This is a genomic window from Vibrio rotiferianus CAIM 577 = LMG 21460, from assembly GCF_002741985.1.
GTDB lineage: Bacteria > Pseudomonadota > Gammaproteobacteria > Enterobacterales > Vibrionaceae > Vibrio > Vibrio rotiferianus.
This window is the reverse complement of record NZ_APHW01000106.1, coordinates 1-49928: the sequence shown is the minus strand read 5'-3', so window position 1 is coordinate 49928 and position 49928 is coordinate 1. Positions and strand designations below refer to the sequence as shown.

The 49928-nt window shown below is 43.8% G+C and carries 30 protein-coding genes and 2 pseudogenes; 18 read left to right on the top strand and 14 right to left on the bottom strand.

Features of this window, described 5'->3' with window-relative positions; genetic code table 11:
* Positions 1-617, top strand: a pseudogene (locus B853_RS22115) (aromatic amino acid transport family protein); the annotation flags it as partial.
* A 368-nt stretch (positions 618-985) separates the two neighbouring features.
* On the opposite strand, the gene B853_RS22105 reads toward B853_RS22115, so the two are convergent.
* Positions 986-1354, bottom strand: a complete 369-nt coding sequence (locus B853_RS22105) for a PilZ domain-containing protein (protein WP_050568998.1) — start codon at positions 1352-1354, stop codon at positions 986-988.
* Positions 1355-1959: 605 nt separating this feature from the next.
* Here B853_RS22105 and B853_RS22100 point away from each other — a divergent pair.
* The 4 genes from B853_RS22100 to B853_RS22085 all read left to right on the top strand — a co-directional run bounded on the left by B853_RS22100 (position 1960) and on the right by B853_RS22085 (position 6291).
* On the top strand, positions 1960-3459 hold the full coding sequence (locus B853_RS22100) for a tetratricopeptide repeat-containing diguanylate cyclase (protein ID WP_227741931.1): 1500 nt from the start codon (positions 1960-1962) through the stop codon (positions 3457-3459).
* A gap of 3 nt (positions 3460-3462) precedes the next feature.
* Entirely contained in the window at positions 3463-3798 is a 336-nt protein-coding gene (locus B853_RS22095; protein WP_038886775.1) for a hypothetical protein, read from the top strand.
* 255 nt (positions 3799-4053) lie between these two features.
* Positions 4054-5832: a S8 family peptidase gene (locus B853_RS22090; RefSeq protein ID WP_038886771.1), complete on the top strand. Its 1779-nt coding sequence runs from the start codon at positions 4054-4056 to the stop codon at positions 5830-5832.
* 12 nt (positions 5833-5844) lie between these two features.
* Positions 5845-6291: a hypothetical protein gene (locus B853_RS22085; protein WP_038886769.1), complete on the top strand. Its 447-nt coding sequence runs from the start codon at positions 5845-5847 to the stop codon at positions 6289-6291.
* A 106-nt stretch (positions 6292-6397) separates the two neighbouring features.
* Here the strand turns inward: B853_RS22085 and B853_RS22080 are convergent, their stop codons facing one another.
* The 4 genes from B853_RS22080 to B853_RS22065 all read right to left on the bottom strand — a co-directional run bounded on the left by B853_RS22080 (position 6398) and on the right by B853_RS22065 (position 12397).
* Positions 6398-7687 carry an alkaline phosphatase gene (locus B853_RS22080; RefSeq protein ID WP_038886767.1) on the bottom strand — a complete coding sequence of 430 codons (1290 nt, stop codon included), beginning with the start codon at positions 7685-7687 and terminating at the stop codon, positions 6398-6400.
* A 132-nt stretch (positions 7688-7819) separates the two neighbouring features.
* On the bottom strand, positions 7820-8749 hold the full coding sequence (locus B853_RS22075) for an SRPBCC family protein (RefSeq protein ID WP_038886766.1): 930 nt from the start codon (positions 8747-8749) through the stop codon (positions 7820-7822).
* 624 nt (positions 8750-9373) lie between these two features.
* On the bottom strand, positions 9374-11194 hold the full coding sequence (locus tag B853_RS22070; protein ID WP_038886764.1) for an SUMF1/EgtB/PvdO family nonheme iron enzyme: 1821 nt from the start codon (positions 11192-11194) through the stop codon (positions 9374-9376).
* 90 nt (positions 11195-11284) lie between these two features.
* The gene (locus tag B853_RS22065; RefSeq protein WP_010452337.1) at positions 11285-12397 is read right to left on the bottom strand and encodes a PEGA domain-containing protein; all 1113 of its coding nucleotides are present in this window, start codon (positions 12395-12397) and stop codon (positions 11285-11287) included.
* A 370-nt stretch (positions 12398-12767) separates the two neighbouring features.
* On the opposite strand from B853_RS22065, the gene B853_RS22060 reads away from it, so the two are divergent.
* Both B853_RS22060 and B853_RS22055 read left to right on the top strand, forming a co-directional pair.
* Positions 12768-15125, top strand: coding sequence for a fatty acid cis/trans isomerase (locus B853_RS22060; RefSeq protein WP_038886762.1), 2358 nt, complete (start codon positions 12768-12770; stop codon positions 15123-15125).
* Between the two features lie 18 nt (positions 15126-15143).
* Entirely contained in the window at positions 15144-15335 is a 192-nt protein-coding gene (locus tag B853_RS22055; protein ID WP_038886761.1) for a hypothetical protein, read from the top strand.
* A gap of 119 nt (positions 15336-15454) precedes the next feature.
* Here B853_RS22055 and torS read toward each other — a convergent pair.
* Positions 15455-18411, bottom strand: a pseudogene (gene torS / locus B853_RS22050) (TMAO reductase system sensor histidine kinase/response regulator TorS).
* Positions 18412-18499: 88 nt separating this feature from the next.
* On the opposite strand from torS, the gene torT reads away from it, so the two are divergent.
* Together torT and B853_RS22040 are read left to right on the top strand one after the other, a co-directional pair.
* A complete protein-coding gene (gene torT / locus B853_RS22045) occupies positions 18500-19504 on the top strand; it encodes a TMAO reductase system periplasmic protein TorT (protein ID WP_038886757.1) in 1005 nt (334 codons plus the stop codon).
* Positions 19505-19573: 69 nt separating this feature from the next.
* Entirely contained in the window at positions 19574-20029 is a 456-nt protein-coding gene (locus B853_RS22040) for a methylglyoxal synthase (protein WP_038886754.1), read from the top strand.
* Positions 20030-20080: 51 nt separating this feature from the next.
* Here the strand turns inward: B853_RS22040 and helD are convergent, their stop codons facing one another.
* Positions 20081-22150, bottom strand: coding sequence for a DNA helicase IV (gene helD / locus B853_RS22035; protein WP_038886749.1), 2070 nt, complete (start codon positions 22148-22150; stop codon positions 20081-20083).
* Between the two features lie 292 nt (positions 22151-22442).
* Between helD and yccS the strand changes: the two genes are divergently transcribed.
* The 5 genes from yccS (at position 22443) to B853_RS22005 (ending at position 38950) form a co-directional block, all read left to right on the top strand.
* Positions 22443-24596, top strand: a complete 2154-nt coding sequence (gene yccS, locus B853_RS22030) for a YccS family putative transporter (protein WP_010452351.1) — start codon at positions 22443-22445, stop codon at positions 24594-24596.
* Positions 24597-24787: 191 nt separating this feature from the next.
* Positions 24788-24982: a hypothetical protein gene (locus B853_RS22025; protein ID WP_010452353.1), complete on the top strand. Its 195-nt coding sequence runs from the start codon at positions 24788-24790 to the stop codon at positions 24980-24982.
* 78 nt (positions 24983-25060) lie between these two features.
* The gene (locus tag B853_RS22020) at positions 25061-25354 is read left to right on the top strand and encodes a hypothetical protein (protein WP_010452355.1); all 294 of its coding nucleotides are present in this window, start codon (positions 25061-25063) and stop codon (positions 25352-25354) included.
* 204 nt (positions 25355-25558) lie between these two features.
* A complete protein-coding gene (locus B853_RS22015; protein ID WP_038886746.1) occupies positions 25559-37957 on the top strand; it encodes a VCBS domain-containing protein in 12399 nt (4132 codons plus the stop codon).
* A gap of 744 nt (positions 37958-38701) precedes the next feature.
* Positions 38702-38950, top strand: coding sequence for a YgjV family protein (locus B853_RS22005; protein ID WP_010452360.1), 249 nt, complete (start codon positions 38702-38704; stop codon positions 38948-38950).
* A 316-nt stretch (positions 38951-39266) separates the two neighbouring features.
* Here B853_RS22005 and B853_RS22000 read toward each other — a convergent pair whose 3' ends face one another.
* On the bottom strand, positions 39267-41273 hold the full coding sequence (locus B853_RS22000; RefSeq protein ID WP_038886745.1) for a TonB-dependent siderophore receptor: 2007 nt from the start codon (positions 41271-41273) through the stop codon (positions 39267-39269).
* A 116-nt stretch (positions 41274-41389) separates the two neighbouring features.
* Here B853_RS22000 and B853_RS21995 point away from each other — a divergent pair, with 116 nt between their 5' ends.
* Both B853_RS21995 and cueR read left to right on the top strand, forming a co-directional pair.
* The gene (locus tag B853_RS21995) at positions 41390-42361 is read left to right on the top strand and encodes an AraC family transcriptional regulator (RefSeq protein ID WP_038886743.1); all 972 of its coding nucleotides are present in this window, start codon (positions 41390-41392) and stop codon (positions 42359-42361) included.
* A gap of 89 nt (positions 42362-42450) precedes the next feature.
* The gene (gene cueR, locus B853_RS21990; protein WP_010452367.1) at positions 42451-42837 is read left to right on the top strand and encodes a Cu(I)-responsive transcriptional regulator; all 387 of its coding nucleotides are present in this window, start codon (positions 42451-42453) and stop codon (positions 42835-42837) included.
* 24 nt (positions 42838-42861) lie between these two features.
* Here cueR and vctC read toward each other — a convergent pair whose 3' ends face one another.
* Genes vctC through B853_RS21970 form a run of 4 tightly spaced genes read right to left on the bottom strand, consistent with a single transcriptional unit; the run spans position 42862 to position 46429 of the window.
* Positions 42862-43617, bottom strand: coding sequence for an iron chelate ABC transporter ATP-binding protein VctC (gene vctC, locus B853_RS21985; protein ID WP_038886739.1), 756 nt, complete (start codon positions 43615-43617; stop codon positions 42862-42864).
* Between the two features lie 2 nt (positions 43618-43619).
* Positions 43620-44570, bottom strand: a complete 951-nt coding sequence (gene vctG, locus B853_RS21980) for an iron chelate uptake ABC transporter permease subunit VctG (protein ID WP_038886737.1) — start codon at positions 44568-44570, stop codon at positions 43620-43622.
* Positions 44563-45498 (bottom strand): iron chelate uptake ABC transporter permease subunit VctD, encoded by a 936-nt coding sequence (vctD, locus tag B853_RS21975; RefSeq protein WP_038886736.1) that lies wholly within the window; start codon positions 45496-45498, stop codon positions 44563-44565. Before vctD ends, vctG begins: the two co-directional genes overlap by 8 nt.
* A gap of 22 nt (positions 45499-45520) precedes the next feature.
* The gene (locus tag B853_RS21970) at positions 45521-46429 is read right to left on the bottom strand and encodes a siderophore ABC transporter substrate-binding protein (protein ID WP_038886734.1); all 909 of its coding nucleotides are present in this window, start codon (positions 46427-46429) and stop codon (positions 45521-45523) included.
* A 246-nt stretch (positions 46430-46675) separates the two neighbouring features.
* On the opposite strand from B853_RS21970, the gene B853_RS21965 reads away from it, so the two are divergent.
* On the top strand, positions 46676-46831 hold the full coding sequence (locus B853_RS21965; RefSeq protein ID WP_005431817.1) for a DUF3012 domain-containing protein: 156 nt from the start codon (positions 46676-46678) through the stop codon (positions 46829-46831).
* A 117-nt stretch (positions 46832-46948) separates the two neighbouring features.
* Here the strand turns inward: B853_RS21965 and B853_RS21960 are convergent, their stop codons facing one another.
* Both B853_RS21960 and B853_RS21955 read right to left on the bottom strand, forming a co-directional pair.
* Positions 46949-47629: a Crp/Fnr family transcriptional regulator gene (locus B853_RS21960; protein WP_038886733.1), complete on the bottom strand. Its 681-nt coding sequence runs from the start codon at positions 47627-47629 to the stop codon at positions 46949-46951.
* Positions 47630-47775: 146 nt separating this feature from the next.
* A complete protein-coding gene (locus B853_RS21955) occupies positions 47776-48507 on the bottom strand; it encodes a nucleoside phosphorylase (RefSeq protein ID WP_010452380.1) in 732 nt (243 codons plus the stop codon).
* Positions 48508-48737: 230 nt separating this feature from the next.
* Between B853_RS21955 and B853_RS21950 the strand changes: the two genes are divergently transcribed.
* The coding region (locus tag B853_RS21950; RefSeq protein WP_128827014.1) for an ISL3 family transposase at positions 48738-49928 on the top strand (1191 nt) is incomplete at its 3' end.

The following is a 49928-nucleotide window of genomic DNA, read 5'->3' as shown; positions in this document are numbered from 1 at the left end:
TTCTCATTTAGCCACGCAGCGGCGATCTCAAGTTTTGCAAACGTACACGCCGACATTACGGTGAAGGCGCCGATGTAAAATCAGAACTGATCTTACGCCGTACAAGTGTCATGCTGATCGCATTCGTGTTGCTGTTTGTCTTCTCATGCGTACTTGCTCTTTCCCCGGAGCAACTGGCAGAAGCAAAAGCACAAAACGTATCGGTATTGTCTTACTTAGCTAACGCGACGGAAAACCCATTCATTGCAACCTTAGGTCCGCTTGTTGCCTTCGTGGCAATTACTTCTTCATTCCTTGGGCACTTCCTTGGCGCACGCGAAAGCCTTAATGGTTTGATCTCTAAACATTCTGATATGCCAAAACGACGTGTTGATCACATTAGTGTTGTCGTACTGTTTGTATCGATTTGGATCGCAGCAATCATGAACCCTAGCATACTAGGCATGATGGAAGCTCTATCAGGTCCAGTCATTGCCATGATCTTATTTATTATGCCGATGTTAGCGGTATACAAAGTGAAAGGACTGCAGAAGTATCGTGGAAAAGCATCTACATACTTTGTACTAATGACAGGTATTGTTGCAGTAAGTGCGTTGGTTTTTAGCTTGTTGAGTTAAGAAAAGAGACTTAGGCGAGATTTTCAGGGGAATACCTTATTTTTTATTAAGGTAATTCCCTGAATTTTGCTATGGTTTTCTTGTCAGTGATGATTCGTTACTGTCTCATTGAATGAGAGTGAAAACACCTGCGATCATCAGAACTGAAGCAATACAAGTACGACCGATAATACCGAAGCGAGAAGGTTGAATCATTTCGTTGTGCATAGGCAATCTCCTTTTTGATGGGAACAGCCAGTTTTTCATGGCTTAATAACACTATGTACAAAAGCGACTTTCCACACAATACATACCTGTATTAAATATTTATGACAGTCAGATGAAATTTTAGATGTCGAATGACCTACTCGTTTAATCAGTTGAGTCTATCAAGTAATTTCTGGATAATTTGATCGCATAAAGCGTTGCTCATCGAGCATATTTTTGAAGCTCGGCCCCGCATCAAGTTTTACAATGACTTCCTTCTCTTCCATTCTTATTACGTGTCCGGCTAGTGATAATTCTGTATTGTCATGCAGAGAAAGTTCGCCTCTAACCTTGACTCCAACTGCGCCTAAAGAGTGGTGGGCTTTCAATAATCTTAAACCTCGCTCCGATAATTCACTCACTAAGTATCTAGTACCTGATATCAGTAGACTTGGTCTAGCGCAACTAGGGTACTGTAATCGGTAGTAAGCTCGTTGTTGTGTGGCTTTCCCTGCTATTGCCCCAGATAAAGACGTTGTGGATTTGAGCATAACCACCTCCTTATGTTGATGACTGCATCCATTCTAGAAGCGTTTTATATTTCCTCAGATTAACTACGCTCAAACTTGGTTGTTCTAACTACTGCAACTTACATACCACAAGTTAATTTTCAAGTAATGCAATCTTATAAATGCTATATTACCAATGTCTTTGCACCACTCTCGGTATTAGTCTCTTATAAATGCGTGTACTTTCTTTCTCAAAGCCCTGTTTAGCCATTCTAACTGCTTTTCTAGTGTCATTATCGCTTCCTTCTGCAGCAAAGGAAGGTAAAAAACACTCGTGTTACTTAATGCAGAATACGGCAGCTGAAGACCTGCCTACACTGCAGTTTTACTTTGAGTCGATCGGTAAACCAAGAGCAATCAAAAACACTGCTTTAGAGCAGCCTAAACGTACTTCCCCTCAGGCTCAAGCACTGTATTATTTCGCTCGTATCTACCTAGAACGATACGAAGGTGTTCCAATATCTGATCTGCCTGATATGGTGGCCTTTGGAAACAAGCACCAACTCCAATGGGTAGTCGCCGAAGCTAAACTGAACAAAGCGATAGAATACATAGAAGCGAATGATGTCTGGCAAGGGGAGTTGTTGTTGCACGATGTTATCAATATTAGCCGTGAAATTGGTTACAAGGCTCTCCAAGGCCGTGCCTACCGTTGGCTTGGCAACGCTGAAATTCATCGAGCACAGGTAAAAACTGGCATGAGGTATTATCGAACTGCCTTTGATTTACTTGACGATTCGCATTTTGAAATTCAAGTTGCAATGACCCTAAATAATATTGCTTCTGTATATATGGATACATCCGATTGGGTCCGAGCTGAAAACTACATCAATCAAGCAATCAGCACTTATCTTGATAAAGCCAACGACTTTGATAATAGCTTATTCCTTGGCATTCTTTACGCCAACAAAAGCGTCGTTGGCTTTGCCAAAAAAAAGTACTCCGAATCAGAATACTACTTTGAGCAAGCAGTAAAATTAAGTATGGAGACAGGGTCTGACAGCTTGAAGCATACATCTTTGGCGAACCTATCTCAGCTATTGAATGCGATGGGTAAACACGATGAGTCTTTAGAGCTCGCTCAGCAATGCTTAGATCTACCTACTAGCAGCCCTAAAAGTGGTGCAAAAGCTTCTTGTTATGAAGCTTTTTCTGAAACTTATATGGGCAAAAAACAGTTCGAGCTAGCAATTGTACATGCGAATAAAGCTCTCGAACAAATGTCTTTAACCTTAACTCCAGAGTCGCAAGAAAGAATTGGGATGCTTTTGGTACTCGTCAAAGCAAATCAAGCGCTAGGGCGGTATGAGAAAGCCTTCTATCAACTTTCTAAGCTCCGAAGCCTAGAAAAAGAGTATGCCAGCCATGTCAATGGCGAAGAGATGCTAGACATTAAATTTGAGTTAGAAGCTAAACTCGCCCAAAAAGAATTGAAGCTATTGGAAGCTCAAAATGATCTACAAGCATCTAAGTTACAAGCCCAGCGATACAGAGAAATTTTCTATTTCTTATCACTCATTGGTATCGCATCTTTAGGGATAAGGTATGTATCTCGAATCAAAAGAGTCAACCGAGAACTCGCTGAGCAAAACGTTATTGATCCTTTAACCCAAGTTCATAATCGTCGCTACTTACCCCATTGGTTGCGTAACATGGCCAACACCGCACCTGAGAGTATGTTTTCTTTAGCAGTCATTGATATCGACTATTTCAAACAGTTCAATGACACGTACGGTCATGATAAGGGAGATCAAATGCTGAAACATGTATCTTCTGTGATTAAGCGTTCGGTCCGATCTAAAGATTTACTTGCCCGCTGGGGAGGCGAGGAGTTTGTTTTAGTTTTTGAAGCCAAAAACATCGACGAATGTTCAAAAACTTTAGAAAGACTAAGGAAAGCAGTTGAAAACGAAAAGCTTAGCATTAATAGTTTAACCCTTAGCGCGACCATCTCGATTGGTGCGATAAAAACAATGAACGTCACTATGCTCAATACTAATTGGGATGACTGTTTTATGTTTGCCGACCAAGCGCTTTACGAAGCGAAACAAGCAGGAAGAAACCAATACAAAATCAATTCTGGTTAAATTATGAAAAAACATCTATTCGTCACGATCATCGCTAGTTTGTTAGTTAGCGCCTGCTCGAACCAACAAGCCGCTGAAATGGGCATGAGAGGCAGTAGTGTCAATGTGTACGCACAGCAAATGAGCAACATGCAACTATGTGAGACGTTGTTTTATAAACGCCAAACAAACCAGACATTGGCAGCAATTGGCTCTGAGTTCAACCGACGAGGCTTAAACAAAAAGTGGTGCGATAAAGAACGCAATAAGTGGTACATCGAAAAATGGGTCGATACGCTGATTACGAAGAAGGAAGAAAGCCACACTGAAAGCGAGGTTACGATACAACCTGCTATATGAGAACCTCACACCTTTAAGTAGCGAGAATAATCGCTACTTTTTTGCGACTTTTCACATCTCTTCCCCATATCCAATATCTAGAATCTTACGTTCTATCAACCCCTAAGCGTTATTACAACGCGATCCGTCGAAAAATGAAAGTAAAGAGAATGTAAACGGTTTTCGTTTCCATTCTAAGCCGCTAGCTTTGTTTAGACCTGTTTAAAGGAGTATCGAACAGGGACAAAAATTCCAAACAAAGACATGAGGTCACAAATGGAAACACGCATTAATCGCCTATTCGCTGCAATGTTAGCAGTAGGCCTTTCACCTGCCGTCTCGGCTTATGATCCGCTCTACTCTGAGCAATGGCACCTAGACAACACAGGCCAAACTGCGTTTGCAGCAAACCCTGCCGTTGCGGGTAATGACTTGAACACCAAACTGACACAAGCCATGGGCATTGCTGGTGTTGGTGTAAAAGTTGCCGTTATTGACTCTGGCGTACAGATCGATCACCCAGACCTTGCAGGTAACGTAGTCACAGGTAGCAGAAACTTCGTTGAAGACTCTTCATTCCCAGCCGATTACCCAGTTGATACAAATGGCCATGGTACCGCTGTAGCCGGCTTAATCAGCGCTGTTGGTAACAACGGTGAGGGCGTTCGCGGCGTAGCTTCTCGCTCTTCTCTAATGGGCTTTAACTGGCTCGCAAACCAAACGCTGGAAGGCTGGTTGATTTCTCACGGCGTGGACGCTGCAACCAGCGATGTTCGCGTTTTCAACCAAAGTTATGGTTTTAGCCCAATCTACCCTATTCCATTCGATGAGAACGATCCGCAGTTCAAGCTTGAAATGGATGTAATGAAAAACGTTAGCGAAGGTAATGCTTGGGGTCGTGGTGCTGTCTTCGTGAAATCTGCTGGTAACGGTTACCGCTACTTCAACACTGGTCGTTTCTTCGTGCTTCCTAGCGACTTCTTCGCAGGTGGTGGTAACAAAGGCCTACCAATGCATAACTCGGCACAGTCTTACGACAATGCGAGTTACTACAACCTTGTAACCAGCGCACTTCGTGCTGACGGAACTCGCGCCAGCTACTCATCAGTTGGTGCTAACGTGTGGGTCGCAGCACCAGCAGGTGAATACGGTCAAGACTTCCCAGCAATGGTAACGACAGATCTAGTAGGCTGTGAAGAAGGTCAAAACACCAGTGCAGATTTAGGTATTAACGGCCTGCACGGCGGTACTGAGCAAGATCCGAACTGTAACTACACCAGCACAATGAATGGTACGTCTTCAGCGGCGCCAAACACCTCTGGTGCAATTGCTGCGATTATGTCTACCAACCATGCGCTGAGCGCTCGTGATGTCCGTGCGTTACTGGCAGAAACAGCAAGCGTAACCGACAAAGACCACCCAGGTGTTCAACTTGAGTTCGTTAATAGCCAAGGAGACTTGGTAAGCTACGAAGCGATTTCACCATGGCAGAAAAACGCAGCTGGCGTTGACTTCCATACCTTCTACGGTTTTGGCGCAGTTAACCTAGATGAAGCAATGAAACTTGCTCGTATGACAAACAATGTTCTACCTGCACAAGTTATTACACCTTGGGCAAGCAATGCGACGGAAGTGAGTGTTCCAGACGCAAGCTTAGCGGGTGGCTCTTCAGCGATTGCTGTTACCGATGACATTACTGTTGAGTCAGTACAAGTGAAACTAACACTTGAACACTCGCGTCTACCAGATTTGGCAATTGAGCTGATTTCTCCATCAGGTACACGTTCAGTTCTGCAAACACCACGTAATGGTCTCGTTGGTCAATCTCTGGATTCAACAGTAGCGGGTTATGAAAACCAATTAATGCTTTCTAACCAATTCTACGGTGAAAACGCAAAAGGCGAATGGACACTACGAGCGATCGATACCAACGGCGATGAAGTGTTCTCATTCATTGCATATTTCAATTCTTCAGCTATCTATGATGTACCGATGGCTAACAACGCAAAACCAGGTGTTATCAAAAACTGGTCTATGCGTATCTTCGGTCACTAAGGAGTCATTCACATGAAATTTATGACATTTTCTATTCTGGCTCTATCGACAATGGCAACGGCTGTACAAGCAGAGCAACAATTAGCTCAGCAACCTACACCTGAACTGTTTGTCCCATCTGATGCCGTACAAATTAATGGTCAAGATTACCGAAAACTTTCTGTTGATAGCCTTGCCGAAGCGGCAGAGCTACACGCTGGTGATGAGGTGTTTAAGAATGCGTTTAGTAACGTATCTAAAGCAACGGGCCTTATCTTTGTTACGGTAAAAAACCCAGCCGATGCAAAGGCAGTAGCTAAAGAGCTCAAACTTGACGTCGTCTTTGCTCAAGGTGAATCAGCCGTGTTCAAAGCAGCCGAAGGCCAAGATCTTCTGAGCATTAGCGATTACCTAAATGCTGACAGTCGCGTAAAAGCGTCTAAAATTGAACTAAACAGCGGTAAATACCGTGCACAATAATTCTCTAACAAGAGAAGTTGGCCTATAAAAAATGCCTCAGCACATGCTGAGGCATTTTCTTTTCGCTTACGAGAAACGGACAGTTTAAATCTATTGAGTTGAGAGCCTACTGAATAAAGCTGATTAACTTCTTCGCGATATCAGTGTTATTTTGTGAACCAACAAACTTATCCGCACCTTGCCCATAAGCAAACACTTGGACGTCAACAGCGGTATGCCCTTTTGTCGTCCAACCGGTGTAGCTCTTCTCATTAATGATTGCTTTCACTTCCTTGTAGAGGGCTTTAGCTGGCTCTTCACTCAATTTGGCGTATGCCAGCTTTCGACCTTGATCTTTAGATAATGACCAATCAACCGACTCATTCCATGTCGCGATCATGTCGTGGGATTGCGCAAGAGACATCGCCAAAGGCCATACGGTTTTACGAACACCCTTAATCACCTCTGTGTCCCACTGATACTGCCCATTCGCACCAATTGTTAAGCCGCCAGTTGAGTGATCAGCGGTGATCACCAATAAAGTATCGGGGTGAGCATCGACATACGCTTTAGCCAATTCAATTGACTTAGCAAAATCATTCATCTCCGCCATCGCACACGCAATGTCGTTCGCATGCCCACACCAGTCGATCTGGCTACCTTCAATCATCACGAAGAAGCCATTGTCTTGACGTTGTAATAGAGAAAGCGCTTTGTTGGTCATCTCTTCTAGGCGAGTGGGATTTTCATCTAGTGCGAACGGAAATGCCTTATCCGCGAACAAGCCTAAGGCGGGTAAAGTTTGCAGTGCAGGAAGCTGAGCAAAGTCGGCAACGTATTGGTAGCCTTGCTGCTTGAACTCCTCAGCTAAATTACGGTCTTCACGCTCGAAATAACGAACACCACCGCCCAAGAGTAGATCGACTGGTAATTTCTCACCCACTTTATTGTCGATGTAATCATTGGCAATATCGTCATAGTTTCGGCGAGATTCATTATGAGCGGCAAAACTGGCTGGCGTTGCGTGGTTAATTTGTGATGTAGCCACCAAGCCAGTGGTCATGCCTTTCTCTTTCGCCATCTCTAGCATTGTTTTGATCGGCTTCTTATCCGTATCCACCGCAATAGCACCATTGTAGCTTTTGACACCGGTACTCAGCGCTGTAGCACTTGCTGCACTGTCAGTAACGTAAGTCGCATCATCAGGATACGTTTTCGCCATACCAACCAAAATAGAATCAAAAACCGTCGGCTCTATTTCATCTGTATTTGGATCATCGTGATAATAGCGATAAGCGGTCGTAAAGGCTGGCCCCATGCCATCACCGATCATATAAATAATGTTCTTCGGCGCGTCACCTGCGTAAGAATGGGTAGCCAAGAGGCTCGCGGTAATTAGGGAGTATTTAAGTCTCATATCTCATCCATGACATAATGCGATGGCACCATAAAGGCACACATCAACTTGAGTATCGTTCTAATTTGCAAACGAATACTATCATGCACTTAGGATGAAACATGGCGTTGCTTCATAGTTTTACAACACACATCATTTCTTGAACACAATCACTTCGGTCAACAAGTCTGCTTTGTCAGTGTCATTCGGGTTATTAAGGTAGCGTTCAATGCCCAACGGTTTGGTCTTCACTTTGATGCCATTGTGCCGAGTAAGATTCATCGCATACGACCATGCATTACCTAAAAATTGATATTCACCCTTGTGTTCCACTGCATAAGTTTCGCAAGTCGGAATAGTTCCAGCAACAAAATCCCCGGTCGCTACAACACTTTTTTGTACTGGTAAACATGTAATGAACTCGAAATAACCGCGTTTCATGTCCATCGAAAGGTAGTAACAGAACAACTCCCCTGTCACTGGCAACCTTTCTCGCTCTGCCATTTCGTACAGTCGCGCTACATGATCTTGCATGACGGGTCCCAGTTCTGGAATGGTTCCGGCTCCCATTAAGCCAATGTAGTTAATTTCATTTTGCTTGCGGGAACCGACATCGGTAAGTTGAGACAGCACTTGGCCCGTTTCCAGTTGACTTTTAAGCATACGCAAACCACGCTCATAATCCATTTCTATCATGGACTTAACCATAGTTTTAAAGAAGACGAGAAACCATGGAACACGTGATTGCATCTGCCACTCTACAGTACAACCATTAGAAGACGGCATGACAATAAAGGTAACTTTTGCGTGACTTTGAAAAGGGCGAAAGAAGTGTAACTCCATGTCTAGACGATATTCTTGGGTACTTTCTAGCACGATCGCACCTGTTCCGATACGCTTACCGTTCCACTGATACCCAGAGCCAACGACACCTTGTTCCTCACTGTAAGTGAGTTCGCATTCCGGTTCCATAATGATCCATGGCGACCAATCAGGCCAATGGGTAAAGTCTTTCAAATACTCGATGATGTCACTTTGTGTCTTTTCAATTTCGATACTTCGATTGACCTGATACGAGAGCATAACCACTCCTTGCAATTCACTTTGACTCTTTTGAGTCTAATCGATATCGAAGTTTTTTCTTGTTTCACTGACAGTTAGGCAGAAATAAAGACAGGACACAACTACCCATGCCGCGTGATTAAATGACGTAACCTCTAATGCAAATGGTTATGTCTTCAGTATGTTGTCACACCCTCAAATTTCTAATGTACAACGCACATAGTTTTAGCACACTATGAAGAGTCTTATAGGTAGAATGAAAGTCAAAGATCGCACAATGCCCAACATGATCAAAGCAAATATGCTGTGTTAGCTCAGAAGATTCCCTTTCAGAGAACCCAATACGGAATGCCCGAATCAACAACCTTAGCTAACAATGAAAGAAACCAACAAGTACCATGGTATAAGCTAAATTCGGTTGCACCCTATATTACTGTGCATCACTTTAAAGATGGGAAGCGTGATCCGTGCTCAACATTTCGCAACGATTTAACTCTTGTTATCATACCTGTTAGATGTAAAGCCAAAGTAAAATCAATGAGAGTAAAAAATATCAATCCGATGGTCAACAGGTTGAAATTTAGACTAAAACGGTAGAGCAACATCTGGTTTAAAAAGCCAATCACCATGGTTGCCCTATCCTTTTTATAGCTCTCTTAAAACCCTGAATCCAGCAAAGTTTGCAGCAGACGACGGTGAGATAAACAGTTGAGCTTCAGATTTTGCTTTATCCGCGGAGAAGCTCCATGCTCCACCCTTTAATATACCTTTCGGGTCGGCTGTCCACTCCCAAACATTACCTACCATATCGTACATGCCCAAATGGTTGGCTGCGAATGACTTAACAGGAGACGCACTTTGGTTTGACCAAGGTGTACCGCCCCAACCTGTGTTTGCTCTACCTACACCGAAATCACTGCCCCACCAGTACGCATCTGTAGAGCCTGCTCGACTGGCGATTTCCCACTCATCCTCAGAAGGTAGACGGTACTTGTAGCCTGTCTGCTTAGATAACCAATTAGCATAGGCATTAGCATCATTTTTACTCACACAAACCACTGGATAATCGGTATTTTGCTTGTAACCAGGTGACTGCCAATTGTTTCCTGCCACTGGCACAATCGTCGCTTCATCAATGGTTGTACAAATATGAGTCAACTCAGCGTCGGTTTTGTAACCCGTTGCTGTCACAAATGCGTTGAACTCTTCGACCGTCACTGGGGCAATCCCCAATGCAAATCCTTTAGACAGGGTAACCTGTTTTGCCGCATTTTCACCGACTAAAAAAGTACCAGCGGTAACCACAGACATTTCTGGTGCATTAGTGTTTTTATTGATGTAGTCGGCAAAAGTCTCCCCAGCCTTTGGTGCATTAGATTTTGCAACTAGGTTTGCACGGATTGTTTGATCCTGCCCAATGGTAAATTGGCGGCTAAATGATTTGTAACCCTCTTTCTCAATCGTAATTTGATGAGTGCCACCTGATAGCATCACCTCTATTGGCGTTGAGCCATAGCGAACACCATCAATTGTCACACGATCATCAAATTGACTAGAGCGAATCATCACCGTATGCCAAGCAATCTCGACACTTTGCGATTGCTCCTCTCCTAGTGATGGCGCAAAACAATACTTTGAATCAAGGTCTAACAACTTGCACGCAGCGTTATCGGCAGGCTTTGACGTCAGGCCCACTTTTAAAGTGGTTTTATACCTGTTCTGGTCAAAGAAACGTGACGCCCCCTCTGAGTACTCTGATACATGGATATTCAAAGATGCCGAAGCTTGATTTTGCAACACGATTTGCGATTCTGAAGTGTTGGATATGACATTTGATTTAAATTGCCCAACCGCTTTCTGAATCGCTAAGTTTAATGTTTGCTTCTTACACGCATCCAATGTCATGTCACTGGCACAGGTATTTACATAACTCACTGTCTCTGTACCGTTTTTTTGAATTTCTTCTCGAAGCAACGCAACTCGAGCTCGTTTTTTCTTCTCGCTTAACTCATGAATCGTCAACTCGACTTGATGTTGAATTGCTTTGGCTTCTGAAAGCTCGTTCTTGATTTCTTCCTGCTTCTGTTGCGATGCCAACAAATCTGACTGCGCTTTTTTAACGTCATTCCAAGCACTTTGGTAATGTTGCTGGCTAGGAGTAATATCAAGCTCTGGTTCATCAATCATCTTGGCATAATCCGCTGATAATTGTGATTTCGCTTTGGCTAGCTTCGTTTCCAAGCTGTTAATCTGCTTTGAGAGCCTGGAAGTCTCAGCAATTTGATTGTCAAATCGCGTTTGGATTTCAGAAACATGTTCCTTCGCATCCTGCAATTCTGAGTTTTTCTCAAACAACGTACTTTGAATAGCCGTTGGAGTCTGGCTAGGCTCAATTTGAGCGAGAGTTGGCAGTGATGCAAGTGAAGGGACCATCGCCAACACAAGAGCAGATAAACCGTAACGCATTGTTCCTACTTATATTTCTAGTTATGACGCAAAACGCCACTTCACCATATGTATGGTAAAGTGGCGATGATTCAATAGCTTTGAAGACTCTTAGCCTTTGCTGTTTTCGGCAAGCTTAACCCAAACCGTATCACGGTTGTTAAGGTAAATTTCACGATTGTAAGTTTCATAGCCTTGCTTGGATACCGTAACTTGGTGCTTACCTTTCGGCAGCATCAACTCAACGGGTGTGCTGCCATAGCTTACACCGTTAATCGTCACCGCATCACCATATTGATCAGAACGAACTGTCAAGTTAACCCAACTTTTAGGTGGCTGCTTCTTACTTGACGTTTTTGTTGTTGCTTGACCATTTAGACAGTAACGAGTTGATAGCCCCAGTAGCTTACATGCTGCCGTCGCTTCCGGTCTTGCCTGAAGTTGCGCTTGAATATGTGTCGCGTAATCACCGTTACCAGAGAAACCACTTTCAATTACTTGGCTTTCCTGTACGTAAATGTTCAGCTGAACTCCTTGCAAATTCTGACGTACAAGCTCTGATTCAGTTAAATCGTTGATCAACTTACCTTTAAAGGTATTCACCGCTTTTTGCTTTGTCAGGTACTGACCTTGACTACTACACTCGCCCAAAGTCATAGAAGGTGAACAGTTTGTTGTATAACGAGTCTCTAAAACGGCACTTTCTCTTAGCTCTGTTTCCAGACGCTTTACACGAGCATCAAAACGCGACTCTTGAAGGTTTGTGTACTCACTATTCATTCTAGCTAACTTATGCTTAAGCTGTGAAAGGCGAGATTCGGATTCTTCTATAGACTGGGTTAGCTTAAGCTGTTCTGTTTGATTATCTTTTACTGCGGCCCAACTCTCTTGGTACTGCTTTTGGAATGAGACAAGATCTGTATCAGGGTCTTCTAGCAAGCGGGAATACTGCTTATCAAGCGCTGACTTAGCACGGTTTCTTTTAGCCTCTAGCTCTTCACCCGCAGATGCCAAGCGCACTTTATCATTCTGTAATTGACGCAGTGCCGATTTTTGCTCGTCATACTTGGCGTCTAAATCTTGAATCTCTTGATGCTTAATTTCGATTTTTTGGTCAACAGCAGCAACAAGGTCTGGCTGAGCACCGTCTTGGGCTAGTACGTAAGTCGAACCCATAGAGCAAGCTAGCGCAATGGTAAGCGCTGAAACTGAACGTGTTTTCATAATTCCCTGCTAATGTAACGCGGCATCAAACTATACGCCGGGGTAATGGCAATTTACCCAATAGACAACTTATCTCTATTTTTATTTTTGAGCTTTATAGAGAAACCGAGGAGTGGTTAAAATTTGCACTTCAAATCCCCAAACCTATCAAGGCATTGTATAACAAAAAGAAATTTAAAATCCCCCACAAAGGTATGCTTAAATCACATTTCTGAGCTTTTTATTAATGGTAAATTAAGTAATTCACACAAACCTACCGCACGTAGTTTCACATTTAAATGATACATTCAAGCGCGAGTTTGGAATCAACCCTGCACAATTAAGCCACTTAGGTATAATAAACATACAATAACTAAAACCTTCAATATTCATGAGATATAAACATATTATTATTGTTAGCTTTGTGACTCTGTTTGCAGGCTGCGCAACCTATGCTGGATTGAACTACGATAGTTTGTTCGGTCCTGAACAAGTACGTGAACGAACCGCAACGATTGATAAACCACAAGCGGATTTCTTTCAACATGACGTCAAACCTATTGTTGATAATCGCTGTGTGGTTTGCCATGCCTGCTACGATGCCCCTTGCCAGCTCAAACTTTCTTCCGTAGAAGGCATAGACCGAGGAGCAAGCAAAGCTTTAGTATATGAAGGCACTCGCCTCACTGCCGCTGCCCCAACTCGTCTATTTGAAGATGCACAAACCACTCAGGAGTGGCGTGACGCTGGCTTCCATCCTGTGCTTAACGAACGTGAGCAGAGCATGGCGGCTAACATGGATGCCGGTCTAATTGCACGAATGCTGCAACAAAAGGAGCGACACCCTCTTCCCGACCAAGTTCAGCTAGAAGGCTTCGATTTTTCTATCGATCGTGAACAAACCTGTCCGACGATTGAAGAATACGCGCAATATGAGCAAGACAACCCAACATGGGGAATGCCTTTTGGTATGCCGAACTTGACTTCAGCGGAGTATCAAACATTGATGCTTTGGTTAAAGAACGGCGCGATCATGAACGCACATGTACCGTTGACTGAGCAACAACAAGCAGAAGTAGACAAGTACGAAGCGTTACTCAACAAGAGCTCTCGTAAGAATCAACTTGCTGCTCGCTACATCTACGAACATCTGTTTTTGTCTCACATATATTTCTCTGAATTAGAAGGAGAACAGCCTCGATTCTTTATATTAGTTCGCTCTGCGACGCCTCCCGGCGAACCTGTAAAACGCATTACCACACGTCGTCCATATGATGATCCCAAAGTGGAACGCGTTTACTACCGTATTATTCCAGAGCAAGGCACTATCGTGGATAAGACCCACATGCCGTTTGCCTTGAATAAACAACGCATTGAAAACTGGAAAAAGTGGTTCATTGATGCCGATTACAAAGTGGCACAGCTGCCAAGTTACGAGCCGGAAGTCGCTGCTAACCCGATGACTGCATTCATTGACCTACCAGTGAAATCTCGCTTCGAGTTCATGCTGGATAATGCGCAAAACACCATTATGGCTTACATCAAAGGTCCGGTGTGTCGCGGTCAATTAGCATTGAATGTAATTAACGACCGTTTCTGGGTGTTCTTCCTCGATCCAGACAAAGCGGATATTCCTGAGGTTAACGAGTTTTATCGCTCCCAAGCAGATAATTTGAAGCTTCCGGGCGAGTTAGAAAGCAATACCGTACCAGTAACAAACTGGGTGAAGTACTCACGCCAGCAAGCTCGTTACCTAGAGGCTAAATCAGACTTCATCAACAAATGGTTCAAAAACGGCGAGCATCTTTCTACGGATGTGATTTGGGATGGTAACGGCACCAATCCGAATGCAGCGCTAACGGTATTCCGTCACTTTGACAGCGCATCTGTCGTGCAGGGCTTAGTCGGAGAACAACCAAAGACAGCTTGGGTGCTGGACTATGCTCTACTTGAGCGAATTCACTACCTACTCGTTGCTGGGTTTGATGTTTATGGCAACTTTGGCCATCAGTTGATCACTCGTATGTTCATGGACTTCCTTCGTCTTGAAGGGGAAAGTAATTTTATTGCCCTATTGCCTGCCGATATGCGTCATCAAGAGCACTCAAGTTGGTACCAAGATCAACCACGTCAGCTGAGCGACTTCTTACAGCGTAATGTCGCGCCATTTAGCCAACCGACTAGCGTTGTGTACCATACTGACGACCCGAAATCCGAACTGCTCGACATCTTGCGCAAGCAGGTTTCACCTATCCTGTTACCACGTTATGACATTGTAGATACCGCGCTAACGGTAGAGAGTGAACAGCAGTTGGCAAGTATCAACCAAGTTCGTGGAGAGGGACTCCAAACTGTGCCGCCAATCACCATGCTGATGGTGCGCAGTAATTCAGGTCAAGATGAGCTGTTTACCCTGCTGCATAATAATGCACATATCAATATTTCTAGTTTGTTTGATGAAGAGAGTAACCGCGACTTCGCAAACGATGGTATGACCATCGTTCGAGGTGTTGTTGGCAGTTACCCAGCCGTATTTTTCTCGCTTAAAGAAAATCAGATAAAAGAATTTGTCGATAATTTCAGCAATCTTAAATCAGAGGACGAGTACGTTAAGTTGTTGGATAAGTTTGCGATTCGCCGCAGCTCTGACGAATTCTGGCCATTTAGCGATCGTTTGCATGATTGGTATCGTACAAAACAACCGATCGAATTTGGTTTACTTGACTATAATCGTTTTGAGAATCGATGATGATCTAAGGGGGTTCTCATGAGTATCCGAGATAACATTGCCGCTCTCGAGCAACAAATTTACGTTGCCTGCTCAGAGGGAGACTACGATACGGTCAATATGCTTGAGCACCAACTCGAATACTTACGTGGCAGAGTGGAACATCCATTGGACGATGATCCATACGCCATAGACACTCGGTTTGAGTGGGATGATAATTTGACCAAATAGAAAAAAACCTCCGGATTGAGCCGGAGGTTTTTATTTATATACTCAAGTAACCCCAACGCGCTTGACTACATACAGGTTGAATGCTGTTGTACTTTCGCTATTAAGCTAGGAATCCGAAGTTATTCTACCATAAGCTCATCAAGAGCGATGACTGACGCATTAACTTGCTGCTTCAACGCGTCACTAGTCTTTGCGTACGCTTCTAACGGCTCTGGTGCAATCTCGATAACTTGACAAGTATTCATCAACGCCGTCAAACCTAAGCTACCCGCGCTGCCTTTGAGCTTGTGAGCAAGGTCTTTTACCGCTCGGCTGTCTCCATTTTTATCAGAGGTCTCAAGTTGGCTCAATACATCCGCGCTCGTTTGTCTAAACAGATCGATAATGTGCAGCATTTTCTCTCTGCCCAAAATCTTCATATCAGACTGAATCACGTTAGGGTTAATGATAACCATCGTTGGCTCCTCTGCTATTGGGTCATCAAGGACCGTTTTTTCATTATTTTCTGTCGTTGTGTTCTGCTCGTGTTGAGCCACGCAATTTTGAGGAAGTAAGAGTTGTCTACCTTCCAGCATATCTTGAATCAGTGCCGCAAGCGCTTCTTTTTCCATGGGTTTAGGTAAGTAGCCGTCAAAACCTGCTGCCAAATAGCTTTCTACTTCTTCAGCAAAAACATGAGCAGAAACGGCCACCATTGGGGTTGGCACCAACGCTTTGTCGGCTGGTTTGTTTCTCTCAATACGTTTAAGGCGGTGGATTAAATCAGCACCGTTGCAATCTGGCAAGTTGATATCGACTAATGCAATGTCAAAATCATGCTTATCAATGATCTGTTCTGCGTCTAAGCCAGTCTCTGCCATCATAACTTCGTGCCCCATGCTTTCTAAGAACCTTCAGCAACGACACGATTGACCGGGTTATCTTCTACAACGAGTACTTTCGCACGGACTTTACAGCGCGCACTTGCAATAGACACTGTTTCTACAGGTTCACTTTCTTCTAATGGAATAGAGAACCAAAACCTACTGCCTTGCCCTTCATCCGAGTCTACATCCAAGCAGCCGCCCATCGCTTGAATAATCCGACGGCTGATCGCCAAGCCTAAACCTGTACCACCCGTTTGATTCAAGCCACCCTCCGCTTGAGTAAAAGCATCGAACAGTGTCTTCTGATCTTTCTTCGCTATACCTATCCCTGAATCAGAGACTTCAAACAGAACTTGGGATTCATCTTCAGGATTTAAGCTGACGTAAATATCAATCTCGCCTTCTTCGGTGAACTTAATCGCATTACCGACTAAATTGCTTAGAACTTGGTTAATGCGAGTTACATCTCCCTTCCAGTAACGGCCTACATCGCTCTCAATGTGGTAAGAGAAAAGAAGCTTCTTCTCTTGAGCCTTGCCGTTCATTAACTGGAAAGTGTCTTCAATCATTTGATGTAAATCGAAACCTAAACTGCGGATCTCCAAATGCCCTGCTTCAATTTTCGAGTAATCCAGTACGTCATTCAAAATCGCCAGCAGCGTTTTACCACTGCGGTTGATGATTTCGGCATAACGTTTCTGAATAGGATTCAAACCCGAATCAATCAATAATCGAGCCGTCCCCAACACACCGTTCATAGGTGTACGAATTTCATGACTCATTGTGGCTAAGAACGCCGATTTTGCTCGACTTGCTTGCTCAGCTTGCTTGCGGGCTTCCGCATGATTTAGCACTTCTTCATTCAGACGTCGGTTCGCTTGTTTCAACTGAGAGGTGCGATCTTCAACTAGCTCTTCAAGGTGCTCCTTATGCTCCTCTAAATCACGCTTTGCTTTCGCTTCACCTTCAGCGACGACTTTTAAAGCTTGTGCTGTGTTTCTTGCCGTAATAATCGCCTGCCCCATATGAGCCAGTTCATCTTTCCCTTTAACCTCTAACTCTACAGCCAGATTCCCTTGAGCGACAGACAACAGTGCCGCAGAGTATTCAGCCAAACGTTTTACGACCGAAACATAAACGACTCGCCATAAGATAAGCACCACGATAATAAGGCCAACGATAGAAATAACTGTAAGCGACCACTGAGCAAACTTCAGTGTGCTAGTGAGCTGATCAACCGCAACAGTAGTAGTTTGATTTGAGTCATCCACCAATTTGTTAACAGTGCTGTTTAGTTCCGAGAATAACTCCAACGTTTTGTGCATTAACTGCTGAGATTGGTCATTATTTTCATATTGTTGCATTAATATGGTGAACACAACCTGACGCTTACCCAGTTCAGTTAGAAGCTGGGCCATTTGCTTCGAACGAGTCGGGTCTTCAACAGCAAGTACGCGACGCTTCATTATCTTCAGATTATCTTCAAATGCATGCTGAACTTGCTGGATACGATCCATATTTGTTAGCGTACGGGCTTCTTCAATCTGATTGAGCATTTTAAAAGCCAACAAATGTAACTCGTGCAAACGTTCAGAGAGGTCTAGGTCCACTTCTACCAAAGCATCTAACGCTTGATAAACTTGTTGCTTCTTATTTGCCTCTAGCAAGTCGTAAATATGGGTGACATTCGCTACTGCAATCGTGCTTGTATTTTGCACTTGGGTACGTGTTAGTTGTTCTAACTCCTCACTCAATAAGCGCATTTCCTCAACACGAGTTTCTATTTCCTTAGCGAGCCAAAGCTTGCGTTCTACCGAGACACCAAGATCTGCCAAGTTATTGATGACATTTTGAACATTCGTCTCTAACTTTTCTAAAAGACCCGCGTCGAAAGACTCCCCTCCCAGCTCTTTAATATGGGAAAGTAGTGATTCAAGCTGTTCAAAAAGTACCTTTCCTGCTTCTTTACGCTCTTTTTCATTTTGTGCATTAGAAAGCATTTGAACAGAAGAAATGATACGCGTACTCAGCTCAGAAACCTGACGAGCCTCAATCATTGCAGGGATAGCGGCATCTACGACATTACGTTCAGTTTTGGCTACCAAAGAAAACCCTGACACCCCAATTAACGCAGATGCCATCACCAACATCGCCATCGCAATAAAAGACAAAAGTAACTTGCGACCGATGCTCGCTGTTGCTAGCAACATATATTCCTTACCTTAATGTTCGTGTTCGGCGTTAGTTTACGTTATATTTTGCAGTGTTTACTTAATCTATGCCAACGAACTTCATTTCATGGTTATAAATCAGCGCTTAATTCGCACAATTTTCGGACATTCTGCCTTAACACTGTCACTTTTCGCTTCAGTGCCAACGTTCGCAGCTGAAAAAATATGTGCCATTTATCCACATTTAAAGGACTCATACTGGCTATCAGTAAACTATGGAATGGTTTCCGAAGCGGAAAAACTCGGTGTCGACTTACGTGTACTTGAGGCAGGCGGTTATCCAAATAAGTCTCGCCAGGAACAACAATTAGCCCTATGCACCCAATGGGGTGCAGACGCTATTATTCTGGGTACTGTCGATCCGCAAGCTTACGAACACAACCTAAAATCATGGGTAGGTAACACTCCCGTATTTGCGACAGTCAACGAACTCAAGCTAGATGACGAGCAAAGCAAACTTTTAAAAGGTGTTGTTGGGGTTGACTGGTATTGGATGGGTTACAAGTCCGGGAAATTCTTAGCTCAGCGTCATCCTAAGGGTAGCGGTCAAACCAATATCGCTTTGTTATTAGGCCCAAAAACTCGCGGAGGCACAAAGCCCGTTACCGAGGGTTTCTATGAAGCCATTAAGGGTAGCGACATCCATGTTGTTGATAGCTTCTGGGCTGACAACGATAAAGAACTACAGCGAAACATTGTTCAACGTGTTATTGACATGGGTGACATTGACTACATTGTTGGAAGTGCCGTGGCTATTGAGGCTGCAATTAGTGAGTTACGTAGTGCACAAAAGACAGATGAAATTGGCTTAGTGTCTGTTTATTTGAGTCATGGTGTCTATCGAGGGCTACTTCGAGATAAAGTATTGTTCGCTCCTACCGACAAGATGGTCGAGCAAGGCCGTTTATCTTTGATTCAAGCTGCAAGCTATTTACGAAACCAATCGTACGAAAAACAAGCTAGCCCTAAGATAAAAGCACTGACCCCAAAGACCCTTCATGACGAAACAATTGAAGAATCGTTATCTCCGTCAGAGTATAGGCCGACATTCAGCGTTAAAGCGGTTGAATGAAGATCGAAAAACGTGTTCTATAAGTAACAACAAATTACACAGAATAAAATCGATAACGGAAATAACTTGATGCAAAAAACGATTCGCACCATGCCTACCCACAAGCATATTGCATTGGTTGCACATGACAACTACAAACCTGAACTTCTACGCTGGGTGAAACAGAACAAAGATAAGTTACAGGGACATTTTCTCTACGCGACTGGCACAACAGGCCATATGTTAAGTAAAGAAACTGGCCTTGCAATCAAAAGCATGATCAGTGGCCCGATGGGAGGAGACCAACAGCTTGGCGCTCTGATCTCAGAAGGGAAAATCGATATGCTTATTTTCTTCTGGGATCCACTTAATGCTGTACCACATGACCCAGATGTAAAAGCACTCCTGCGTATTGCAAGTGTCTGGAACATCCCTGTTGCAACCAACAGAGCAACAGCAAAGTTCTTGTTTGAGTCTCCACTACTTAATCAAGAAGTAGAAGTGGAAGTCCCTGATTACGATGCCTATTTAGCGGAACGTACTTAATTTGCCCTTACCGTGAGAATAGAGAGGGCGAACAATCGCTTCGCCTTCATTCTATTGCATACTTGCAACCGGGTAATCTCCGTTTACCAATTCTTGAACAAAACCAGAACCCGCACCAGTATGAGTAATCCATACCTTTTCTTTTGCTCGTGTTAACGCAACATAGAACAAGCGGCGTTCTTCTGCATATGGGAACTTGTCTTTTGATTCACAAAGTGCACCGTCGATATGCACTTGCTTCTTCTTAGCAGGAAACTGTCCTTCATCGACCGAGAGAATGATAACAAAGTCTGCTTCCCTCCCCTTGCTCGCATGACAAGTCATAAAGCGAACATCAAGATTTGGAAAACGCTTCAACCAATCATCGTATAGATCTGGCTTATGGTAATGGTTACGTCCCAACAACAGCACAGATTTGGTTTTCTTCGCTTGTTGATTAAGTTGATCAAGAATCTTCTCAACTTGATTACTCGGTGTAGTATGCACACTCTTCTGCTTACGTTGCTTATGACTATTAAGTGTCTTCGGCAACTGAGATGGGTTCTCTTGCACAAAAGTATTCGCCACATCACCAATTTGGTTGTTAAAGCGATAGGTCGTATCTAGGTGATGCACTGTCGAATGAATGAAGCGGTCTTGGAAGCCTGTCGTCAAGTCAACATCTGCTCCGGCAAACTGATAAATCGCCTGCCAGTCATCTCCGACAGCAAACAAGGTCGCACCGGCTTGCTTTTGTGTTGACTCACACAAGGCTTCAATCAGAGCCAAACGATCAGGGGAAATATCTTGGTATTCATCCACCATGATAAAGCGCCAAGGTGATATATATTTACCTTTGCTCACGTAGTCGGTTGCACGACTGATCATGGTTGGAAAATCAACGTGATTAGTCTCTTTCAGCATCTTTTGCCACGCACTAAAACATGGCCAACACAGCGCCAACTCACTGTTTAAACGCGTGTAGTCTTGATGATTAACCAGCCTCTCTTGCACTTGCTTCTTGGTAAGACCAACCGCCGCAAGCTGTGACAGTTGTTGATCTAGCCAAGCGATAAGTTTTGGGTTTTCTGAGTGACTGCCTAACTCATCGTCACCTTTCAAATAAGCGATCGGCCATTTGTCCAAGTGCTTTTGCCAACGCTTAAAGTTAGTCGGAGTCATCCAGTGTTTCTTGAGCCAATCGATGCACCATGCTGTACGTTGATTGTCATCCAATGCGAGCGGGCTGATCTCTACAGGTTGCGGCTCAACTTGATTTAGAATGCGCAAACCAAGTTGATGGAAAGTATTGACGCGTACGCCTTCTGCAGCCAATCCCACTTTGTCGACCAAACGACCTTTCATCTCTGTTGCAGCATCACGGCCAAACGCGAGCATCAATAGTTCTTCAGCTTGAGCTTGGTGGCTTTGCAGCAAATACGCCACACGTGCCGTCAGTACGCTTGTTTTACCTGACCCAGCCCCAGCTAAAACAAGGTTATGATCATCGTTAAGCAGTACTGCATGCTGCTGCGAAAGATTCAACGGTGAAGACTCAATACGGCTAAATAGCACTTCCCAATTTGGGCGTTCATTCTCCAGCCACTCATGATTTCGTTTGCTCAATGTGTTAGAAGTGTCAGAAAGCCATGGTTCAATCTCTGCCATACGATTTGGCATACGCATTTTCGCTTCTGCCAAGCTGGTCTTGATTTCAACGAGCTCAGAATTAAGTTGTTCGACCCAATTTTGCACTTTCGAATGCGGTAGATAAGCAGGTAAATGCTGAAGTTGATACAATTCATCTTCCCACTTAGGAAGGTATTCTGCGAGCTTACGGCACTGATTATTGTGCCACTCTTGATATTTTCTAACCGCCTCGACGGCAAACTTGCGACACTGCGGCCACGGCAAACCTTGCACTAACCAGCTCTGTTGCATGCTATCTTGTTCATGAGCGAAGAACTGAAGCGAGCTCCAAAGTAGACCACGTTTAACGCTAACTTTGCCATTCCAAATCGTAAAGGGTATGTGTTCTTCACTGCCCACTGAACTCAATAAAACACTGTTTTCTTTTATTTCTACCTGGTAATACTCATTTTGAATAAAAAACTGTGCTTTATTGGAGGCAGTAAGCTGCATGAAAGGTGCGCCTTTTAGTATAGAAGTTTTCGTTTTATATCATTTTAGACGCTCAAATTGTAGCGATGGATGAAGTACAAATCGCCTTCTGTCTGTATTCTTAATTAAAAATCACATTACTGTAGAATTTGTATACACGTATCACTTCTTCTTCGACAACCAACACGTTAAGTCAATGACTATTCTGTTGATTTCCTGACCATGTGACGTTTTTTATTAAAATAGGTCATAAACACGTTATAGTGAGTTTGTTAGAATTCTCTCGTTTTCCACCGGCAACGAAAGGCGCATTGTGCAAGCTGCTTTAAAATTACGCCTCTATTGGGCAAACAAAACCATTAATTACAGCATTCTGATTTTAATTACCTTGTTAGGGGTAGTGATTCCTGCTTGGTACTTCGATCAAAATGTACTAATAACTCCCCTTATATTGGGTGTTATTGCAGCCGCATTGGCGGAAAGTGATGATAGCTTCACTGGTAGGATTAAAGCACTAATTCTTACCTTTATTTGTTTTGCTGTCGCCGCATTCTCTATTGAGATTCTGTTCAATACACCTTGGGCGTTTGCTGTTGGTCTGTTTGTGTCAACCTTTGGCTTTATTATGCTTGGCGCTATTGGCCCCAAATACGCAAGCATTGCATTTGGTTCACTACTGATAGCTATCTACGCCATGCTCGGAGCGCATGAAAGTACCAACATTTGGTTCCAACCATTACTGCTATTGACAGGTGCTGCATGGTATTACTTTATGTCCATGATTTGGCAAATATTCTGGCCCCTTCAGCCAGTTCAACAAAGCCTTGCAACTGTGTTTTTACAAATTGCCAACTACCTAGACGCTAAAGCAAAGCTATTTCACCCGGTCACGAACCTGACGCCACAGCCAATGCGAATTGAGGCTGCAAAACTCAATGCAGCAACAGTAAATGCACTCAATGCGTGTAAAGCCACGTTATTAAGCCGCTCTAAGCGTGGACACATTGACGGCCCGAGTGACCGATTCTTGAACATCTATTTTATTGCACAAGATATCCATGAGCGCGTCAGTTCAAGCCACTATCGCTATCAAGACTTAGCCACAGAATTCGAACGTTCAGATGTATTGTTCCGCTTTAAATACTTACTGGAATCACAAGCTCAAGCTTGTCGTGATATTGCTCATGCTATTCGATTAGGAAACGAATACACCCACACAGACCAATCTATTTTGGCATTGGCGGAGTTACAAAACTCATTAGGGTATTTGGAAGAGCAGCAACAAAGCCACTGGAAGCGTTTGTTGGCTCAACTTACCTACCTCTTCAACAACCTTGCGACGGTAGAGAAACAGTTAAGCAATATCAACAACCCTGATGCAGAACGTTTAGAAGAAGACGTGCTTGATGACACCAACCCACACACGTTAAAAGCGATGTGGCAACGTATTGCAGCCAACCTACATAAAGACTCAATGCTGTTTCGCCATGCGCTGCGCATGTCGATAGCACTGACCGTAGGCTATGGAATTATTCAAGCCTTCGATATTGACCGTGGCTACTGGATTTTGCTCACCACGCTGTTCGTGTGCCAGCCTAACTACAGTGCAACGCGACAAAAACTGACAGCGCGTGTGATAGGCACATTAGCAGGCTTACTAATTGGTGTTCCGCTTCTCACCTTTTTTCCTTCACAAGAAAGCCAGTTAGTATTCATCGTGCTATCAGGCGTGATGTTCTTCGCCTTCCGCATCAACAACTACGGCTACGCTACAGGCTTCATTACCTTGCTGGTACTTTTCTTGTTCAACCAGTTAGGCGAAGGCTATGCAGTTGTACTCCCTCGACTCGCAGATACGCTGATTGGCTGTGTGCTAGCGGTGGGGGCAGTTTTAGTTGTTCTACCAGATTGGCAATCGAAACGCCTACACAAAGTGATGTCAGACGCGATAGATGCAAACAAACAATACCTTGGTCAGATCATTGGTCAGTATCGTATTGGTAAAAAGGATAACCTCAGTTACCGAATCGCCCGTCGTCAGGCTCACAATAACGACGCCAATCTTTCTTCTGCCATCAGTACGATGCTGGCAGAGCCGGGTAAATATCGAACAGCTGTGGATGAAAGCTTCCGATTCTTAACGCTTAATCATGCAATGCTCAGCTACATCTCCGCACTTGGTGCGCACCGTACGAGAATTGAAGACGAGGCAATCCATCAATTGGTGCTCGATGCTCACCGCTGCATCCACCAGCACTTAGACGTTCTTCATCAGCAGTTACATCAACATTGTGAAGAGTGTGATTTGTCATCAATTGACGACTCCAACTTGGAACAACGCCTGAATGAATGGCGCGATGAAGATGACCACTCAGCTCGAATGGTGCTGCAGCAATTACATCTTATCTACCGGATGCTACCTGAACTACATTCTCTCGCCTCCAAGTTTGCAGTCAGAGCAAACTAAAACAGCAAATCCTGCGCCAGAAATATTCTGGCGCTTGTAAGTCATTGATGCCCTGAAAAGTCAGAAAATTCTTACCTTCTGCTTACGTCACCTGACAATTTTCGGACAATAAATCACCGTTCAAAATCTACTCTCAAAATCATTAGACGTGTAATCAACTCCACCTAGCCACTATGACAAAGGGGTTAAACATGGCAGTGATAAAGACGAGAGAGATAAAAGAGATGACGACTCAACAATTTAATGAGCTGATGGATAAACTGGATCTACTAAACTCAAATCAATTGAAAACCTTAAAGAGCCAGATTAATCACCAACTGGATAAGACTAGCTCACCAGTACTATCCAGCGAAGAAAAAGACATGTTGTCAAAGCTCTTTGTCTAATTGGCGATAGAGGTCAACATTGCAAATTAGCCCCTACCCAACTATGCTTCATATAGCATATTAAGTGATGGAGGCGGTATGCCAGTATCAGGGATTAGTACCGGTAACCAGATGATTCAGCTCTCTCAAAAGATGGCTGAGCAAGCCGTGCAGGAAATACAACAACCTGAACTTGCATTAGATGAAACTCTCAGCTTCAACAAAGTTGAATCACTTAACACCCTAATTGACTCAACCCTTCCCCCTCCTTCAAACGATGCTATCGACCCTTTAGTATCACTTATCCAAGCCTCGACTTATAACCGCATCGGTGCGTCAGTTGTTGAAAAAAATAATGAAGTAATCGGCAGTTTGCTCGATATTCATGTTTAAAGTTGATTTTGTCTCACTTTTAAGCCGCTTAATTTATAATTTAATAATTATTTACGAAGACATATCTCTTCAAAAACATGACAATGCATGTTAATAAAGTGTCATTAAAGACGTGATTTCTCTAGACAATCAATTAACGCTAACTATAAGTCTAAGAGAGTTCTTTAATGTTATTAGTAAGTTTTGCTTCAAAGGGGATTCTAAATGACCGCAAAGAACGATTTCATTCCTCAAGGTGTCGAGAAATACGTTGTCCTTAACAGTAAAGGACAGCTCATCACAGTTTCAGAAAAACAGTTCGCTACTGGGAAATACACACTAGTCGGTTATATTGATGACAAAGGTGAAATGGTCGAGGTATTGGAAACGCAAAGCACACAAACCATTGACTTTACCTCGGACGACGTTGACGAATCCAACAGTCTTGATAACAATCTTCTGCCGGACGATGTTGGCGATATCATTGCTGCCATCGAGCAAGGTAACGATCCGACTCAATTTGAAGATATTGCCCCTGCTGCCGGTGAAGGTTTGAGCTCATCAATTGCTGGCGCGGCAACGGTAGAATTTAATAACCCTGAAGCAGACGTCTCAACATTCTTCGAAACCGGATCTCAAGGTACTCCAACACTTTCCCAGACCGAGCAGTTGGACACAGACCTTACCGCAAATGCCTCCCCACAATCTTTCGCTGACATTATCGAATTATCTGAAGATGACAATATTTCTACAAATGTACCAACAGCAATTGACGACGACGGTAGCATCTCGTCTTACCAACTTGTCGATGATGTAAATAAAGGCATTCTGACATTCAACCCTGACGGTAGTTACTCTTTTGACACAAATGGGGAGTTTGATTCTCTCGCTGAGGGTGAGTCCGAGACTCAAATATTCAGCTATATCTCGCTTGATGACCAAGGTGCTCCAAGCGACCCCGTGACTATTACGATAGTCGTAAACGGTGTCAACGATGCAGCGAATATTGGTGGCGTAGACTCGGGAGAAGTCGTTGAAGACGAAAGTACGCCGCGACTCTTAGAGTCTGGCACGCTGACAATTTCTGATGCTGACGGCTCTGACCAAGAATCATTCAGAGTCGATAGCGTTGTAGCTGAACCTGATGTGTTGGGCTCTCTAACCATTGACGCTAACGGCAATTGGAATTATCAGGTAGACAATAGTTTGGTTCAGTACCTAGATGAAGGTGAAACTAAACTTGAAACCTTTACTGTACAGTCTGAAGACGGAACTCAACATACCATCACCGTCACCATCGTTGGTGTGAATGATAGCGCCGTTATAGCGGGCGTTGACACTGGTACGGTCACTGAGGATCAGTCCGATCCCCTATTATCCGATAGCGGGACTTTAACTATTGTAGACTCTGACGGTTCAGCGCAAGAAGGCTTCGATCCCAATAACATCATCCCCGTTCAAAATGCGCTCGGCACATTGAGCATTGATGCTAACGGAAACTGGAATTACAGCGTTCCCAATGCTGACGTTCAATATTTAGACGAGGGTGAAACTAAAGTTGAAACATTCATTGTTTCCACGCTAGACGGAACTCAACATACGATAACCATAACCATTGTCGGCATTAATGATACTGCGATAATTGGTGGCATTGACACTGGCACAGTTACTGAAGATGAGAGTAACCCTTTACTCACCGAAACTGGTGCCCTTACAATTGCTGATGCCGATGGGCAAGAACAAGAAGCCTTTGACCCTAGCAGTGTAGTGCCAGGGCAAGGTAACCTTGGTTCATTAACCATTGATGCGAATGGCAACTGGGATTACCAAGTTCCTAATGCCGACGTTCAGTTTTTAGGTGAAGGTGAGACTAAAGTTGAAACCTTTACGGTTCAATCTGTCGACGGCTCTCAGCATTCCATTACCGTAACAATAATTGGCGTTAACGATTCTGCGATCATTTCTGGCGATGATATAGGCGCGGTTGTAGAAGATACTAGCACCCCTCTCCTTACCGATAACGGCTCTTTACGAGCGAGCGACGTTGATACCAACAACAGTGGCCTATTTAATATTAATAGTGTGTCAGCTGTCGGAGCCGTTCTTGGCAGTCTTTCTATCAATGAGTTAGGAGATTGGCAATATCAAGTCGACAACGCTTTGGTTCAATACCTAGGTGAAGGCGAAACCAAAACTGAGCAGTTCACGGTTCAAACAGATGACGGAACAGAACAAGTCATCACGATCACGATCACAGGTGTTAATGACGGCGCAATCATCACCGGTGATGCTATTGGTGCAGTCACCGAAGATGAAAGTGATCCTTTATTGACCGACTTTGGCAAACTAACTGTGACTGATGTCGACCAAGGACAAGCAGTATTTGATCCAAATGGCATCACGTCTGCGCCAGGTACTCTCGGCGCCTTAACAATTGACCCTGAAGGGAATTGGAATTACCAAGTAAGCAACGCTGATGTGCAATTCCTAGGTGAAGGTGAAACCAAACTAGAGACCTTCACTGTTACATCTATTGATGGCACCGAACATACTGTAGAAATCACTATCACTGGCGTTAATGACAGCGCAGTTATCGGAGGGGATGATATTGGTCAAGTGATTGAAGACAGCGCCTCCCCTACTCTGCGTGATACTGGACTACTAACGATAAACGATGTAGATGGCTCTGATGAGGAGTCTTTCGACCCATCAAGCGTCGCCACCAATCCTTCCAACTTAGGCGCGCTCACTATTACAGCCGCAGGTCAGTGGGTTTATGAAGTCGACAACTCGCTAGTTCAATACCTCGGTAAAGACGAGCAAAAAATCGAAACCTTTACGGTTAATTCATTGGATGGAACGCAGCATACTGTCACCGTGACTATTATTGGTGTCAACGATGACGCCATAATTGGTGGTGTAGACTTTGGAGAAGTAACTGAAGATGAGAGCACACCATTTTTGCAAGTCGGTGATACGCTTACTATCAGCGACCCTGATGGCACCGATGAAGCTAAGTTCGATCCATCAACGATAGTGCCTCCGGCCAATGCCTTAGGTACGTTGACCATTAGTGAGAATGGCAGTTGGAGTTATTTAGTAGCGAATGATGATGTTCAATATTTGAAGTCTGGTGAAAGTAAAACAGAGATATTTACTGTTTCAACAATTGATGGAACTGAGCATCAAATAACCATTACGATAAATGGCCAAGATGATCCTGCAATAATCACCGGTGATGTTGATGTTCAACTCCTAGAGACCGACGCTATTCTAACAGACAGTGGCAAACTAACTGTTCAAGATGTTGATGGGCCAAACGAATTTCAGGTTGTCACCAACCAAGCCGGGAGCTACGGGGTATTTAATATCGATAAAGATGGTAACTGGACATACGTTACCAACGATGCATTCAACAACCTAAATACCGACAGCGTACCACTCGTAGATCAGTTTGTGGTCAAAGCAGCTGATGGCACAGAGCAAACCATCACAATGACTATATCAGGTACAAACGACCTTCCGGAACTTGTGGCTGATGTTGGCAAAATTACTGAAGATGGTATCAGAGACCCTAATACGAATACCGAAACGGGTTACATTATCGACGCACTTGCGAACGATAGCGACGTTGACGACACGGTTCTAAATATTACAAACGCTCAGGTAGTTTCTGTTAATGGTGATCCAAATAACCTCTTAGGTAGTGTTAGCGTTGCTAACAACCAATTAGTGTTCTTCACTAATGATGAATTTGAATACTTAAACGATAATGAGTCAGCCACTGTCGTTATAAACTATCAGGTCACTGATGATCACGGTGGCGTATCACAATCCACGGTCACCATTACCGTAGACGGGGTCAATGACCCTGCTATTATCGATGGAGATGACACTAAAGTACTTAGTGAAACCGATGCACCATTGCAAACGTCTGGCAAATTGAATGTATCAGATGTTGATAATACTGATGAGTTTGTTCCTCAAACGGGCTACGTAGGAAAGTACGGTACCTTTTCGATAGATGCTCAAGGTAATTGGACGTTTGTTGCAGACGAGGCTTATGATTACCTCAACGTAAACAGTACACCTTTGGTTAGTGATTTTATCGTTAAATCTGTTGACGGCACTGAGCACACAATTCAGGTTACTATCCAAGGAACCAACGACGCTCCAGTTGCTTTTAATAGTACAGAAAATATCGATGAAAATGACGTTCTAAGCAGTAGTGTCCCTACAGCATCAGACGTCGACGGTACGATTGCTGCGTACCAACTCGTTAACGATGTTCCCTCCGGTCAAGGAACACTGAGTTTAAACCCTGATGGAACATTCATCTTTGATACAGGCACTGACTTTGACTATTTAGCTCAAGGCCAGCAAACCTCTGTTTCCTTTACATATATCGCTATCGATAACAACGGGACTGCGAGTGAAGTCAAGACAGTTACCATCAACATAACAGGTGAAAATGATAGCCCTAGCCAAATTACGGGCCCTCTGATTGGTAATGTAGAAGAAGATGGAACACAACTCGCCAATGGGCAGCTTACAGTGGTCGATGCCGATCAAGGAGCATCACATACATGGTCAGCGCTTGGGCAAACAGACTCAACCTATGGTGACTTTGGCATTACTGCAGACGGTTTCTGGACCTACAACCTTGATAATGACAAAGCCCAAGAACTGGCAAAAGGACAAATCATCACTGAGCGCTTTGTTGTTCAAGCAGACGATGGTCTCGGTGGGACGATTAGTCAGACCGTAACGATTACTATCACTGGTGAGAACGATGAACCAACTATCACCAACATTACGACGAATAATAACGTTGAAGAAGACAACGCCCTAGCGAACATGGTTACGGGTGACTTAGGTGTTACCGATGTGGATTTACAGGATGGGCACACTTGGTCAATTGATGGCCAAGAAGCGACATCCGGAACAGCAGCTTCAATAAATGCAACTTTTGGCACTATTACTCTCGACTCCAATGGCGTTTGGAAGTACACGCTAGATGATACCAAAGTCGACTTTTTAGCAAGTGGCGATATTCGTAAAGAAACATTCACCATCAAAGTAGACGATGGCAATGGCGGTACTGATGAGTTTGACTTGGTTGTCACTATCAAGGGTAGCAATGATGTGCCAGATATCTCAGGAACTCTAACCCAAACTGTCGCAGAAGATGCTAGTCAGTTAACCGTTTCGGGAAACCTATCTGATTCCGATCCAGACCTGAGTAATACCCATAGCTGGTCATTAGTCGATCCTAACAGTGCCTCGGGTGAATACGGTCTGTTTAGCATTGATCCAACAACGGGAACTTGGAGCTACACGCTAGATAATGACAAAGCCCAAGAGCTTGCCGCAGGTGCTATTGTTGAAGAACGATTCACTATCCAAGTAAATGATAATGATGGAGGCATAGACACTGAAGTTATCGTTGTCAGGGTAACTGGTACCAACGACGACCCGGTAATAGACACTACGTTAAGTACTGCGACAGATGATCTCGTAGAAGACGTGACTGTAACTGGTGGTGGTACGCTTATCGCAAACGATATTGATACAGAACTCACTCCAGACACCCTAACCTGGTCTATCAAAAACTCAGACCAAGGGCTATTCGGTACAGTTAGCATCGATAATAATGGCAATTGGGTTTACAACCTTGATCCTGCGTTATCTAACCGTATGGAAGAAGGCAAAAATTACCAAGACACATTTACAGCTGTTGTTTCTGACGGCAACGGTGGTACAGACGAAATTCCTATCGTCGTTAACATTGTAGGTAGTAATGATGCGCCTGAGATTACCGGCAGAACAAGTCGAACACTGACTGAAGATGTAGAAGCATTTCGCCGTGGTCGCCTTTACGATAATGACCCTGATGACAACAAAGACATCACTTGGACAATAGATGGTGCTGAAGGCAAATACGGTACGCTAACAATCGCAGATAATGGTCGATGGACTTATACTCCTTCAATGACACAGTCGCAGGATGACGCTCTACAAGCATTGTCTGAAGGGGAAGTTGGTACCCTTGAAACGTTTACCGTCCATGCAACAGACCAATACGGAGCAACAGATAACGTTACCGTAACCATTACTGTGGTTGGTACCAATGATCAACCTTCAATAGTTGTTAACGAACAACTCAATGGCTCTGTCACAGAAGACACCCCAGACCCGAGCCAGCCGATTACAACAACGGGTGACCTATCAGTAACTGATGTGGATACGCTTGACACCCACACTTGGTCTTTAAACTCAGATCAAGGTAAGTACGGAACCATATCCATAGATAATGATGGCAAGTGGACTTACGAACTCAATAATTCAAACTCGAGCGTTCAAGGACTGTTACCTAACGAGTCTTTAACCGACACGTTTACCGTCACGGTTACAGACAACAATGGTTTAAGCTCTACCACGGAAACTATCACCGTAACGATACACGGTGACAATGACACTCCGTCTTTGTCTGGTGATACTGGTAGCGTAGTTGAAAATACAAACAATAGAGATTCTGCTCAAGGTCAATTAGTCGTCTCTGACATTGATGTAAACGACTCTCATACTTGGGATGTTCTCAATACAGATCCAGCGGGTGATCCAGCCGGAAAGTATGGGTCGCTAATTGTTGATCAAAACGGTAAATGGACTTACCAATTACACAACGATAAGTTTGAAACACAGCAAATTCCACCCGGTGAAACGAGACAAGATATCTTCCAAGTTGAAGTAGAAGACTTAAATGGAGCAACTGCCATTATCGACGTGATAATCAATGTCGCAGGTGTTAATAACCCACCAGATATCATCATTACCGATACTTACTCAATTAAAGAAGATGCCATACCTGATACCATTACCGGTACCATAAATTCTGGAGACCCTGATGATGGAGAGTCACTCACGTGGAGTATCGTCGGTTCGACTGGCCAGTATGGCACCCTTACATTCATTGACCCAACCATTGGTGAGTTCTCTTATAAGCTAGATAACTCAAACCCTGCTGTGAATGCGCTAACTGATGAAGATATTGCAGGTCTACAAGATGTCATAACCATTCGAGTTGTCGATCAATACGGTCAATCATCGACCAAAGATCTAACCATCAACATCGACGGAACTAATGACGCCCCAAATCTGTCTGGAAACCTGTCTCCGCACACGACAGAAGATACCGTTACTACCACTGGCAATTTATCCTCAGGTGACCCAGATGCTGGTGATACCCACACCTATTCTGTTGATAACGGGGCTGGTAGCTATGGTAGCTTCAGCATTGATTCCGATACTGGGAAGTGGACTTATACATTAGATACAACCCAAGTCCAGCAACTAAACCCAAATCAAAGTTATCAAGAAACCTTTAATGTCACCGTAATTGACAGTAAAGGAGAAACATCGACGAAGCCCATCACGCTTACTATTGACGGTGTTAACGACTCTCCAACCATCACTGGCGATTTAAGCGCAACATTTTTGGAAGACTCAACCGATCTCGTTACCGGCAAACTGAACCTGATTGATATCGACGATGGTGATTCACCAACTTTCAATGTCATAAGTGAAAGCACCCCCTCTCAAGGAAACTACGGTACCTTCTCTATTGATGCTCAAGGTAATTGGAAGTTTATTCCGAACGATTCTGCAATTAACAGCCTTGAACAAGGTGCGATCGTCACTGAAACCTTTAACGTAATTGGTAAAGATAGTTTTGGGGCTGTTATCACTGATCAAGTCGTGATCACTATTAATGGCGAAAATGATCCACCAATCATTAGCGGTGATAACACGGGTTATATCGTTGAAGATGATGCAGGTCGCAATGACGGTTCTTTGTCGATAACCGAAGGCCAGTTGACCGCTACAGATGTTGATGATAACTCATCAATAACTAATTGGGGCATAGATAGCAGCCAGAGTACAGGCCTAGGCACATATGGTCAGTTTACTATCACTGACGATGGGAAATGGACCTATCAAGTTAAAGGGAACTCCATTCAAGATCTAGCCCCAGGCCAAGTAGTTACAGAGGAATTTTGGGTTATTGGTACCGACGACAAAGGCGAAAACTCACAACCTTATAAAGTAACCGTATTTGTCCATGGTTGGGATGACGATGCTGCGGGCGGTGGTGGTGGTAACCCACCCGACCGAATTGTAGACATTACCGAAGGCGATGAAACTGCCGGCCCAACAGAATCGGTAGAGATCCCTGTTGGTAGTGGTTTAAATAATTCAGCGACAGCAACACCTCATTCAGGCGGTGCATATGGTGAATTAGTCTACGATGACAGCGCCAAGAAATGGTTCTATGTTATCGACAATAACAATCCATTAGTAGATGGCTTACAAGAAGGTGAAACAGTCACTGAGGTTTGGCACATTTCAAACAAAGGCGTCACCTTCACAGTTGAAGTCACCATCAAAGGTGTCAATGATGCTCCGCAAATTTCTTACCAACCAATCTCGATATCTGAACCAGATGTCATTGGCGAGGTTACCGAAGATGTCACTCTATCTAGCTCAGGAGTGCTAGAAGATAACGACCCTGACTTCAACGACTCACAAGATTGGGTAATTGTCGATACAAGTAATGGCAACAGCGAAGTAACCCAACTGCAAGGTGACTACGGCACACTAACCCTAAACCCTGACACAGGAGAGTGGGAATACAATATCGACAACAACGCAGTTCAACCATTGAATGCTGGTGACGTTGAATACGATACCTTCACCGTAAAAGTGACCGACGAAAAAGGTGACTCTGATACGCAAGAAATCAAGATTAAAGTGAATGGTTCTGCGGATGATATAACCGTGGATCCAGATGTTATTTTAGAGCTCGATGCAACAGAAGACCAAAACAACACCTTTATCCAGAGTGGCAACCTTACGCCTCCAAGTGAACTTGGTAGCGATCCTACTTGGCAGCTTGTAGATGGCTCAGGCACCTATGGAAGCATTACTATCAATCCTGATGGTAGTTATGAGTACACATTAGATAACAACAGTTCAGCCGTTCAGTCACTCAAGGAAGGTGAAACAGTGACGGATACATTTACCGTATTCGTCACTGATCAATATGGTAAAACGGTTGTCGATGAGAATGGCAACCCTATTCCACTAAAAATCGAAGTCGAGGTGACTGGCACAAACGACGACCCTGTGATTAGTGGAGCTACAACGGGCTCAGTCAGTGCCGATAGCACCAGTAACATCACTGGCCAACTTGCAAGTGGTGACATCGATACTGGCGATACAGCGACGTGGGATCCATTAACTACGGTCAATGGTCAGTACGGTACATTTACGCTTAATTCAAACGGCAAGTGGACCTACGATCTCAACGAAAACCATCCTGATGTCGTTGCATTGAACCCGAACGAAACGCTGACAGAGTCCTTTCCCGTATCTGTGACCGATGGTGCCAATGCTACGGATTCAACAAACGTCGTGATCACGATTACAGGTACCAACCAAGCACCACAGATCACAGGTGATGTCACGGGAGAAGTTCAGGAAGACATTAAAGTGACCACTGGAGAACTGCAATTAACTTCGAATGATGTAGATAATGCTGATTCGGTAACTTTTGCACCAAAAAACCTTTCTGGTACATACGGCCAGTTTGTTCTCGGCTCCGACGGAAAGTGGAGTTACACGCTATACAATGACCCACATATTCAAGCACTGCCTGAAGGCGCTATTGTAACTGAAAGCTTCTTCGTAACTGCGACCGATAGTTTTGGAGCAGAAGTCACTCAAGAAGTTGTTGTTACTATACTAGGCGACAACGATATCCCGACAATCCAAGGTACAACGACGGGAACAGTAACCGAGGACAGCCCTACGCTTGCAACCGGCAATCTCGGAGCGAATGATGTCGACTTTGGTGATGTACTTAGTTATCAAGTCGTCAATTCAGGCACCTTTGGTTCAAACGTAACCATAGATGGAAATACTTGGAAGTACGAGCTCAATAGTGCTCATCCAGATATCAATGCGCTCCCGAAAGGTGGTTCAACAACCGACACTATCTCCATCATTGCCAAAGATGGAAAAGGAAACTCTGTTCCGCTTGATATTACTATCACCATTAATGGTACGAATGATGCCCCTGAAATAGCGGCCATTGCCACGCAAACCGTAGCCGAAGACGATACAAGTCCACTTACAGGAACGTTCGACAGTGGTGACCCAGATATTGGAGATGCCATCACTTGGAGTGTCATCAATTCTGATCCTAGAGGCACGCTAACGATTGACTCATCTAGTGGAGATTGGGAGTTTACTTATGACAATAACCTTCCTGAAGTACAAGCGCTTGCGGTAGGTGAATCATTAACCTTGCAATATGAAATCAAAGCTAAAGATGAGCATGGCTTAGAGGACACGCAACCCGTTACATTTAAGATAACTGGTACCAATGACTTACCTGAAGTTACCCAAGATTCTGTAACAACCGGACAAGTATTTGAAGATCCTAGCCAAGGTTCGGGAACTGCAACAGGTACTATCGATATCGATGATGTCGATGCATCAGACAATCACTTATTCACTTTTGACAACAATGCAGGCTCTCAGACCAAGCAAGGTCAATATGGTGAGCTCACGATTGATAAGAACACTGGTGTTTGGACCTATGTCATGACGCCAGCGCTAGTGGAGTCGTTGACTGATACAGACCAAAACATCTTTGACACCTTTACGGTTACTATTGATGATGAAAATAGTGGAGTGATAACTCAGGACGTCGTTATTCAAGTATTTGGCGATAATGATGTGCCATTCGTGGTTGACAACCAAACAGATACTTCAGGAGAAGTTACTGAAGATGGTACGGCTTCGGAACAATCTGCGACTGGCACAATCACTGCTGATGATGCAGAAAACCAGGATTTAACGTTTAGCCTAACTTCAAATCAATCCCAGTATGGTACTTTCTCTGTCAACAATGATGGAGAATGGGACTACGTACTTGACCCTGTTAAATCTCAAACATTACCTGCAGGCATAACGACTGAACAGTTTGTTGTCGCGATTGAAGATACCGAAGGTAAATCAGTAAATCAGACCATTACTATCACCTTAAACGGAAACGACGATTCTCCAATCATCGAAAATACAAGCGAAATATCAGGTAGTGTTACGGAAGATGGCACAGCATTAGAGCAACAAACATCAGGAAAAGTTGAAGCGTCGGATCCTGAAGGCGGCTCTGTGACTTTTGAGCTCAACTCCCCTGCTTCGCCTTATGGTACCTTTATTCTACAGCCGAACGGAGAATGGACATACACATTAGACCCTGTGCTATCTCAGGCCTTGCCTGGCGGCATAACTGAAGAAGTCTTCACTGTCGTGGTTAAAGATGGTTCGGCAAATGAAACCAACCAACTCATTACCATCACGCTCAATGGTAACAATGATCCTGCGACCGTTGATGGCGTTGCCGCAGGACAGGTCAAAGCGGGCTTTGTCGACCAAGCTTCGGGATTGCTGACTGTTGATGACGTGGATACTAACACCAGTAACTTAACATGGTCCGTTGATGATACCAGCGGTAGCTACGGTACACTCTCGTTTGATGATTCAACCTTGACGTGGACGTATACACTCACTCCAGGAGCAGCTGATACACTATCTGTGGGGCAGACATTTGATGAACTGTTCACAATAAACGTTAGTGATGGAACAACCATCACGGCTAAACAGGTCACAGTGACTGTTCTTGGTACTGCACATATAGGCTCATTGGGCTCCGATATTCTCGTCACATCTAGTTATGACGAGATCTTATGGGGAGGCCCTACTGATGGTTCTGATATTGGCACCTCAGATACCTTCCTATGGAGCGATAATGTACTGGGAACCAGCGCAACACCTGGAGATGACATCATCAAAGATTTCGATGTCAACGCTGATGTTATCGACTTGGAGCAAGTTTTCAATCTGACCAGCGCATGGGATTCGAGCACTCTAAGCAACGAATTAACCATTACTGAGGTGGACGGGAACACAGTACTGCAAATCACACAAACTGATAGTCAGTTACTTCAATCCATTACGCTTGATGGTGTAAGCTTATCAAACTTATACGGCCAAAATGTTGATAACCTCTCTAATCAAGAGCGCGTTAGTTCTCTCGTTGAGACAGGTCAACTCGTTGTTTCTAAGACCTTTGGACATGAGGGCAATGACACCCTTAGTGGAACCTCAGGAAATGATATATTGACTTCGGGAGGAGGCATCGACACCTTTGTGTTCTTACAAGAGAACTCTGGTAGCACTAATACCATCACCGATTATGACCCAAATGGTGATGAAATTGATCTCACAGATCTACTCCCAGCTAACACCAGTGTGAGTGATTTACTCGACGCAAACTTAATTCAAGTCACCGTCAATGACGATCCTGCACTGCCAGATAGTTCAGCAAGTTCATCTACAACGATTACCGTAGAGGATACTACTGGTGCGGTAACGAATATTACTTTAGAAGGGATTGGTTGGGATACGCTCAATGTGAATAATGTAAGTGACGTAAGCTCGATCACTACCGAGTCGCTGCTTAGCACCTTACATGTTTTAACAGAGCATAATTAGTTTTTCGGTACGCCGCCCTTTAGGGGCGGTTTACTCTTATCATTATGCCTAAAAAGGTAAGTTAGGCTAACGCCAACCCACCGCTCCCTACTAGCAAAGGCATAAAAGCGAAAAACACATCGAAATACTCACTTCTCTTCGATAACCTAATCAATATTGGTGCTGAGAAGAACATAACAATCAAATACTGAAGAACGTAATCCTGAGGGATCAATAACAGCATACTTACATGCGAAAACAAATGTGCTAGCACACACCAATAGTGGGGTTTAGTACGCAGTACCAAAGCAAACGTAAATATAAAACTAATAACAATCGGCATACTACATCTATATGATAATAATTCTCACTTGCATTATAGTGTAGATAATCACTCAGGTTCAACTCATAAGGGACAATTAGTTCACAATTCCTTACGGATACAAACTCAGGACGACCCCCTCCTCAATAGCATGCGCTAAACAAAGGTTCATGTTCAAAGTGTTTCTATCAACTAAGCAGATAAATACCCTCTTACTATTAATCAACATAATAAGTAAAACTATCAATGATTTTTCTCTTAAACGTTTGCGTAATCGCTAACCTTCTCTTAACCTCTAATTGAGGCTTTCATCACGGTTTTTCCATTGCTATAGTTAACCCATCAAAACGAACAAGACCATTCGAGGCATGGAGCTTCCTCACTAATCTCAAGATGAGAAGAATTGGTACCGACAGAATTCGGCAGATTTAGAGGGTCAAATAATGGAAATGAATATGGTTGAAATTTTGGGTTATGCAGCTTCAATCATGGTTGCAATTTCGCTAACAATGAAAGATATCGTGAAGCTTCGTATTCTTAACTTTGTTGGCTGTGCACTGTTCACCGCTTACGGTCTAATGATTGATTCATGGCCTGTAGTACTGACTAACGGCTTCATCGCGTGTGTTAACGTGTACTTCCTTGCAAAAATGCAGCAGGAAAAAAAAAGCCTAACGCCTGAAAAAGCGTAAAAATTTAGTTTTAAAAAGGCCCGCTAGGTGAATAACCAGCGGGCCTTTTTCGTTCTAACGCATCCGATGCAGAATCCCCACCCTACTCCCAATCTGTATTGGTGGGGTAATACCAATCGTAGTAAATAACCGGTCATTCTAACTTGTCATAATGCTCGATTACTTCGTTTAAAAGTTTGATTGTAGAATAACTACTTATCTAGAATTTCAGCCTTGTTCTCAAGCATTTTTCCTGCGCTAATTCTGATCAATTACTGTGATTGGGATAACCTCCTGCTCAGAAACCAAATATTTAAGGTTGTTATTACTCTTAAAATTAGAACTGGTATGCGGCTGATAACTTATAGTTTCTTCCTGGTTCGTAGTCATCCAGCGTGATTCCTCGCGCGGTACCCGAACGAGAGGCATGGGACGTATATAACTCATCAAAGACGTTATCAATACCGAACGTTACTGATAGACCATCGATATTGGAAGGCACCCATTGGGCATATAAATTATGCACGTCATAGTTGTCTTTTTTAGGCTGACCATCAAAGACGTTGTCTTCTTCAAGAACAAACATTGAGTTCCAACCAAAGATGGTTTCTAGCGAATCAGATTGGTAATCCAATGTCAGCGAGATGCTGTCACCCATATCAATACTGCGCCCATTGCCCCCGGCTACTGGACCGCCAGTATCTTTGTTTTTAGTGTCTGACTTAGAGTAAGACAGTTTGCTGCCAAAGCTTTCGAAACCATAGAAGGCGCTAGCTTCGAAGCCTTTGATTTCCACATCACCTAAATTGTATATAAGATAAGTTTGAGTAGCGCGTTGGTACTCGTCTGCAATGTAGTTGTCAATATCTGTTTGGAATACGGTCAGATTTGCACCAAAGGAGTGCTCATCCATGCTCTTATTGAAACGCACACCACCTTGTGTGTTTTGGCCCGTTTCCGGTTTCAAGCCTTCTTTTAAGTACGCCACACCTTGGTATGCGATAAAGGTTTCCATTAGTTCTGGACCTTTAAACAGCGAGCGAGAACTTGCAAACAACGTCCAGTCTTGTGTTACTGCCCACTCCGCTGCGAGCGACCAGGTCACTTCATCGTAATCGTTGTCCCCCGTTTCCGCTTTACGCTGATAGTCATCAAAACGCAAACCTGCAGTAATAGAAAGAGCATCAGAAATGAAAATTTGGTCCTCAACAAATAGCGCTGTAGAAACCGCTGATTCAGACATGAACTTACTTCTACCGTAGTAACTCTCTGACGTCTTATCCATGTAATCAAGACCGTATGTCGCACGGTGGTCAAGGTTACCCAACGTCAGCAATGATTGGAATTTTGCACTTAAGCCAACGTTCTGGTTTTTTGCGGTGTTTTCCGATAATCGATTAGCTGGCCAACGCGGTGCCATCACTGATTCATCACGTACCACTTCAGTCTCGGTATTGTAAAGCGTCACGTCACCTTGGTGTTGCTCACCGCGCAACTCATAACTAAGAGTGACCGTGTCACGATCGTAATCCGTCGGAACCAGCAGGTTATTGGATAGACCGTTGTTCGCACTGCCCGACATATCAGGACGCGGGTTGTAGTCACCACTGTCACGGTACATGTCGTAAGAGATTTCAAAGCGATGGATGTCGCCAAACTCGTACCCTAGTTTGCCTAAGATGTTATAAACGTCGCCCTCTGAACCAAAGGTTTTATTGCCATCGCCATCTTCAAAGTCATCTCGTGTTACGTAATGGCCGTAGACCATCGCGTCCACGTTTTCAGACAGCAATCCATAAAGCGTTAATGAGCCCTGTTGATTGTCGTTGGACGCATAACCACCATACACGCGCGCACCAAAGTTTTCATCGTAACGCAGCAGATCACGTGCATCTTTAGTTTCAAAGTACACCGAACCACCAAGACCACTTTGCGTCACCGAGTTATTACCTACTTGGATATCCGCGGACTTGAGAATATCTGGGTTAAGAGTCAGGTTGCCAATATGGTGGAACATGTTGGCATGCTGCGATGCACCGTCTAAGCGGATATCAAGGTCGGTTTCACCTAAGCCACGAATCGTAATGCGTTGGTTGACAGAATGCGTACCACCAACATCAACACCTGGAATCTCACGCAGCAAATCGGACATATGGTCCGCTTGTTTTAATGACATGTCGTCGGCAAACATGGATTCAGTATTGCTGGATACTTTAGTACCCCAAACAACAACCTCTTCGAAATGAGAATCTTGGCCTTGGGCTAAAACTGGATGAGCAAGTGCCATACTCACCGCCAGGCATAGGCTTGAAAGCTCAATTGGTGAGCGAACAGGGCTTTCCATAAACGTCTTCCTAAATATAAATGATAATAATTCTCACGTATGATAGGGTCGCTAATGATAAATAAAAAGACGAATCACTTATGCAGAATCGCCTAGGTGTTATGAGGAAACGTCAAATGACGGAAGAGACCAAAAAAAGAACTAGAATTGCCAAAGTAGCTATAACTAAAAAACTTGAGGGCACAGAAACGCAGTACATCGTAAGTCAAGGGCAAAGCCGTCAAACGCAACTGGCAGAAGGAAGCTTCTTCTCGTATCAGTACAATGACCAGATTTTTGTCCATGGTGGAGGTTGCATAGAACTCGTAGATTCTCATATTGTTTCTACTGCTCGTCCCGCCATGCTGATTACCATTCTTTTAGAAGGCAAACTCTCATTTGGCTACGACGATCTTAAGTTCGATTTTGATGCAAATTCATCGCCGCAAGGTGTCGTTGTGAACTTGACCAAACCTGCAAATTTCCACCGTTCTCTTATCCAAAATAATCATATGAACAAGATCAATATAGCCATCAAGCCCACATGGTTAGAGTCGAGAATAGAAGGCAGTATTGATCATCAACGCTTTATTGAAACGCATAACGCCTTTTATCAACTAAAGCTTAACTCGGCAGTCATTGATCTTCTCCATACACTCTTTCGGCGTGAGCCTCCTGTCAACGTAAAAGAACGCCTAGAAGTTGAAAGTCTAATCTACCAAGTTGTCACCTATGCGATAGGCCAAATGCCCGACGAATACTGTAAAAAATCCGAACAGAAGAAACATTCGGTCGATGCTCGAATTGAAAATATCATTAGCTACATCGAAACACACCTTGAAGAAGAGTTGAGTTTAGAACGTTTAGCTGAGGAGTTTTCGATGAGTGTTTCAAATCTCCAACGCCGCTTTAAACAGTCTCTAGACATGACGGTTAATGGTTATATACGCCATCGCCGCTTAGAGATTGCGCGTCAAAACTTGGAGCATGGGCTCATGTCCATAACTGAAGCCGCTTATGAGGCTGGCTACCACCACCCATCAAACTTCACGAGCGCATTTAAGAAAGTATTCGGTGTTGCGCCTCATGAAGTAGTTAATAGCCACTAAGAAAGGACTGGCTCGTGTAAAGCCCTTTGGGTCAAACAACACTTGAGGTTATACTCGCGATAAAGGTTATCTGAAATACAGAGGTCATCATGAATATTGGTGCAGTGGCCAAATTAACGGGCCTATCATCTAAGTCCATTCGTATGTACGAAGATAAAGGTATTATCTCGTCACCAACACGCAGCGACTCAGGCTATCGCGAGTATTCGGAAAAACACATTCAAGAACTCAACTTGGTTTCTCGAGCAAAGAACGCAGGTTTCTCACTACAAGAGTGCAAAGAGTTCGTACACTTGGCACACAACCCAAACCGTAAAAGTAGCGAAGTAAAAGCACGAACCATGGACAAACTTCATGAAGTGGAGCAGAAAATTGCCCACTTATTGGAGATTAAGAAGCAGTTGGAAGGCTGGGTTTCTTCTTGCCCAGGGGATGCAAAAAGCCGCTGCCCGATCATGGACGAGCTCACCAAGTAAGCTCGCCAGCATTTGAAAAGACACTTAGTGGTAAGTACACATACGCTTGCCATTAAGCTCGATGATATTGAAAGGTGTCTCGTAGATATCTTCTAACGTGGATGCCTGAATCACCTTTTCAACCCCGCCACTTGCAACCACTTTTCCCTTCTTCAAAGCAAGGATCTCATCGGAATAACAAGCCGCAAAGTTAATATCATGAATCACTACCACCATGGCTTTGTTCATATCGTGCGCAAGACGCTGAACCACTTTCATGATCTGCAATGAATGCTTGATATCAAGGTTGTTCAAGGGCTCATCAAGAAAGACATAATCCGTATCTTGGGCAATCACCATCGCAATGAACGCCAATTGTCGTTGACCCCCACTCAATTCATCTAAGAACTTATCTTGGATTTCTTTCAGGTCTAAGTAATCGATGGCTCGGTTGATTAGCGTGTGATCATCTTTGGTTAGGTTACCTTTCGAATACGGGAAACGTCCAAATGAGACCAACTCTTTGACAGTAAAACGCATCGTAATCATGTTTGCTTGGCGTAGCACCGCCAACTTTTTCGCGAGCTCTTTGGTGTCCCATTCAGCAATCTCTTTGCAATCAATCATGACACTCCCGCCATCTCGATCGGTCAATCGCGATGCCATCGAGAGCAAGGTACTCTTCCCTGCCCCATTAGGGCCGATAATCGATGTCACTTTCCCTTTTTCAAATTGGGTATCGGCCTCATCAACCACTTTGTTGCAACCAAATGCTTTAGTAAGTTTATCTATAACAATCATGTTTATGCGACTTTGTTTTTTAGCAGTAGATACAAGAAGTAGATACCACCAATAAAGTTAATTACTACGCTCAGCGTCGTTTCGAATGAAAATAGGTTTTCAATAATCCATTGCCCTGAAAGCAAGGCGCAAATCGCCATCAAAGAGCAACCAACCAACAAGGTTCGATGCTGGTAAGAACGGAACATTTCACGGCTCAAATTCGTCACCAATAAACCAAAGAACATGATGGGCCCAACCAATGCAGTAGAAATAGCGATGAGCACTGCAGAGAGAACAAAAACATTGCGCGTTACTTTTGGCACATCCACACCCAGGCTCTTTGCATTGTCTTGGTCGAGCCAAAACACATCGAGAGTGCGATGCATGCGATACAGTAACCAACAGGCTAATAGCAACATTGGTGAGCTTAGGTACACCAAGTTCACCTTTACATTGTTAAAACTCGCATACAGTTTAGATTGCACAAACGCAAAGGTATTTGGGTCCATCAGAAGGGAAAAGAACACCGCAATATTGTTGAACAGTTGCCCAAAGATTAATCCGACCAAAAGCAACGTAATAAGGTTGCGTCCACCTTTTGAGAAATAGAACCCAAACAACAACAGTGAAAAGCCCACCATCACTAATACAGCAATGGAGAAGTTGATATACACATTAAGTACCAGAGCACTCAAGCCACCAAAAAGTAAAACAATAAGAACCTGTGTTAACACATACAGCGCATCAAACCCCATTATGCTTGGGGTGAGGATTCGGTTATGGGTAATCGTTTGAAATACCAACGAAGATTGAGCAATCGCCACACCAGCCAACACCATGGCCAATACTTTAGGCACGCGTCGTGACAGGAAGTACTGGTAGTTGTCGGCAGTTAAGCCAATACCGATGAACAAAAATGCGAAAAGCAGCGCTATGGCCGCCAATAAAAGAAGTTTATTGGAATCACGCACTTTGCTTACCTCGCAACAACATCGCGATAAACACAACACCACCCAATATACTGATCACAATCGAAATCGGCATTTCATGAGGGAAGATGATCACTCGGCTAACCAAGTCACACGCTAAAACGAGAATCGCCCCATACATAGCAGTAAGCGGGATATTACGTTTTAGATTGTCACCGTAGAAGTAACTGACTAAATTTGGCACGATAAGTCCAAGAAATGGCAGTTGACCAACTATCATCACCACACTGGCTGACATCACCGACACCAAAAGTACGCCTAACGTCACCACTTGCTGATAGTTAAGACCAAGATTTACCGCAAAGTCTTTGCCAATGCCCACAGCAGAGATACGAGCAGCAAACAGGTAACTTAAAAGCGCGACAGGCAAAGCAATATAAAGCAGCTCAAAATCCCCGCGCAGAATGTTAGCAAAGTTTGCGACGCTCCAAGCTGAAAGACTTTGCAGCGCATCGTATTTGTAGGCAATGAAAGTAGTGACAGCATCCACAACGTTGCCAAAGATGATTCCGACGAGAGGCACAAACACCACACTTTTGAACTGAATTCGTTGAATGAACTGAATGAACACTAAGGTGCCCAAAATGGAGACAGCGAAAACAAGCCACAGTTGTTCACCATTGCCAAAGAACACAACACTCATGACATAACCGAGCATGGCGCATTCAATGGTGCCTGTCGTCGAAGGTGCGGCGAATCGGTTTTGACTAATTTGCTGCATCACTAATCCAGCGATGCTAAGCCCTGCCCCAGCAAGGAGAATGGCAAATAAACGTGGAATCCGACTCGTAAAGAAAAGTTCTAGTGCCTTTGCATCGCCTGAAAACAACTGTTGGGGTGTCATATTTGCCACCCCAACAAACAACGATGCGACGCTTAGAACAACAAGAACAAGCAATAACTTTTTCAAAGTTAACCTCAGCGTACTTCACTTACAGATCGATGGTGTGTTTAATTTCACTCACCATCTTTTCCGTTGCAGTTACACCGGACATTGCTAAGTACCAAGCATCAACGTCTAGAAAAGTAATTTTCTTGTTCTTATAAGCCGAAGTCGCTTTAACGAGATCGTTATTCAGCGCTTTTGCTAAGTCGTGATCGGATTTTGCGTGCAAAGAGTTTCTATCAATGACTAAGATGTTCTTTGGATTGGCTTCACGAATAAACTCATAAGAAATAACGTCACCATGTGTTCCTGTTTTCAGATTTTGCACAGTTTCCTGAAAACCAAAGTCCGTATAAATCGCGCCAAAGCGAGATTTCGCGCCAAATGCACTGATGTTGTCACCAATACTTAGAATCGTAAGCGCATCGTTATTATGAGCTTGGTTATAGTCACGAATCGCCTTGAACTGAGCGTCTAAGTTTTCGATCTTTTGTTCAACTTTGCCTTCAATATTGAAGATCTTGCCAACATTGCGCCATTGCGCTTTTGTGCCCTGCCAATAATCTTCGTCCTCACCTGATGCAAAGACAACCGTTGGTGCAATTTCACTAAGCTCGTCGTATTTTGCTGAACCTCGGGGTCCAACCAAAATCAAATCCGGCTTTTGCATATAGATGGTTTCGAAATCCGGTTCGAACAAGCTACCTGCAGAAGTGTAATTGTCTTTATCGTACTTAGAGAGATATTTAGGCAGGTGGGAAGCGTTAGATACCGCCACAGGATCAATACCGAAACTATCCAAAGTATCGAGTGGACCGAAGCCAATTACAACCACGCGCTTGGGTGATTGCTCAATTTCTGTTGTTCCCATGTAGTGATCGATTTTGACGGTTGCAGCAAAAGAAGGTGAGATTGTGAGCAGCGAAATAAGAGCCGCACTGACGAGTTTTTCCATTATTTTAGCCTTAAATGAGATCCATTATCATGCGCATTCGCAATATATCGTTACTCATTCAGGCATTCAACCGATTATTTAACAACTTTACATTCGTTACACTTCTTAATTGGCTCAATAAATCAACGAATTACTCTACACCTATACAGAATTTGAGACGATAAGCGCAAAGTTATAATTTTAGTATTTATCACTTTAATGAATGTTTATACTTCTTTTAAATGACTCACTAAAAAGGACTAGAGAATGAAGAAGTTAGCATTAGTTTTATTTGTAGCAGCACAACTGATGGCATGTACTGAAGTGGGCAGCGAGGCATGGTGTAATGACATGAAAGAAAAGCCGAAGGGTGAATGGACAGCGAACGAAGCTTCTGATTTTGCTAAGCACTGCGTTTTCTAAACTAAATAAACGCTGAATGATCTTATACCCAAGTAATCTTGAGATGCTTGGGTATATTCCGAAACAAGCAAAGTACGGTAGTCTGCAGCTTCGCTATATAGACTTGCTCATTGCGGTTTATTCGTAGGCATCAAGAAACGTTTTTAGTGCCGCTTCATCGACAATCTCAAGCCCCTGCTCCCCTTTTCTAATCAGACCTTTGTCCATCAGATCTTTTACTGCACGGCGATAAACCCGACCTGAAGTACCAAATCGTTCTGCCTCTTGGTTTACCTTGCCAAACCCACCTAGCATTGTATTGGTCTGCTTTTGCACCAGCAAATCATAGGCGATATTGTAAGTGATAGGATGCAATAGTCGATTGGTATAGATATCCAGCGAGTCTTGATAATCTTCCGCTAATGCAGAAGCAAAAAAGAACATCATTTCAGGGTGTTTGTGTAATGCTTCAGTGAGAAGATTTAAACAAATCACATCCACCTGAAGGTGCTCGTCTGCAATCACATTCCACTGGCAGGCGGTTTTGGTAAAAAACTCCATTTCACCAAAAACATGATAATCACAGTTCGCTTCACCTAGCTGAAATCTACGTCCGTTCGCCGCGAGAATACTCATTGAAACACGGCCAACAGGAACAATGTATAAGTAGTCTAACTTTGCACCTTGCTGGAGGATCTCCTGACCAGCATCAAAGTAACGAGTACTGATTTGGCATTGATAAACAAGGTCTTTAAACGCTTTGCTTTGATCACTAAGGAAAGATTTGAAACGCCCCGTTGAGTACGGACTAATTCTCATAACGCCGCCATATTGTCTGAGCTATAACACGTAAACGACACATTCTACGTATTTAGGAGAACGATGTCGCGATAAGAATCAGCCGTATCTTGTACTGCACTTTCCCAAAGCGAGAACACACTCTATTAACGGTTCATTCGTCGCTATCAGTTCCGAGTCATCAACGCTTCTAACGCGGCAATGGATGCAAGCTTCTCACCATCCATCATATCTCGCTCAGCTTCGACATACTGCCCTACACCTTCTTTAACATCCTGCTGGTACAGAACAACATTATTGAGGATAGAGGCGGTTTCGATACCACGTAACCTGCCTACGGTGAATAGAGCAGAAGTTTCCATATCAGCGCCTAGCACACCTTTACTATTCCAGTATTGGCAAATTCGCTCCTCATCGTCGGTATAAAAACTATCATGGGAGCGTACAACACCACGATGATATGTGACCCGCTGGTTATTTAAAAAGCGTTCAAAGCTGGCAAGTAACTCGAAGCTTGCATAAGCAGGAAATGACGGCTCGACATATGACTTAGAGCCTCCTTCATCGCGTACAGCCGCTTCGGCTACGATCAACTCACCAAGCTGAATGCCTTCTTGCATCGCACCCGCGGAGCCTACACGAACAATATGTGTCACACCGCATTGCTTTAACTCCTCAACTGCAATAATCATTGAGGGTGAGCCAATGCCGGTACTGCAAATAGAAACAGGTTGACCTTTATAAGTGCCAGTAAAGACGCGGTATTCTCGGTTCTCAGCGACCAATTCTGCTTGTTCCAATAAAGATGCAATACGATTAGCTCGATTTGGTTCACCGCAAACAATAACTCGTGGTGCAACCTGTGTTTTATCGACACAAATATGTGGTTGTTTACTCACTTTGAATCCTTAAGCTTTAATACAAATTAACTCAAGGCAGTTTAGGAGCTTTGGACAATAAAAAAGGAGGACTTTTGTCCCCCTAATTTCGCGATTGATCATAATTCAGCATTAACCGGATGCAATCCCTAATTTAAGGTTCATCGCGGATAAGCGGGAACTGAAAACAAAAACGGTAGTAAGTGATAGAGTTTTATCGCCAAACAAAACCTACACAAACTACCGTTTTCATGTCGAATCATACTTTCCTATCTTCATTCTGGGAAGGCTTTCATATAGTAAAGTCTCATCAGACTCCATCATTAATAAAGCTCACTCTCAAACCTAACTCTATCGCTAAGTGTCCGTGCGGGCTTAAAGCTCAAGCCATACATGAGTATCAATGGCGTAACGTGAAGGAAGCCACACTGCTAGGAGCTCCCGTTGAACTGTCCGTTCAAACCCGACGCATCAAGTGCAGCCACTGCGGCATTAAAACAGAACAACTATCTTGGTTGGAACCCTATGCTCGTATCACTAACCGCCTACGAAGCTATATAGAACAGTTGTTGCCCCTGCTACCAATCAAACATATAGCCCAAGTAACTGGCGTTCATTGGCACACAATCAAAGAGATAGATAAACGTCGGCTTCAACAGGTAGTACCGCCAGTTAAATGGGGTGAATTAAGGCAACTCGTCATGGACGAGTTCGCCATTTTTAAAGGGCACCGTTACGCGACAGTCATTGCAGATGCGAAAAGTCATCAGGTTATCTGGATAGGGCTAGGTCGTAGCCGCAAGGATATTCGACCGTTCTTTGAACAATTAGGCGAGCACGGAAAAAATATCGAAGCAGTAGCAATGGATATGAATACGGCTTTTGACCTTGAAGTCCAAGAGCATTGCCCAAATGCCCGTGTCGTTTATGACTTGTTCCACGCTGTTGCTAAGTTCGGTCGTGAAGTGATGGATAGAGTCAGAGTCGACCAAGCCAATAAGCTAAAACAGGACAAAAAAGCAAGGCAATGGGTCAAGCGTTCGCGCTGGGTATTATTGAAAAATAAGGATAATTTAAATACACAACAGGAAAGCTACCTCACAGAAATATTGAATATGAATCAGGACTTGATGACAACCTACTTACTGGGTGCGCAATTAAAAGAACTGTGGCGTTGCAGCTCTGAACTTCAGGCTAAAAACCTGTGGCAGGTATGGTTGGGACAAGTGAATGAGAGTGGAATTAAGCCGCTCAAAGAGTTCGCTCGAAAGCTCCGTCCATACCTTCATGGGATCACTGCTTCAGCAAGCTACCCGCTGAATACCTGTACGCTTGAAGGGATAAATAACAAGATAAAGTTAATTAAGCGGATGGGATATGGCTATCGAGATACTGATTACTTCTTCTTAAAGATAAAAGCGGCTTTCCCCGGAAAGCCGCGA

Bases quoted from the DNA above. Each gene is read 5' to 3' on its own strand.
- B853_RS21995 (WP_038886743.1), top strand. From the start codon at position 41,390: ATGACGGAAGAGACCAAAAAAAGAACTAGAATTGCCAAAGTAGCTATA.
- B853_RS22105 (WP_050568998.1), bottom strand. From the start codon at position 1,354: ATGCTCAAATCCACAACGTCTTTATCTGGGGCAATAGCAGGGAAAGCC.
- B853_RS22005 (WP_010452360.1), top strand. From the start codon at position 38,702: ATGGAAATGAATATGGTTGAAATTTTGGGTTATGCAGCTTCAATCATG.
- B853_RS22075 (WP_038886766.1), bottom strand. From the start codon at position 8,749: ATGCTCTCGTATCAGGTCAATCGAAGTATCGAAATTGAAAAGACACAA.
- vctC (WP_038886739.1), bottom strand. From the start codon at position 43,617: ATGATTGTTATAGATAAACTTACTAAAGCATTTGGTTGCAACAAAGTG.
- helD (WP_038886749.1), bottom strand. From the start codon at position 22,150: ATGCAGCTTACTGCCTCCAATAAAGCACAGTTTTTTATTCAAAATGAG.
- cueR (WP_010452367.1), top strand. From the start codon at position 42,451: ATGAATATTGGTGCAGTGGCCAAATTAACGGGCCTATCATCTAAGTCC.
- B853_RS21960 (WP_038886733.1), bottom strand. From the start codon at position 47,629: ATGAGAATTAGTCCGTACTCAACGGGGCGTTTCAAATCTTTCCTTAGT.
- B853_RS21965 (WP_005431817.1), top strand. From the start codon at position 46,676: ATGAAGAAGTTAGCATTAGTTTTATTTGTAGCAGCACAACTGATGGCA.
- B853_RS22085 (WP_038886769.1), top strand. From the start codon at position 5,845: ATGAAATTTATGACATTTTCTATTCTGGCTCTATCGACAATGGCAACG.
- B853_RS22025 (WP_010452353.1), top strand. From the start codon at position 24,788: ATGGCAGTGATAAAGACGAGAGAGATAAAAGAGATGACGACTCAACAA.
- torT (WP_038886757.1), top strand. From the start codon at position 18,500: ATGGTTATAAATCAGCGCTTAATTCGCACAATTTTCGGACATTCTGCC.
- B853_RS21970 (WP_038886734.1), bottom strand. From the start codon at position 46,429: ATGGAAAAACTCGTCAGTGCGGCTCTTATTTCGCTGCTCACAATCTCA.
- B853_RS22055 (WP_038886761.1), top strand. From the start codon at position 15,144: ATGAGTATCCGAGATAACATTGCCGCTCTCGAGCAACAAATTTACGTT.
- B853_RS22080 (WP_038886767.1), bottom strand. From the start codon at position 7,687: ATGAGACTTAAATACTCCCTAATTACCGCGAGCCTCTTGGCTACCCAT.
- B853_RS22020 (WP_010452355.1), top strand. From the start codon at position 25,061: ATGCCAGTATCAGGGATTAGTACCGGTAACCAGATGATTCAGCTCTCT.
- B853_RS22065 (WP_010452337.1), bottom strand. From the start codon at position 12,397: ATGAAAACACGTTCAGTTTCAGCGCTTACCATTGCGCTAGCTTGCTCT.
- B853_RS22060 (WP_038886762.1), top strand. From the start codon at position 12,768: ATGAGATATAAACATATTATTATTGTTAGCTTTGTGACTCTGTTTGCA.
- B853_RS22090 (WP_038886771.1), top strand. From the start codon at position 4,054: ATGGAAACACGCATTAATCGCCTATTCGCTGCAATGTTAGCAGTAGGC.
- B853_RS22040 (WP_038886754.1), top strand. From the start codon at position 19,574: ATGCAAAAAACGATTCGCACCATGCCTACCCACAAGCATATTGCATTG.
- B853_RS22015 (WP_038886746.1), top strand. From the start codon at position 25,559: ATGACCGCAAAGAACGATTTCATTCCTCAAGGTGTCGAGAAATACGTT.
- B853_RS22000 (WP_038886745.1), bottom strand. From the start codon at position 41,273: ATGGAAAGCCCTGTTCGCTCACCAATTGAGCTTTCAAGCCTATGCCTG.
- B853_RS22070 (WP_038886764.1), bottom strand. From the start codon at position 11,194: ATGCGTTACGGTTTATCTGCTCTTGTGTTGGCGATGGTCCCTTCACTT.
- B853_RS22095 (WP_038886775.1), top strand. From the start codon at position 3,463: ATGAAAAAACATCTATTCGTCACGATCATCGCTAGTTTGTTAGTTAGC.